At 74.1% G+C, this 56,466-nt stretch carries 46 protein-coding genes, 3 tRNA genes and 2 pseudogenes (1 of these 51 only partly in view); 28 read left to right on the top strand and 23 right to left on the bottom strand.

What is annotated here, in order from left to right:
- Positions 1–364: 364 nt before the first annotated feature.
- The 4 genes from P3T27_RS18375 to P3T27_RS18390 all read right to left on the bottom strand — a co-directional run bounded on the left by P3T27_RS18375 (position 365) and on the right by P3T27_RS18390 (position 5,109).
- Positions 365–1,039 carry a nucleoside/nucleotide kinase family protein gene (locus tag P3T27_RS18375; RefSeq protein WP_280679774.1) on the bottom strand — a complete coding sequence of 225 codons (675 nt, stop codon included), beginning with the start codon at positions 1,037–1,039 and terminating at the stop codon, positions 365–367.
- 33 nt (positions 1,040–1,072) lie between these two features.
- On the bottom strand, positions 1,073–2,029 hold the full coding sequence (locus tag P3T27_RS18380) for an LD-carboxypeptidase (protein WP_280679777.1): 957 nt from the start codon (positions 2,027–2,029) through the stop codon (positions 1,073–1,075).
- 193 nt (positions 2,030–2,222) lie between these two features.
- Entirely contained in the window at positions 2,223–3,317 is a 1,095-nt protein-coding gene (gene trpS / locus P3T27_RS18385) for a tryptophan--tRNA ligase (protein WP_280679779.1), read from the bottom strand.
- 220 nt (positions 3,318–3,537) lie between these two features.
- Complete coding sequence (locus P3T27_RS18390; protein WP_280679781.1) at positions 3,538–5,109, bottom strand: APC family permease; 1,572 nt, start codon at positions 5,107–5,109, stop codon at positions 3,538–3,540.
- Positions 5,110–5,444: 335 nt separating this feature from the next.
- On the opposite strand from P3T27_RS18390, the gene P3T27_RS18395 reads away from it, so the two are divergent.
- Positions 5,445–6,551, top strand: a complete 1,107-nt coding sequence (locus tag P3T27_RS18395) for an iron-siderophore ABC transporter substrate-binding protein (RefSeq protein ID WP_280679784.1) — start codon at positions 5,445–5,447, stop codon at positions 6,549–6,551.
- Positions 6,552–6,669: 118 nt separating this feature from the next.
- Positions 6,670–7,950: a hypothetical protein gene (locus P3T27_RS18400; RefSeq protein ID WP_280679786.1), complete on the top strand. Its 1,281-nt coding sequence runs from the start codon at positions 6,670–6,672 to the stop codon at positions 7,948–7,950.
- 93 nt (positions 7,951–8,043) lie between these two features.
- Here P3T27_RS18400 and P3T27_RS18405 read toward each other — a convergent pair whose 3' ends face one another.
- Positions 8,044–8,577: an NUDIX domain-containing protein gene (locus P3T27_RS18405; RefSeq protein WP_280679788.1), complete on the bottom strand. Its 534-nt coding sequence runs from the start codon at positions 8,575–8,577 to the stop codon at positions 8,044–8,046.
- Between the two features lie 97 nt (positions 8,578–8,674).
- On the opposite strand from P3T27_RS18405, the gene P3T27_RS18410 reads away from it, so the two are divergent.
- Positions 8,675–9,688, top strand: coding sequence for an ATP-grasp domain-containing protein (locus tag P3T27_RS18410; protein ID WP_280679790.1), 1,014 nt, complete (start codon positions 8,675–8,677; stop codon positions 9,686–9,688).
- Positions 9,689–9,803: 115 nt separating this feature from the next.
- Here P3T27_RS18410 and P3T27_RS18415 read toward each other — a convergent pair whose 3' ends face one another.
- Positions 9,804–13,772, bottom strand: coding sequence for an ABC transporter ATP-binding protein (locus P3T27_RS18415; protein WP_280679792.1), 3,969 nt, complete (start codon positions 13,770–13,772; stop codon positions 9,804–9,806).
- Between the two features lie 394 nt (positions 13,773–14,166).
- Complete coding sequence (locus P3T27_RS18420; protein WP_280679794.1) at positions 14,167–14,808, bottom strand: TetR/AcrR family transcriptional regulator; 642 nt, start codon at positions 14,806–14,808, stop codon at positions 14,167–14,169.
- Between the two features lie 132 nt (positions 14,809–14,940).
- On the opposite strand from P3T27_RS18420, the gene P3T27_RS18425 reads away from it, so the two are divergent.
- The 4 genes from P3T27_RS18425 (at position 14,941) to P3T27_RS18440 (ending at position 21,546) form a co-directional block, all read left to right on the top strand.
- Positions 14,941–16,653, top strand: a complete 1,713-nt coding sequence (locus P3T27_RS18425) for a carboxyl transferase domain-containing protein (protein ID WP_280679796.1) — start codon at positions 14,941–14,943, stop codon at positions 16,651–16,653.
- Positions 16,654–16,823: 170 nt separating this feature from the next.
- Positions 16,824–19,163: a biotin carboxylase N-terminal domain-containing protein gene (locus tag P3T27_RS18430; RefSeq protein ID WP_280679798.1), complete on the top strand. Its 2,340-nt coding sequence runs from the start codon at positions 16,824–16,826 to the stop codon at positions 19,161–19,163.
- Positions 19,160–20,146, top strand: coding sequence for a hydroxymethylglutaryl-CoA lyase (locus tag P3T27_RS18435; RefSeq protein WP_280679800.1), 987 nt, complete (start codon positions 19,160–19,162; stop codon positions 20,144–20,146). The genes P3T27_RS18430 and P3T27_RS18435 overlap by 4 nt, the downstream gene beginning before the upstream one ends.
- Positions 20,147–20,355: 209 nt before the next feature.
- A complete protein-coding gene (locus P3T27_RS18440) occupies positions 20,356–21,546 on the top strand; it encodes an acyl-CoA dehydrogenase family protein (RefSeq protein WP_280679802.1) in 1,191 nt (396 codons plus the stop codon).
- Positions 21,547–21,652: 106 nt separating this feature from the next.
- Here P3T27_RS18440 and P3T27_RS18445 read toward each other — a convergent pair whose 3' ends face one another.
- The gene (locus P3T27_RS18445; RefSeq protein ID WP_280680176.1) at positions 21,653–22,132 is read right to left on the bottom strand and encodes a universal stress protein; all 480 of its coding nucleotides are present in this window, start codon (positions 22,130–22,132) and stop codon (positions 21,653–21,655) included.
- A 1,026-nt stretch (positions 22,133–23,158) separates the two neighbouring features.
- Between P3T27_RS18445 and P3T27_RS18450 the strand changes: the two genes are divergently transcribed.
- Positions 23,159–24,214 (top strand): HAD-IA family hydrolase, encoded by a 1,056-nt coding sequence (locus P3T27_RS18450; protein ID WP_280679804.1) that lies wholly within the window; start codon positions 23,159–23,161, stop codon positions 24,212–24,214.
- Positions 24,215–24,368: 154 nt separating this feature from the next.
- Here the strand turns inward: P3T27_RS18450 and P3T27_RS18455 are convergent, their stop codons facing one another.
- Positions 24,369–25,169 carry a GNAT family N-acetyltransferase gene (locus tag P3T27_RS18455; RefSeq protein WP_280679806.1) on the bottom strand — a complete coding sequence of 267 codons (801 nt, stop codon included), beginning with the start codon at positions 25,167–25,169 and terminating at the stop codon, positions 24,369–24,371.
- A 937-nt stretch (positions 25,170–26,106) separates the two neighbouring features.
- Between P3T27_RS18455 and P3T27_RS18460 the strand changes: the two are divergent.
- From P3T27_RS18460 to P3T27_RS18480, 5 genes and pseudogenes are all read left to right on the top strand, one after another.
- Positions 26,107–27,099: pseudogene (locus tag P3T27_RS18460) on the top strand (helix-turn-helix domain-containing protein); the annotation flags it as partial.
- Positions 27,100–27,992: 893 nt separating this feature from the next.
- Positions 27,993–28,607 carry an oligoribonuclease gene (orn, locus tag P3T27_RS18465; RefSeq protein ID WP_280679808.1) on the top strand — a complete coding sequence of 205 codons (615 nt, stop codon included), beginning with the start codon at positions 27,993–27,995 and terminating at the stop codon, positions 28,605–28,607.
- 132 nt (positions 28,608–28,739) lie between these two features.
- Positions 28,740–28,815: transfer RNA gene (locus tag P3T27_RS18470), tRNA-His, on the top strand.
- Positions 28,816–28,948: 133 nt separating this feature from the next.
- Positions 28,949–29,395 carry a DUF4442 domain-containing protein gene (locus P3T27_RS18475; protein WP_196948999.1) on the top strand — a complete coding sequence of 149 codons (447 nt, stop codon included), beginning with the start codon at positions 28,949–28,951 and terminating at the stop codon, positions 29,393–29,395.
- 109 nt (positions 29,396–29,504) lie between these two features.
- Positions 29,505–30,461 carry a hypothetical protein gene (locus P3T27_RS18480; protein ID WP_280679812.1) on the top strand — a complete coding sequence of 319 codons (957 nt, stop codon included), beginning with the start codon at positions 29,505–29,507 and terminating at the stop codon, positions 30,459–30,461.
- A 217-nt stretch (positions 30,462–30,678) separates the two neighbouring features.
- On the opposite strand, the gene P3T27_RS18485 is transcribed toward P3T27_RS18480, so the two are convergent.
- Together P3T27_RS18485 and P3T27_RS18490 are read right to left on the bottom strand one after the other, a co-directional pair.
- Entirely contained in the window at positions 30,679–31,605 is a 927-nt protein-coding gene (locus P3T27_RS18485) for a fused MFS/spermidine synthase (RefSeq protein ID WP_280679814.1), read from the bottom strand.
- A gap of 127 nt (positions 31,606–31,732) precedes the next feature.
- On the bottom strand, positions 31,733–32,257 hold the full coding sequence (locus P3T27_RS18490; protein ID WP_280679816.1) for a hypothetical protein: 525 nt from the start codon (positions 32,255–32,257) through the stop codon (positions 31,733–31,735).
- A 446-nt stretch (positions 32,258–32,703) separates the two neighbouring features.
- On the opposite strand from P3T27_RS18490, the gene P3T27_RS18495 reads away from it, so the two are divergent.
- Positions 32,704–34,299 (top strand): tetratricopeptide repeat protein, encoded by a 1,596-nt coding sequence (locus P3T27_RS18495; protein WP_280679818.1) that lies wholly within the window; start codon positions 32,704–32,706, stop codon positions 34,297–34,299.
- Positions 34,300–34,320: 21 nt separating this feature from the next.
- Here the strand turns inward: P3T27_RS18495 and P3T27_RS18500 are convergent, their stop codons facing one another.
- Positions 34,321–34,977: a histidine phosphatase family protein gene (locus P3T27_RS18500; protein ID WP_280679820.1), complete on the bottom strand. Its 657-nt coding sequence runs from the start codon at positions 34,975–34,977 to the stop codon at positions 34,321–34,323.
- 267 nt (positions 34,978–35,244) lie between these two features.
- On the opposite strand from P3T27_RS18500, the gene P3T27_RS18505 reads away from it, so the two are divergent.
- From P3T27_RS18505 to P3T27_RS18515, 3 genes are all read left to right on the top strand, one after another.
- Positions 35,245–36,480 (top strand): hypothetical protein, encoded by a 1,236-nt coding sequence (locus tag P3T27_RS18505; RefSeq protein WP_280679822.1) that lies wholly within the window; start codon positions 35,245–35,247, stop codon positions 36,478–36,480.
- A gap of 76 nt (positions 36,481–36,556) precedes the next feature.
- Complete coding sequence (locus P3T27_RS18510) at positions 36,557–38,170, top strand: hypothetical protein (RefSeq protein WP_280679824.1); 1,614 nt, start codon at positions 36,557–36,559, stop codon at positions 38,168–38,170.
- Positions 38,171–38,178: 8 nt separating this feature from the next.
- Entirely contained in the window at positions 38,179–39,531 is a 1,353-nt protein-coding gene (locus tag P3T27_RS18515) for an AAA domain-containing protein (RefSeq protein ID WP_280680177.1), read from the top strand.
- 16 nt (positions 39,532–39,547) lie between these two features.
- Here P3T27_RS18515 and P3T27_RS18520 read toward each other — a convergent pair whose 3' ends face one another.
- On the bottom strand, positions 39,548–39,868 hold the full coding sequence (locus P3T27_RS18520) for a hypothetical protein (protein WP_280679829.1): 321 nt from the start codon (positions 39,866–39,868) through the stop codon (positions 39,548–39,550).
- 265 nt (positions 39,869–40,133) lie between these two features.
- On the opposite strand from P3T27_RS18520, the gene P3T27_RS18525 reads away from it, so the two are divergent.
- The 3 genes from P3T27_RS18525 to P3T27_RS18535 all read left to right on the top strand — a co-directional run bounded on the left by P3T27_RS18525 (position 40,134) and on the right by P3T27_RS18535 (position 41,332).
- Complete coding sequence (locus tag P3T27_RS18525) at positions 40,134–40,508, top strand: hypothetical protein (RefSeq protein WP_280679831.1); 375 nt, start codon at positions 40,134–40,136, stop codon at positions 40,506–40,508.
- A gap of 124 nt (positions 40,509–40,632) precedes the next feature.
- Complete coding sequence (locus P3T27_RS18530) at positions 40,633–41,190, top strand: bifunctional DNA primase/polymerase (protein WP_280679833.1); 558 nt, start codon at positions 40,633–40,635, stop codon at positions 41,188–41,190.
- 68 nt (positions 41,191–41,258) lie between these two features.
- A tRNA-Lys gene (locus P3T27_RS18535) sits at positions 41,259–41,332 on the top strand.
- Between the two features lie 112 nt (positions 41,333–41,444).
- Here P3T27_RS18535 and pgi read toward each other — a convergent pair.
- Both pgi and P3T27_RS18545 read right to left on the bottom strand, forming a co-directional pair.
- Positions 41,445–43,106, bottom strand: a complete 1,662-nt coding sequence (gene pgi / locus P3T27_RS18540) for a glucose-6-phosphate isomerase (protein WP_280679835.1) — start codon at positions 43,104–43,106, stop codon at positions 41,445–41,447.
- Between the two features lie 193 nt (positions 43,107–43,299).
- Positions 43,300–44,883, bottom strand: a complete 1,584-nt coding sequence (locus tag P3T27_RS18545; RefSeq protein WP_280679837.1) for a Na+/H+ antiporter — start codon at positions 44,881–44,883, stop codon at positions 43,300–43,302.
- Between the two features lie 158 nt (positions 44,884–45,041).
- Here P3T27_RS18545 and P3T27_RS18550 point away from each other — a divergent pair, with 158 nt between their 5' ends.
- From P3T27_RS18550 to P3T27_RS18565, 4 genes are all read left to right on the top strand, one after another.
- Complete coding sequence (locus P3T27_RS18550; protein WP_280679839.1) at positions 45,042–45,233, top strand: zinc-binding dehydrogenase; 192 nt, start codon at positions 45,042–45,044, stop codon at positions 45,231–45,233.
- A gap of 79 nt (positions 45,234–45,312) precedes the next feature.
- Positions 45,313–45,386 (top strand) — tRNA-Lys (locus P3T27_RS18555).
- A gap of 129 nt (positions 45,387–45,515) precedes the next feature.
- Positions 45,516–46,487 (top strand): GlxA family transcriptional regulator, encoded by a 972-nt coding sequence (locus P3T27_RS18560; RefSeq protein ID WP_280679841.1) that lies wholly within the window; start codon positions 45,516–45,518, stop codon positions 46,485–46,487.
- A complete protein-coding gene (locus tag P3T27_RS18565; RefSeq protein ID WP_280679842.1) occupies positions 46,487–47,122 on the top strand; it encodes a DJ-1/PfpI family protein in 636 nt (211 codons plus the stop codon). The genes P3T27_RS18560 and P3T27_RS18565 overlap by 1 nt, the downstream gene beginning before the upstream one ends.
- Here P3T27_RS18565 and P3T27_RS18570 read toward each other — a convergent pair.
- Both P3T27_RS18570 and P3T27_RS18575 read right to left on the bottom strand, forming a co-directional pair.
- Positions 47,119–48,312, bottom strand: coding sequence for an MFS transporter (locus P3T27_RS18570; protein WP_280679843.1), 1,194 nt, complete (start codon positions 48,310–48,312; stop codon positions 47,119–47,121). The genes P3T27_RS18565 and P3T27_RS18570 overlap by 4 nt on opposite strands.
- Before the next feature lie 95 nt (positions 48,313–48,407).
- Positions 48,408–48,731, bottom strand: a pseudogene (locus tag P3T27_RS18575) (chitinase); the annotation flags it as partial.
- 196 nt (positions 48,732–48,927) lie between these two features.
- Here P3T27_RS18575 and P3T27_RS18580 point away from each other — a divergent pair.
- Positions 48,928–52,152, top strand: coding sequence for a S41 family peptidase (locus P3T27_RS18580; RefSeq protein WP_280679844.1), 3,225 nt, complete (start codon positions 48,928–48,930; stop codon positions 52,150–52,152).
- 73 nt (positions 52,153–52,225) lie between these two features.
- Here the strand turns inward: P3T27_RS18580 and P3T27_RS18585 are convergent, their stop codons facing one another.
- A complete protein-coding gene (locus P3T27_RS18585; RefSeq protein ID WP_280679846.1) occupies positions 52,226–52,444 on the bottom strand; it encodes a hypothetical protein in 219 nt (72 codons plus the stop codon).
- Positions 52,445–52,616: 172 nt separating this feature from the next.
- On the opposite strand from P3T27_RS18585, the gene P3T27_RS18590 reads away from it, so the two are divergent.
- The gene (locus P3T27_RS18590) at positions 52,617–53,426 is read left to right on the top strand and encodes a phosphoribosyl-dephospho-CoA transferase MdcG domain-containing protein (RefSeq protein WP_280679848.1); all 810 of its coding nucleotides are present in this window, start codon (positions 52,617–52,619) and stop codon (positions 53,424–53,426) included.
- Positions 53,427–53,521: 95 nt separating this feature from the next.
- Here P3T27_RS18590 and P3T27_RS18595 read toward each other — a convergent pair whose 3' ends face one another.
- Positions 53,522–54,361, bottom strand: a complete 840-nt coding sequence (locus tag P3T27_RS18595; RefSeq protein WP_280679850.1) for an NAD(P)H-binding protein — start codon at positions 54,359–54,361, stop codon at positions 53,522–53,524.
- A gap of 137 nt (positions 54,362–54,498) precedes the next feature.
- Here P3T27_RS18595 and P3T27_RS18600 point away from each other — a divergent pair, with 137 nt between their 5' ends.
- Positions 54,499–54,870, top strand: a complete 372-nt coding sequence (locus P3T27_RS18600) for a helix-turn-helix domain-containing protein (protein ID WP_280679852.1) — start codon at positions 54,499–54,501, stop codon at positions 54,868–54,870.
- A 28-nt stretch (positions 54,871–54,898) separates the two neighbouring features.
- Here the strand turns inward: P3T27_RS18600 and P3T27_RS18605 are convergent, their stop codons facing one another.
- From P3T27_RS18605 to P3T27_RS18620, 4 genes are read right to left on the bottom strand one after another with little or no spacing between them, the layout of a single operon-like run.
- Positions 54,899–55,243, bottom strand: a complete 345-nt coding sequence (locus P3T27_RS18605; protein ID WP_280679854.1) for a hypothetical protein — start codon at positions 55,241–55,243, stop codon at positions 54,899–54,901.
- Positions 55,240–55,452: a hypothetical protein gene (locus P3T27_RS18610; protein ID WP_280679856.1), complete on the bottom strand. Its 213-nt coding sequence runs from the start codon at positions 55,450–55,452 to the stop codon at positions 55,240–55,242. The genes P3T27_RS18605 and P3T27_RS18610 overlap by 4 nt, the downstream gene beginning before the upstream one ends.
- Positions 55,449–55,685, bottom strand: coding sequence for a hypothetical protein (locus tag P3T27_RS18615; RefSeq protein WP_280679858.1), 237 nt, complete (start codon positions 55,683–55,685; stop codon positions 55,449–55,451). The genes P3T27_RS18610 and P3T27_RS18615 overlap by 4 nt, the downstream gene beginning before the upstream one ends.
- The gene (locus P3T27_RS18620) at positions 55,682–55,945 is read right to left on the bottom strand and encodes a hypothetical protein (RefSeq protein ID WP_280679860.1); all 264 of its coding nucleotides are present in this window, start codon (positions 55,943–55,945) and stop codon (positions 55,682–55,684) included. Before P3T27_RS18620 ends, P3T27_RS18615 begins: the two co-directional genes overlap by 4 nt.
- A 110-nt stretch (positions 55,946–56,055) precedes the next feature.
- Between P3T27_RS18620 and P3T27_RS18625 the strand changes: the two genes are divergently transcribed.
- On the top strand, positions 56,056–56,466 hold the 5' end (the start) of the coding sequence (locus P3T27_RS18625; protein WP_280679862.1) for a helix-turn-helix transcriptional regulator. It continues 417 nt past the right edge of the window; the window shows 411 of its 828 coding nt (coding positions 1–411); its start codon is at positions 56,056–56,058; the stop codon falls past the right edge of the window.

Raw genomic sequence — 56,466 nt, forward strand, 5'->3', positions numbered from 1 at the left:
TGGCACGCTGTTGAGTTCTCAAGGAACGGACACTTCCTTCGGACCGCCTTCCAGCGGGCCCTCCGGGCGCTTCGTTCTTTCGTGTTTCCAGCTTATCAGATGTTTTCCGCTCCGTTTTCCGGGGCTTCGTCATCCAACTTGCCGGTGTCTTCCGGGGTTTGACGCCCCGTCCGACGTTTCAAACTCTAGCCGATCCCCGCTCCGAAAAGCGAATCCGACCGCAACCCAATAAAACGAGCACGCCGAATAAGAACCGAGACGCGACAAGACGCGACCCAGCCCGAACCGGGAAGTGGTGTTTCGAAGGATTGGCCGCCCCGGGACCGTCCGCGCAGACGCGTGTCCGGTGCTCCCTGCCGAGCGACTAGAGAACACTACCCCCGTTCGGCGTCTCGGGCAAACCGATTCCGGGGACGGTCCGGGTGCAGAGCGAGCGGCCGGCCTTCACGTACTCGCCGTTGGGGTGGTCGTTGCCGGTGACCCAGCGGCGGGCGGTGGCCTCGTCGCGGCCGCCGTCGCGGTGGCGGCGGAGCAGGCGCTCCTCGCGGAGGGCGTCGTCGGTGTCCACGTACCAGAGCTCGCGCAGCAGGCGGCGGGCGTCCGGCCACGGGGTGTCGGTGGAGGCGAGGTAGTTGCCCTCGGTGATGACGAGGCGGGTCTGCGGGCGGACGACGTGCCGGGCGGCGACCGGTTCGTCGAGCGTCCGGTCGAAGTCGGGGACGTAGATGTCCTGGAAGCGGTCGGCGGCGATGCGGCGCAGCAGGGCGACGTAGCCGTGGGCGTCGAAGGTGGCGGGGGCGCCCTTGCGGTGGGTCAGGTCGAGGCGGTCCAGTTGGGCGGCGGAGAGGTGGAAGCCGTCGAGCGGCACGTACGCGGCGCTGCCGGGACCCGCGGCGCGTTCGATCTCGGCGACCAGGTACCGGGCCAGGGTGGACTTGCCGGCGGCGGGCGGGCCGGCAAGTCCGAGGATCGTACGGGCGTTGCTGCCCGGGCCCCCGAGGAAGCCGAGGGCGAGGGCGGTGAGGCGGTCCGCGTTCATGGCCGCACCCTACTCACCGCCCGGGCACGGGCCTTACCGCTCGGCGAGGGCGGGCACCTCCAGGGTGAGGGTCCCGGCATCGGCGTCGAGCAGGGCAGGGACGCCGAGCGGGACGGTCAGCGTGGACGGGCAGTGGCCGAAGCCGAGTTCCCAGATGACGGGTATTCCGAGCGGGGCGAGACGGTCGAGCATGACGTCCCGGACCCGGTCGAGCCGCCCGCAGCCGTCCCAGGAGCCGAGCGCGATGCCGGCGACCCCGTCGAACGCTCCGGAGCGCAGGAACTGGGTGAGGAGCCGGTCGAGCTGGTAGGGGTGCTCGTTGACGTCTTCCAGGATCAGGATGCTGCCGGCGTAGGACGGTCGGGCGGCGGGGGTACCGCGCTCGGCCGCGAGGACGTGCACGCAGCCGCCCGCGGTGACGCCCCGGGCCCGGCCGGGGACGAGGGCGGTGGCGGTGGGTGAGGTGAGCACGGTGGTGGCCGTGGGCTCGAAGAGGGTGCGGTGCAGGTGCTCGGCGGTCGGTCCGTCGGTGATGAAGGAGGCGGTCGCACTCATCGGCCCGTACAGGGTGGCGATGCCGAGGCGCTGGGCGAAGGCTTCCTGCAGGGAGGAGACGTCGCTGAAGCCGATGAACGGCTTGGGCGGGGCGGCGCGCATGGCGTCCCAGTCGAGCAGGTCGACCATGCGGTGGACGCCGTAGCCGCCGCGGGCGCAGATGACGGCGTCGACGGTGGGGTCGAGCCAGGCGGACTGGAGGTCGGCGGCACGGTCGGCGTCGGTGCCGGCGAGGTAGCCGAGGGTGGGGTGGGTGTCGAGGACGTGCCGGGCGACGGTGACGCGCAGCCCCCAGGAGCGGAGGATCGCGCAGCCGTCGGTGAGCCGCTGGGGGTCGATCGGGCCGCTGGGGGCGACGACGGCGATGTGGTCGCCGGGGCGCAGGTGCGGCGGGCGGGTCAGCCCCTGGCCGGGCGTGGTCGGGTGCTGGTCCATGGGCCGGGTCACCTTTCGGGGGAGGCCGGGTACGGGCGGCCTCGGTGTGGTCGAGGCCGCCCGGTGACGATATGCCCCCGTGTCGGCGAACCGATGTCCGCGGGTCGACGTCTGTGGGCCGACGTCTACAGGTCGATGTCGGTGGGTCAGTGGGCCGCGGACGCGGGGTCGCTCGGGCCGCTGGGGCCGCTCTTCAGATCGCCCCCATCACCGCCCTGACCTCGTCGAGGGTGGCGTCGGCGATGGCGTTGGCTCGTTCGGCCCCGTCGCGCAGGACCTGGCGCAGGTGTCCGCGGTCGGTGGCGAGTTCGGCGCGGCGGGTGCGCAGGGGGCGGAGGTGCTCGTTGACGGAGTCGGTGACGGTGCGCTTGAGCGCGGCTGCGCCGCGGTCGCCGATCTCCTCGGCGATCTCCTCGGGCGCGCGGTCCTGGCAGAGCGCGGCGAGCAGGAGGAGACCGGAGACCTCGGGGCGGTTGACCGGGTCGTAGTCGATCCGGCGGTCGGCGTCCGTCCTGGCACCGCGGATGGCCCGGGCGGTCTCGTCCTCGGTGGCGCCGAGCGGGATGGCGTTGCCCCGGCTCTTGCTCATCTTGCCGCCGTCGGTGCCGAGCAGCAGCGGGGCGTCGGAGAGCAGGGCCTGGGGAGCGGGGAAGACGGCGCCACCGTCGACGTGCGGGTAGCGCTCGTTGAAGCGGCGGGCGACGGTGCGGGCGACTTCGAGGTGGGGCAGCTGGTCCTGGCCGACCGGGACGAGGTTCGCCTTGCAGAAGAGGATGTCGGCGGCCTGGTGGACGGGATAGGTGAACATCAGCCCGTTGACGGCGGACTGGCGGGAGTGCGCGATCTCGTCCTTGACGGTGGGGTTCCGGTTCAGTTCGGCGACGCTGACCAGGCTGAGGAAGGGCAGGAGCAGCTGGTTGAGGGCGGGGACGGCGCTGTGCGCGAAGATCGTGGCGCGGTCGGGGTCGAGTCCGGCCGCGAGGTAGTCGAGGACGAGGTTCTCGGTGTGCTCGGCGAGCCGGTCGGCGATGTCCCGGTCGGTGATGACCTGGTAGTCGGCGATCACGACGAACATCTCGACGCCCTGGTTCTGCAGTCGGACGCGGTTGCGCAGGGTGCCGAAGTAGTGGCCGAGGTGGAGCAGTCCGGTGGGGCGGTCCCCGGTGAGGACGCGGTGGGTGGCCGGGTCGGCGGTGAAGGTGGCGGTGGAGGCCGCGGTCTCGGCGGTCGTGGCCTCGCTCGTTGCGGTGGTCGCGGCCTCGGTGGTCGTGGTCGTCGCGGTGGTCATCGGGTGTCTCCTCGGTACGGCGGTGGTGGCGGCCGTCCGGGGCGGGGCCCGGTTCCATGGGAAACGCAACAGGGCCGTCCATTCCGGACGGCCCTGTTCGAGCATGAGGGGTGGCCGTCCCTAGGACGGCCACCAGCACAGGCCCGTGTGAAGCTTCATGCGTTCGAGCATAGCGCCGGTTGCCGGCGCCGTGGTCGGTTCGGTCCTCGCCGTGGTCGGTTCAGTCCTCGACGACCAATGCGGGGGTGTCCTTGCGCAGCGTCTCGCCGCGGAAGAACTCCGGCCGCACCAGGCCGTAGCAGGTCATCAGCACGGCGCCGAGCAGCAGGATGCCGACGCCGATGACGAACACCGAGCCGATGCCGAAGACGGCGCCGCTGCCGTAGTCCGGACTCCAGGCGTCGGTGAGGGTCTGCAGGAAGACCGCGCTCAGCAGCACGCCGCCGAGCAGTGGAGCGGCGCCCTTGAGGAGCAGGTCGCGCAAGCTGGCGCGCAGCGAGCGGCGGAAGTACCAGACGCAGGCGAACGCGGTCAGCGCGTAGTAGAAGCAGATCATCAGGCCGAGCGCCAGGATGGTGTCCTGGACGACGTTCTCGCTGATCAGGCTCATGCCGACGTAGAAGACGGCGGTGGCGATCCCGGCTGCGACGGTGGCGTACCCCGGCGTGCGGAAGCGCGGGTGGACGGCACCGAAGCGCGGCGGCACGGCGCGGTAGGCGCTCATCGCGAGCAGGGTGCGGGCCACCGGGATGAAGGTGGTCTGCAGGCTGGCGGCGGCGCTGGCGACGACGGCCAGGAAGAGCAGGATGCTCCAGGGCGAGCCGAGCACCGGGCGGGCGAGCGCGGAGAAGACGTTGTCGGCGGTCTCGGGGTTGCCGAGGCCGGAGCCGGTGGAGCCGACGCCCGCGAACATCTGGGAGGCGATCGCGACCAGCAGGTACGAGCCGACCAGGGTGACCATGGAGATCATCGCGGCGCGGCCGGGTGTCTTGGCGCTGCCGAGGGTCTCCTCGTTCATGGTGAGGCAGGTGTCCCAGCCCCAGTACATGAAGATCGACAGCGACAGGCCGGCGGTGAACGCGCTGAAGGAGCTGACCTGGAGCGGGTTCAGCCAGGAGAACGAGAAGCCGATCGAGTCGGGCAGGTCGCCGGCGGCGGCCTTGGCGATGGCGATGACCGAGAACAGCACCAGCACGGCGAGTTGGAGGCCGACCAGGCTGTACTGGAACCACTTGGTGGCCGTCATCCCCCGGTAGCTCATCGCGGTGGCGCCGCCGATCAGCAGGACGACGGTGAGCAGGTGGACGGCCTTGTTCTGGTCGAGCCCGGCGACCCAGCTGCTGCCGGTCATCTCACCGAGCATCAGGTAGAGGAAGTCGGTCGCGACCCCGGCCAGGTTGGAGAGCACGATGATGGTTGCCACGGTCAGGCCCCAGCCGGCCATCCAGCCGACCCGGGGGCCGAAGGCCTTGACCGTCCAGGTGAAGGACGTCCCGCAGTCCGGGAAGTCCTTGTTCAGCTCCTTGTAGGCGAACGCGACGAGCAGCATCGGCAGGAAGCCGGCCAGGAACACGGCCGGCATCTGCACGCCGACCGCGGTGACGGTCGGCCCGAGTGTCGCGGTCAGGCAGTAGACCGGGGCGACCGTGGAGACGCCCAGGACCACACTGCTCAACAGGCCCACCGAGTTGCCCTGTAGACCCTTGTCCCCCGCTCCCCCAGCCGTCCCCTGGTCGGGGACTCCACCACTGATGCCACTGACCGGGGCACCCTGCGGAGCGCCGGGCGCCATTGCCCGGCCGCTGCTTGTGTGCTCTGAGAGCTGCTGATCAAACACCAGCGCACCCTAGGCGCGAGCATGGAAGGTTGAGTAGACCAACTCTTGGTGATCTAAACCACTTGCTTCGATTCGTTCTTGGAGTGGCCATGCGGGGCGACGCATTAACGGCATGTCAACCCGTGTACCTTTGTTTCGAAGGGTTGAGGTCAAGAGAATTTCTCCCTTATGTCAAGGTTTGAGATATTTCGACCCGCAGCCCGGGCGGCCCGCGGCACCCCGCTCCTCGCGCGTCGGATAGGTTTGCCTCACCTAACCTCGACCTAACCTCGACCGCGAAGGAGCGTCGCGTGGCCCCCAACCCCGACGGCCTGGCCCTCGTCCCCCGCACCCCCTCCCGCCGCAGGTTCCTCTCCGCCGGGATCGCCGGCGGGGCGGTACTCGGCCTCGGCGGGCTGCTCACCGCCTGCGGCAGCTCGGGCGGATCGGGCGGCAGCGGCGGCGCGACGCCGGGATCCGGCGGCGCCTCGGCCGACCAGAAGTCGGTCAAGCAGGGCGGCGACGACTACGCCACCGTGATCGAGAAGATGAAGGGCTTCGGCACCGACGCCGCCCCCGGCGTCTACCCGCGCACCGTCAAGCACGCCATGGGCGAGACCGTCATCCCCGCCAAGCCCACCCGGGTCGTGGTGCTGGACACCGGCGAGCTCGACAACGTCGTGTCGCTCGGCATCCAGCCGGTGGGCATCGTCTACACCGACGGCTCCAAGTCCCTGCCCTCCTACCTCAAGGACAAGGCCGGCAACCCGGCCAACGTCGGCACCATCAACAGCCTCAACCTGGAGGCCATCGCCGCGCTCAAGCCCGACCTGATCCTCGGCAGCCAGCTGCGCGCCCAGGACCAGTACGCGCAGCTGTCCAAGATCGCGCCGACCGTCTTCTCGCTGCGCCCCGGCTACCCCTGGAAGCAGAACTTCCAGCTCAACGCCAGCCCGTTCGGCCTGGAGGCGGAGGCCAAGGCCCAGCTCGACGCGTACCAGGCGGCCGCCACCGCGATCGGCACCAAGCTCGGCGACAAGCGGCCCACCGTCACGCCGCTGCGCTTCATGCCCGGCCGCACCCGGCTGTACGCCGAGCTGTCCTTCATCGGCACCATCCTCACCGACGTACCGCTGCCGCAGCCCAAGATCGAGCAGGTCAAGGAACTCGCGGTGGAGATCAGCCCGGAGCAGATCGACAAGGCCGACGCCGACTGGATCTTCTACGGCGTGTACGGCACCCCGAGCTCCACCAACCAGGACGCGGTGCTCGGCGGCGCGCTCTGGAAGACCCTCGGCGCGGTCAAGTCCGGTCAGGCACGGCCGGTTTCGGACGAGACCTGGTTCCTCGGGCTCGGCGTCATGGCGGCCAACGCGGTGCTCGTCGACCTCAAGGGCTTCGTCGCGCCCGGCACTTGAGCCGACACACGGGGTAGGGACGGGCGGTGGTCTCGCGCACACCCCCGGAACTGATGCTTGGAGCTGGTCGCGCGGTGCGGGAGGATCATCGGGACCGTCCCCCGAAGGGCCCGTGCCGATGACCTCGCTCCACCCCACCGCAACCGACCCGTCCCTGCCCGGCCCGCCCGGGGACAGCGCCGGATCCGCGCCCCCGCCCGCCGCGCGCTGCTCCATCGCGACGGCCGCCGAGACCGGCCCGGGCTGCGCTCCGGGCTCCGCCCCGTCCGGTACGGCCGGCGGACCGCGCCAAGCCGGCGGCTCGCGCCACGACTCGGTGCCGCAGCCGCGCGGACGGGAGGGCGCGGCGGGGGGCGCCCCGGCTGCTGCGGCGGGCGAGCCGGCGGCGACGGACGATCCGACCACGTCGCGGCTGCGGGCGGCGCTGGCCGACCGGCTGCGGGCCGCGCGCGCCCAAGGCCGCTCGGTCGCCGAACTGGCGGCCGCGTGCCGGCGGCCGGTCTCGGAGGTGCGGGCGCTGCTCGGCGAGAGTGCCGAGGGTGCCGAGGGCGGCGAGGGCGACGAGGACGATGCACGCGGTGCGCACGGCGCGAACCGTGCCGACGTCCCGGGCGACGGCGGGGCTCCGGGCGTAGGAGTCGAGGCCGAGTACGTCCGGTTCCACCGGCCGCCCGCCCTCCCGGAGGGTGACCGGGCCGTTCCCGTGCTGCGCGCGGCACGCGAGGAACTGCGGACCACCGGCTCCCGGCGTCCCTCGCCTTCGCGCCGGCTGCGCCGGATGCACCCGCAGGCCGCCGCAACCGGGCAGGAGGCGACCGCACGGGAGACGGCCGCGGCCGAGCCCTTCATGACGGCATCCGCGACGGCCGCGACGGCATCCACGGCGGCCGAGACGGCATCCGCGGCGGCCGCGACGGCGTCCACGGCACCCGCCACACCTGCGGCCTCGACCGACCTCCCGGGTGCGGCCTGGGCGGCGGCGGCCGCGCCGGGCACGGGTGAACTCGCCCGTGCCGTCGGGCCGGCGGCAGCACCGTCGGCCGTCGACCCCGACGTGGCGCGGGCCGAGACACCGCTCGGCATCCTGATCGGCGGCAGCCCGCACCAGCCCGAGACCGTCGGGCGACCGGAGGAGCGGGCACCGGTCCGGGTGACGGCGAAGCCGGTCCGGATCGGCCGCGGCACCAGCCTGATCGTGCTGCCCGCGTGGCGCCCCGCCATCGCCGTCTCGGTGCCGACCGAGCAACTGCTGTCCGCGACCGGGCTCGCCTACGAGCGGCTGGCCGACGCGCAGCTGACCGTGCTCATGAACCCTTGCGCGCTGCACGACCGGGAGCTGGACCTGCACGGCTGGGAGTCCGGCCCGGCCGGGCGGGTCCGACGCGGCGGGCGCCCGTAGGGGCGTGCGTTCGGGGCCCGTCTGCGGCGGGCATCGGTCAGCCGTGCGGTCGGCCGGCCGGCGGCCGCCCGTAGGGGCGTCAGTAGGCGGCCGTCAGCGGGCGGCCGGGGTGTTCGGGACAAAGCCGAGGTCGACGGGCACCGGGATCCGGCCGTCGACGGCCCAGCCCTCGCGGACGGTGTCCAGCAGCTCCGGCAGTCGGGGCGGCCAGAGGGCATCGGCGTTCTCATCGGCCAGGTCGGCCGGGGTCCACCAACGCCAGTCGAGGATCCGGTCCTCGGCGTGCACCGCACTGACGTCACCGACCGGGCCGCGGTGCGGTCCGGTGGTGAGGTAGATGTGCTCGTGCTGGCGCACCGGAGTGCCGTGCCAGGTGAAGTCGTGCTCCCAGGTGCAGAGCAGCGGGCCGGGTTCGAGGTCGCTCCAACCGGTCTCCTCCCAGAGCTCGCGCCGGGCACCGGTCCACGGGGTCTCGCCGGGCTCCAACCCGCCGCCCGGCATGGTCCAGTGGACGCCGACCTCGTCGTTGTCCGAACGGAGCAGGAAGACCGAGCCGCTCTCGTCCAGGACGACCGTGCGAGCCGCCTGCCGGGGGACGCGGGTGCGGGGTCTCAGCAGATTTCGCATCGGATCACTCTCCCAGCACCCCGGCCGGGTCGTCGAGCGGGTTTGACGCCACGAAAGCCGCCGACGCCGCCCCGCTCGGGGCCTTACCCTGACGGCCATGCCCGTACCCGTGATCCTCTTCCCCGCCGACCCGCTCAACCCGCGCAGACCCGACCCGCACTTCACCTGGGAGGCCCGGCTGCTACGGGAGTTGGGCGGCGAGCACCACCTGGTCGACCACGACGCGCTGCTCGCCGGGCATGCCGAGGAGGCGGTCCGGCAGGTGCCCCGGGACGGTGGTCCGCTCTGGTACCGGGGCTGGATGCTCCCGTCCGACCGCTACGCCGGCTTCGCCACCGCACTCGCCATGCGCGGCGGCACCCTGCTGACCAGCGCGGCCGGCTATGTGACGGCACACGAACTGCCCGGCTGGTACGGCGTGTTCGAGGGGGCGACCCCGCCCAGCGTGTGGATCCCCACCACCGGCACGGTCGCGCCCGGGCCGGCGGAGCTGGCCGCCGCCGTGGCGCGGCTCGGCGGGAGCGGGCCGGCGATCGTCAAGGACTATGTGAAGTCGCGCAAGCACGAGTGGCACGAGGCCTGTTTCATCCCCGAGTTGGCCGATCCGGCGGCCGTCTGGCGGGTGGTGGCGCGGTTCGTCGAGCTGCAGGGCGAGTTCCTGGCCGGCGGGGTGGTGCTGCGGCGGTACGAGGAGTTCGAGCGCCGGGCCGATGGCACGGGCGGTGGCTCGGGCGGTGGCTCGGGCGGTGGCTCGGGCGGTGGCTCGGGCAGTGGCTCGGCCGACGGAGTGGACGATGGCTTGGGCGGTGGCTCGGACGACCGGTCGGGCGGCGGGGACGGGCGGGCCGTGGAGGCGCGGGTGTGGTGGCTGGACGGCGAACCCGTCCTGGTCGGGCCACACCCGGACGCGCCGCACCGCACCGTCGAACCCGACCTCACCGGCGTCCAGTCCTTGGTCCGGACGCTCGGCTGCCGCTTCATCACCACCGACCTCGCCAGCCGGGCCGACGGCTCCGGCTGGCGGGTGGTCGAGGTCGGGGACGGGCAGGTCAGCGACCTCCCGCGCGGGATCGACGCCTCCGGCCTGCTGGCCTCGCTGATCGCCGCCTGACAGGCCGGACAAGACGGACCGGAGGTGGCGGGCCGCACCCGGCGGTCGGGCGGGCGCGCCCGACCGCACACGACGCCCCGCCAGGCGGCTCCCAGGGCAGTTCCCGGGCGGCGGACTACCCGGCGGCGACGGTCTCGACCGCCGGGTGGCCGTCCGCGATGAACGCCTGCCAGAGCCGGGCGTACGTGCCGCCCCGGGCGAGCAGTTCGGTGTGCGTGCCGTCCTCGACCACCCGGCCGTGGTCCAGCACGACGACCCGGTCGGCGCGCTCGGCGGTGGTCAGCCGGTGGGCGATGACCAGCGTGGTGCGGCCACCGCTGAGCCGGTCCGCAGCCTGGTTGACCGCCGCCTCGGTGGCCAGGTCAAGTGCCGCGGTCGCCTCGTCGAGCAGCAGGATGTCCGGATCGACCAGTTCGGCCCGGGCCAGGGCGATCAACTGGCGCTGGCCCGCGGAGAGGTTGCGGCCGCGGCCCGCGACCTCGTGGTCGTAGCCTCCGGACAGCCGGACGATCATGTCGTGCGCGCCCACCGCCCGTGCCGCCGCCTCCACCTCGGCCGCCGAGGCGTCGGGCCGGCCGTAGGCGATCGCCTCGCGCACCGTGCCCGCGAACAGGTACGCCTCCTGCGGCACCACGCCCAACCGGTGGCGGTACTGCGCCAGGTCGAAGCGGGTGAGGTCGACGCCGTCCACCCGCACGGTGCCCGCCGTCGCGTCGTAGAACCGGGCGACCAGCTTCACCAGCGTCGACTTGCCGGCACCGGTCTCACCCACCAGGGCCACCGTCTGCCCGGCCGGTATGTGCAGATCCACGCCGGTCAGCACGCTCGGGGCGCCGTCCGCACCGCCGTTGTAGGCGAAGCCGACGCCCTCGAAGGAAATCTCACCGCGCAGCCCCTTGGGCACCGGGACGGGGTCGGCCACCTCGGCCGTGGTGGTCGGGGTGCGCAGCAGCTCCCGGATCCGGCCGAGGCCCACCGCGGCCTGCTGGTAGCCGTCGAACACCTGGGACAGCTGGTTGACCGGTGCGAAGAACAGATCGATGTACAGCAGGTACGCGACCAGCGCGCCGACCGTCAGCGTCCCGGCGTCGACCCGGGCCGCGCCCACGATCAGCACCAGTGCGGCGGCCACGCTGGAGAGGAACTGGACGAACGGGAAGTACAGCGAGATGTACAGCTGCGCGCGCACCCGGGCCTCGCGGTAGGCGACGCCCCGGGCGACGAAGCGGTCGGTGTTGGTGTCCAGGCGGCGGAAGGCCTGGACGATCCGCATGCCGGCCACGTTCTCCTGCAGGTCGGCGTTGACGGTGCTGATGAGGTCCCGGGACAGCTCGTACTGGTCCCTGGACTTCCTGCGGAACACCAGCGTGGCGATCACCAGCAGGGGCAGCACCGCGAAGACCACCAGGGCCAGGCCGGCGTCGATGATCAGCAGCGCGGCGAAGATCCCGGCGAAGGTCAGCACGCTGACCGCGGCGGTGACCACGCCCGTCTGCAGGAAGGACGTCAGCGAGTCCAGGTCGGTGGTCATCCGGGTCATGATCCGGCCGGACAGCTCGCGCTCGTAGTAGTCCAGGCCGAGCCGGTTGAGGTGGGCGAAGATCTTGAGCCGGAGCGTGTAGAGCACCCGCTCGCCGGTACGGCCGCTGACCCGGTTCTCGGCGCTCTGCACCACCCAGTCCAGCAGCACCACGACGAGCGCGGTGAGTGCGGCCACGGCGACCCCGGACATCAGGGCTTTGCTCACGCCCTGGTCGATGCCGTGCCGGATCAGCACGGGCAGCACCAGGCCGGCGCCCGCGTCGAGGGCGACGAGCAGGAGGGCGAGGGCGAGCGGGGCGCGGAAGGGGCGCAGCAGGCGGCGGAGGGTGAAGTCCGGGTCGCCGGCCTCGGCCTGGGCGCGGGGGACCGCCGGGGAGTCGGCGGCCGGCGGGAGGGCGGCGACCTTGGTGAGCAGGTCGGGGTCGGCGGTGCGGGCCGCCTTGACCAGGGCGGGGGTGGGGAGGGCGGGGGGCGTCGCCGGGGCCTGCCCGTGTGCCTGCCCGTGTGCCTGCCCTCGTGTCGGCTCGGAGACGTGCTCGGCGATGTGCGCGGAGGTCGGCTCGTCAATCGGCTCGGAGGCCGGCTCGACCTCGGACGGCCGGGTGGTGCGGCCGGCCTCGGGATCGGTGATCAGGGCCCGGTACTGGGGACATCGGGCGTCGAGTTCCTCGTGCGTCCCGATGTCCAGCAGCCGACCGTGGTCCAGGACGGCGATCCGGTCGGCGAGTTGGAGGGTCGAACGGCGGTGGGCGATCAGCAGCGTGGTGCGGCCGGTCATCACCGAGCGCAGCGCGTCGTGGATCTCCGCCTCGATCTGCGGGTCCACCGCGGAGGTGGCGTCGTCCAGCAGCAGGATCCGAGGGTCGGTGAGGATCGCCCGGGCCAGCGCGATCCGCTGGCGCTGGCCGCCGGAGAGGGTCAGGCCCTGCTCGCCGACCTTGGTCTCGTAGCCGTCCGGCAGCGCGCGGATGAACTCGTCGGCCTGGGCGGCGCGTGCGGCCGCCAGGATCTGCTCGTCCGTGGCGTCCGGGCGGCCGTAGGCGATGTTGGTGCGGACCGACTCGGAGAACAGGAAGCTCTCCTCGGGGACGATGCCGACCGCCGCGCGGACCGAGTCCAGGGTGAGGTCGCGCAGGTCGTGGCCGTAGAGCCGGACGGCGCCGGCCGCCGGGTCGTAGAAGCGCGGCACCAGTTGCGCCACCGTCGACTTGCCGGAGCCGGAGGCCCCGACCAGGGCGAGGGTCTCGCCGGGCGCGAGCTTCAGGCTGAGGCCGTGCAGCACGGGGGCGGGGTGCTCGGGGTCGTAGCGGAACTCGACCTGGTCGAACTCCAACGCGACGTCGGAGGTGCGGGGGCCCGCGGTGGCGCCCTCGCGGGTGCCGGCGGTGGCGCCCTCGCGGGTGCCGGCGGTGGCACTATCGCCGGCGCCGGCGGTGGCTCCGTCACGGGTGCCGTCTCCGGTGAGGTCCAGGGTGAGCGCGTCCGGGCGCTCCTGGACCAGCGGGCGCTCGTCGATCAGCTGGAGGACGCGCTCCACCCCGGCCCGCGCCTGTTGGCCGACCGTGATGACCATGGTGAGCATCCGCACCGGGCCGGTCATCTGCGCGACGTAGGTGGAGAAGGCGACGAAGGTTCCGAGCGAGACCTGGCCGTCGACGGCCAGCCAGCCACCGAAGGCCAGCACCGCGACCTGCGCGAGCGCGGGGATGACCTGCATCGCCGGGTTGTAGCGGGCGTTGAGCCGGATCGCCCGGAGCCGGGCGGCGAACAGGTCGCGGGAGGCCCGCTCCAGCTTGTCCAGCTCCTGCGTCTCCTGGCCGAAGCCCTTGACCACCCGGACGCCGCCGATCGCGCCGTCCACCACGCCCGCGACGGCGGCCGCCTCCTGTTGGGCGGCCCAGGTGGCGGGGAACAGCCGCTTGCGGCTGAGCACGGTGATCCACCACAGCACGGGGCCCATCACCACGGCTATCAGGGTCAGCGGCGGGGAGAGCCAGATCATCACGGCCAGCGACATGACGAACATCAGCAGGTAGCCGGTCATCATCGGCAGCATCGAGAGCAGGCCGTTGATCAGCTGGAGGTCGGAGGTCGCGCGCCCGACCACCTGGCCGGTGTCCAGGCGGTCCTGGCGGTGGCCGTCGAGTCGGCCGAGCGAGCGGAACAGGTCGCTGCGCATGTCGTGCTGGACGTCCAGGGCGAGCTGACCACCGTAATAGCGGCGGACCTGGGTGCAGCCGAAGACGACGGCGGCGGCGAGCAGCAGCACCACCGCCCAGGGGGCCAGCGAGCGGGTGTGGGCGGTGATGACGTCGTCGATGATCAGCTTGGTGACCAGCGGCACCAGCGAGGTGACGGCCATGCCGACGAGCGAGGCGCCGAACGCGAGCAGCACGCTGCGGCGGGACCGCCAGCAGTAGCCGACCAGGCGGTGCAGCCAGCCGGCGGCCTGCGGGTGGTCGCCGTCCGGCTGCGGGCTCGCGCCGGGGGTCGGTGAGCCGCTCGGGGATTGCTCCACCGTGGATCCGTGAGTCTCAGGCATATTTAGGGATGCTAACCATTTCGTCGGGTGGCCGCCACGGCGTTTTCCGACCCGGGCAGGGTCGGAGCGGACCGAGGCAGCCCTGATCGTCCGGTCCGGCGGACTGACCAACAGCCTGCGGCCTGCGGTGATTCCCGATCGAATCCGCACACCGCCCAGCGGCCCCCGCCTACTTCCAGGGTCGCGGACGGCCCGCCGAACGCCCAGCGGCCAAGGACGGGCGGGCGCCGTCCTTTGGACCTAGGGCGCCGGGGCCACCGGGGCCCATCCAGCCTTGAAGCCCGCCCGGCCTTGGGGCTCGTCCGGCCTTGGGCTCGTCCGGCCTTGGGACCCGCCCGGCCTTGGGACCCGCCCGGCCTTGAGGCCCTGGTGCACGTCCCGGGGCAGGCCCGGCTCAGGCGGGCGCGGACACCGAGTCGGCCGCCGCCGCGAAGGCACCCTGGGCGAGGGCGTGCAGCAGGGCGGCCATGCCGTCGCGCTGGAGGCCGGAGCGCTCGTCCTGGGTGAGGTTCGGGCCGAGGCTGTGCGGGGTCGAGTTGATCAGGCCGAAGACGGCGTGCACGGTGGCCCGGGCCACCGGCTCGGCGGCTGGGCCGGTCAGCTGCGGGTAGACCTGCCGGACCACGTCCACCCACAGCTCGACGTAGCCGCGCTGGAGGCGGCGGACGGTGCGACGGTCCTCCTCCTTGAGGTTCAGCAGCTCGCGGTCGTGCAGGGTGATCAGGTCGCGGTCGTCGAGGGCGAAGTCGACGTGGCCGCCGATCAGCGCGTCCAACGCGGCGGCCGGACCGTCACCGCCGCCCGCCCGACGCCGCCCCTCCTCCAGCAGGCGCTCACTGATGCCGATCAGCAGATCGGCGAGCATCGCGTCCTTTCCGGCGAAGTGGCGGTAGAGCCCGGGGCCGCTGATGCCGACGGCCTTGCCGATCTCGTCCACGCCCACCCCGAGGAAGCCCCGGGCCGCGAAGAGGCGCGCGGCCTCCCGACGGATCTGGTCGCGGCGTGGGAGCGCGGAGGCTGCGGGGACGTTCGGCATGCTGCCCATCGTAGACAGTCGGGTTATCGACCGTTAACCTGGGAAGGTAAGTTAACGTTAATTAACGTAGGGATCATGGGCGCACCGCTTCCGGCCGCCCACCTGCTGCCGAGGGCAAGGGAGCTCTTGGGAATGGTCATCTCAACCGCCGGCGTACCCACCGGCGTCCATGGCAGCGCAGCGACCGGCGCCACGGCGGCGCCAGGTGCCGTCCCGCCGGGAGCCGCCGCTCCCGCGCCCCGGCTCGGCACCTCGGTCGATCCGGGTTCCGCCGCCTACCTCGCCAACGCCGAGGCGCACCGGGCCCTCGTCGCCGAACTGCGCGCGAAACTCGACGCGGCGGCCCTCGGCGGCGGCGCCAAGGCCCGCGCCCGGCACACGGCGCGCGGCAAGCTCCTCCCCCGCGACCGGGTGGACACCCTGCTCGACCCGGCCTCTCCCTTCCTGGAGCTGGCCCCGCTGGCCGCCGACGGGATGTACGACGGGGCGGCGCCCGCGGCCGGGGTGATCGCGGGCATCGGCCGGGTCGCCGGACGCGAGGTGGTGGTCGTCGCCAACGACGCCACCGTCAAGGGCGGCACCTACTACCCGATGACCGTCAAGAAGCACCTGCGCGCCCAGGAGGTCGCGCTGGAGAACCGGCTGCCCTGCGTCTACCTGGTGGACTCCGGCGGCGCCTTCCTCCCCATGCAGGACGAGGTCTTCCCGGACCGCGACCACTTCGGCCGGATCTTCTACAACCAGGCCAGGCTCTCCGCCGCGGGCATCCCGCAGATCGCCGCCGTGCTCGGCTCCTGCACGGCCGGCGGTGCGTACGTCCCGGCGATGAGCGACCAGGCCGTGATCGTGCGCAACCAGGGCACGATCTTCCTGGGCGGGCCACCGCTGGTGAAGGCCGCCACCGGCGAGGTGGTCACCGCCGAGGAACTGGGCGGCGGCGACCTGCACTCCCGTACCTCGGGCGTGACGGACCACCTGGCCGAGGACGACGCCCACGCCCTCTCCATCGTCCGCACGATCGTGGCCGGGCTCGGCCCGCGCTCGGCCAGGCCATGGCCGCTCACCCCGGTCGAGCCGCCGACCGTGGACCCGGCCGGCCTGTACGGGGCCGTCCCGGTCGACCCGCGCACGCCCTACGACGTGCGCGAGGTGATCGCCCGGCTGGTCGACGGCAGCCGGTTCGCCGAGTTCAAGGCCGAGTACGGCGCGACCCTCGTCACCGGCTTCGCCCGGATCCACGGCCACCCCGTCGGCATCGTCGCCAACAACGGCGTGCTGTTCTCCGAGTCGGCCCTCAAGGGCGCCCACTTCATCGAGTTGTGCGACCAGCGCGGCATCCCCCTCCTCTTCCTGCAGAACATCACCGGGTTCATGGTCGGCCGGCAGTACGAGGCGGGCGGCATCGCCAAGCACGGCGCCAAGATGGTCAACGCCGTCGCCTGCACCCGCGTCCCGAAGCTGACCGTGGTGATCGGCGGCTCGTACGGAGCCGGCAACTACTCGATGTGCGGCCGGGCCTACTCACCTCGCTTCCTGTGGATGTGGCCGGGCTCCAAGATTTCCGTGATGGGCGGTGAACAGGCGGCCTCCGTCCTCGCCACCGTCCGCCGCGACCAGTTGGAGGCCCACGGCGAGCAGTGGCCGGCCGAGGCGGAGGAGGAGTTCAAGCGCCCCGTCCGCGAGCAGTACGAGCACCAGGGCAACGCCTACTACGCCACCGCCCGGCTCTGGGACGACGGCGTGATCGACCCGATGGACACCCGCACCGTCGTCGGCCTCGCCCTCACCGCCTGCGCCAACGCCCCGCTCCCGCCGCCCGGCCCGTACGGGGTCTTCCGAATGTGACCCCGCTCCGGTGGGTGTGACCTTCTCCCGTGGATGTGACCCCACTCGGGTGTGACTCCGCTCGGGTGTGTGACTCCCGCGGCGCCGGCGCACCGCCCGTGCCGGCGCCGCCTCCCCCTCCATCGCCACCTCCTTCGTACGGCTCCCCTCGACCCGGAGGAACGCCTCCCATGTTCGACACAGTTCTGGTCGCCAACCGCGGCGAGATCGCTCTCCGGGTGATCCGCACCCTGCGGCGGCTCGGTGTGCGCTCGGTCGCCGTGTTCAGCGACGCCGACGCCGACGCGCCGCACGTCCGCGAGGCGGACGTCGCGGTCCGGCTCGGCCCGGCCGACCGCAGCGACAGCTCCGCGGCCGAGACCTATCTGCGCACCGACCAGATCCTCGCCGCCGCCCGCCGCACCGGCGCCCAGGCCGTCCACCCCGGCTACGGCTTCCTCGCCGAGAACGCCGGCTTCGCCCGCGCCTGCGCCGACGCCGGCCTCGTCTTCATCGGACCTCCTCCCGGTGCGGTCGAACTGATGGGTGACAAGATCAACGCCAAGGAGGCCGTCCGGACCGCCGGCGTCCCGGTGGTCCCCGGCAGCCAGGCCACCGCGCCCACCGACGAGGACCTCCTCGCCGCCGCCGAGGAGATCGGCTACCCCGTGCTGCTCAAGCCGTCCGCCGGCGGCGGTGGCAAGGGCATGCGCCTCGTGCGGGACCCCGTCGACCTGCCCACCGAGATCGCCGCCGCCCGCCGCGTCGCCCGGACCGCCTTCGGCGACGACACCCTGCTGCTGGAACGCTGGATCGACCGACCGCGCCACATCGAGGTGCAGGTGCTCGCCGACGCCCACGGCGCCACCGTCCACCTCGGCGAGCGCGAGTGCAGCCTCCAGCGCCGCCATCAGAAACTGATCGAAGAGGCTCCCTCCGTTCTCCTCAACGCCGAGACCCGCGCCGCGATGGGCGCCGCGGCCGTCCGAGCCGCGGAGTCCTGCGGCTACACCGGGGCCGGCACCGTGGAGTTCATCGTCCCCGGCATCGACCCGGACTCCCCCACCACCACCTCCGCCGAGGAGGGGGTTCGGGACTTCTTCTTCATGGAGATGAACACCCGCCTCCAGGTGGAACACCCCGTCACCGAACTCGCCATCGCCGTCGGCGACGATTCAGCCCGACTCGACCTGGTCGAGTGGCAGCTGCGGATCGCCTCGGGCGAACGGCTCTCCTTCGATCAGTCCGACATCTCCTTCCTGGGCCACGCCATCGAGGCCCGGATCTGCGCCGAGGACCCGGAACGGGACTTCCTGCCCACCGGCGGGCGCATCCTCGTCCTGGACGAGCCCCGGGGCGAGGGCGTACGCGTCGACTCCGGGGTCGCCCCCGGATCCGTCGTCACCAGCGCCTACGACCCCATGCTCGCCAAGGTCATCGCGTACGGGCCCGACCGCCCGACCGCGCTGCGCCGGCTCCGCGCCGCACTGGCCGACACCCGCATCCTGGGCGTCACCACCAATACGGGCTTCCTGCGACGGCTACTCGCACACCCCGAGGTCGTCGCCGGCCGACTGGACACCGGCCTGGTGGAACAGACGGCCCAACAGCAACCCGCCCTGCTCGCCTCGCCGTACTCCCCGACGAACGCGGCGGGTGCGACGAACGCGATGAACGCGGCGGATGCAGCACATGCGGCGCATGCGGCGAACGAAGCGAGCGCGGCAACCGCGGTGAACGAAGCCGACGCCGAAGCGACCGGCCCGCTGACGGTCGAAACACCACCACCTGCCCACCTCCTCTACTACGCGGCCGCGCTGGCGCGGCACCTGGACCTGACCCCGGCCGCCGACCCCGGCGGCTGGACCGACCCGTTCTCCCTTCCCTCCGGCTGGCGCCTGGGCGGCACCCCCGCCTGGACCACCCACCGACTCCGTACCCCCGGCCAGGACCCGGTCTCGGTGCGCATCCGTTCGATCACTGCGGGCAACGTAGCCGATGCCACTGACAATCCCGCCGAGCTCACCCGCGAGGTGGAGCTCCGACTCGACGCCGGCCACGTCCACCGCGCCCGCGCGACCCTGACCGCCGACCGGCTGCACCTGACCGTCGACGGACTGCAGACCACGTTCGCGCTGGCCACCGACGCCACCCCCGGCCTCGCCGCCGGCCCGGTGACCTGGCTCGGCGTCGAGGGCGACGCCTGGTCGCTGCACGCCTACGACCCGGTCGGCGAGAGCACCGCCGGAACCGCCGCCCACCACGGCGCCCTGACCGCCCCGATGCCCGGGACCGTCACCGTCGTCAAGACCACGGCGGGCGAGACGGTCCGCAAGGGCCAGCCCCTGCTCGTGTTGGAGGCCATGAAGATGGAACACGTGATCACCGCCCCGCACGACGGCGTGGTCGCCGAACTGCGGGCCACCGCCGGCGCCACCGTCGCGATGGAGGAACTGCTGGTCGTGGTCGCCCCGGCCGAGGACGACGCCGCCGAGCAGTCCGCCCCCGTGCCCGCCGAGGTGCGGTCATGACCGCCCCCGCCCGCGAACCCGACGCGCTGGACCTGGGCCTGCCCGACCCCGTCCGTGCCGCCGGCCTGCCCGAGGAGGTCCGGATCCACGAGGTCGGGCCGCGCGACGGCCTGCAGAACGAGGGCTCCCTGGTGCCCGTCGAGGTCAAGGCGGAGTTCATCGCCCGGCTCGCGGCCGCCGGGCTGCGCACCGTCGAGGCGACCAGCTTCGTTCACCCGAAATGGGTACCGCAGCTGGCCGACGCCGAGGAGCTGATGCCCCGGCTCGCCGGTCTGCCGGAGCGTCACCCCGGCCTGCGGCTGCCGGTGCTGGTGCCCAACGAGCGCGGCCTCGACCGCGCGCTCGCCCACCACGCCACCGACATCGCGGTGTTCGCCAGCGCCACCGAGACCTTCGCCCGCCGCAACCTCAACCGCTCGGCGGACGAGGCGATGGCGATGTTCCGCCCGGTCGTGGCGCGGGCCGCCGAGGCCGGGGTGGCGGTCCGCGGCTACCTCTCGATGTGCTTCGGCGACCCCTGGGAGGGACCGGTCCCGGTCTCCCAGGTGGTCGGGTACGGCGTGCGGCTGCTGGAGATGGGCTGCGCGGAGCTGAGCCTCGGCGACACCATCGGCGTGGCCACCCCGGGCCAGGTCGGCGCCCTGCTGGCCGGCTTCGCACGGGCCGGAGTGCCGGCCGACCGGCTCGCCGTGCACTTCCACGACACCTACGGCCAGGCGCTCAGCAACACCCTGGCGGCTCTGCGCGAGGGGGTCACCACGGTGGACGCCTCGGCGGGCGGTCTCGGCGGCTGCCCGTACGCGAAGAGCGCCACCGGCAACCTGGCCACCGAGGACCTGGTGTGGATGCTGCACGGACTCGGCATCCGGACCGGGGTCGACCTGCGCGCGCTGGTCGCCACCAGCGGCTGGATGGCCGAGCAGCTCGGCCGCCCGAGCCCGTCCCGCACCGTCCAGGCGCTGCTCGGCGCCGCCCGGGGCTGACCCCGCCCCACCGCTCCCCCGGTGCCGGCCACCCGGAACCCGGGCCTCACCAGCACCGGGCCTCAGGCACCGTGTCTCAGGCACCAGGCACCAGGCACCAGGCACCGCTCATCGTCCAACCACACCGTGCGACCGTCACACCATGAGACGGGTGCCGGTCATCCCGCTCACGCCCGCGGCCACCCCGGCCGGGCCCCAGGAGGATCACCATGTTCGACCACCGGCTCAGCAGCGAGTACGAGGACCTGCGGCGCACCGTCGCCGAGTTCGCCCAGGACGTGGTGGCGCCCAAGATCGGCGGGTTCTACGAGCGGGAGGAGTTCCCCTACGAGATCGTCCGCGAGATGGGGCGCATGGGCCTGTTCGGCCTGCCCTTCCCGGAGGAGTACGGCGGCATGGGCGGTGACTACTTCGCGCTCGGCATCGCCCTGGAGGAGCTCGCCCGGGTCGACTCCTCGGTGGCGATCACCCTGGAGGCGGCCGTCTCGCTCGGTGCGATGCCGATCCACCGGTTCGGGACGGAGGAGCAGAAGCGCGAGTGGCTGCCCCGGCTGACCTCCGGCGAACTTCTCGGCGCCTTCGGTCTGACCGAGCCCGAGGGCGGCTCGGACGCCGGCGCGACCCGCACGACGGCGCGGTACGACGAGACCACCGACGAGTGGGTCATCAACGGCACCAAGTGCTTCATCACGAATTCCGGCACGGACATCACCGGTCTGGTCACCGTCACCGCCCTCACGGAACCGATCGCTCGTTCGAGTGAAGAAGGCGAATTCCGCTCGCCAACGCGCGAAATCTCTTCCATCATCGTGCCCACCGGAACCCCGGGGTTCCAGGTATCGAAGAAGTACTCGAAGGTCGGGTGGAACGCATCCGACACCCACGAACTGTCCTTTACCGACTGCCGCGTTCCTGCGGCCAACCTGCTGGGCGAGCGTGGCCGAGGCTACGCCCAGTTCCTGCGGATCCTCGACGAGGGCCGCATCGCGATCGCGGCCCTGGCCACCGGCCTGGCCCAGGGGTGCGTCGACGAGTCCGTCAAGTACGCCGGCACGCGCCGGGCCTTCGGCCGGCCGATCGGCGCCAACCAGGCCATCCAGTTCAAGCTTGCCGACATGGAGCTGCGCGCCCACACCTCCCGCCTGGCCTGGCGGGACGCCGCCTCCCGGCTGCTGCACGGCGAACCGTTCAAGAAGGAGGCCGCGATCGCGAAGCTGTACTCGTCCGAGGCCGCCGTCGACAACGCCCGCGAGGCGACCCAGATCCACGGCGGGTACGGCTTCATGAACGAGTTCCCGGTCGCCCGTTTCTGGCGCGACTGCAAGATCCTGGAAATCGGGGAGGGCACATCGGAGGTTCAGCGCATGCTCATCGCCCGGGAGATCGGCGCCGCGTTCTGAGCCGAGCCGACCGGAGCAACACCCCGCTCCTCAGGCGGTGTTGAGGAGCGGGCGACAGCGGCGAGACGTCCCGAGGGGCGCGCGCAAGCAGCACCATGAGGGGGCGTCAGGGGATCACGATCACCGGGCGGTTGGCCCGCCGCGCCAGCCGTCCGGAGACCGAGCCGAAGATCTTGCCGAGCAGGCCGTGTGTCGTGCCGACGACGATCGCGTCGGCGGCGTACTCACGGCCGACCTCCTCGATCTCGTGGCAGATGTCGCCGCCGCGCTCGATCAGGATCCACGGCACCCCGGTGAGGAAGTCCGCGCAGGCGAGTTCCAGGCCCAGAACCTCGGTCCGGTGGTCGGGGAGGTCGACGAAGACGGGAGGTTCACAGCCTGCCCAGACAGTGGCGGGCAGGCGGTTGGCGACGTGCACGATCACCAGGCCGCACTGCGAACGACGCGCCATGCCCACCGCGTAGGCGAGGGCGCGCTCGCTCGACAATGAGCCGTCGAAACCGACCACGACGCCGTGCTGGAACACCGGGTCGAGGGAGCGCGCGGACGCGTCCTGGGCCGTCGACTCGGTGTGCGCACCAGGCAGGCCGGACGCCTCCGGGCGCTCGGCACCCGGGCCCACGCGGCCCGTCACCGGAGCCCCCGCCGCGTCGACCGCAGACTCGCCACGCCGCTGGCGAGGCCCTGAACGGCCGCGTCGGGCGAGGCCGCCGCGCCGGACGAGGCCACGCAGAGCACGCGCGAAGCCCCGGGGGTCGCCCCGCCCGGGGACGGCTTCCTCGGTGCTCGGGTCACCGGCGCCACCTGGGGTGTCGGCACGGTCACCGGCACGGTCGACTGCGCGGTCACCGGCCTGCTCGTCGGCGCGGTCGGCGGACGGCTCGCCGGCCTGGTCGACGGCGCGCTCGTCAGCGTGCGCGGCGGCCGGCGTGCGGCCCGGTTCGTCAATCTGCCCGTCGGGCTTCCTGCCGGCAGGCAGCAGGCCCGATACCTCGGTGCGCCCGTCGGCTGGGGCGCGGTCCGCGTGGCCGTCGTCGTTCCCGGTCGCTGCGCCCGCGCTGCGGGGGGCGTCCGGTTCCACCGGTCGGGAGGACTCAAAACCAGCCATGGCTCACGGCTCTTCGAGGGAGAGGGGCCAACAGGAGAGGACAACGCTGCCCGGGCAGCAGGCCCGCCCACGGGATGACGTCGGTCTGCGCCGCGCAGCACCGTATGTGACCTGTTCCTTTCAGAGTACGACGGGTAGGAGGCCCAGCCCAGCGGTGAGGCCTCGGAGCGACGTTGTTCCCGCGAAAGGAGGATGCGCCCGCCGACGGCAGTGCGCCCTGCCCGCAGGCGACGCGCCCCCTCCGGAAAGGAGGTTCCCTGGAGCTTGACTGAGCGGACCAGTCGACGCAACAGGCCCACCGGACACCGTGACCGGACTGTCATGGATCGGCGACGATCCGTTGCGACACGTCGCGAACCGTCACGCCCCGCGAGCCTCAGCCGACCCGCCCTGACCCATCCGTACGCCTGGTCCTGGAACCCGTTTCAGCCACTGTGTACGGCTTCGCGACGCTGTCTGGCATTTGCCAGGTGCATAGGCGCAGCCGCTGGCACCATGCTCGGCATGCCCCTGCTCCTGTTCGACCTCGACAACACGCTGCTCCCCAGGGACGCCGCTTTCCGGGCCTGGGCTCAGGATTTTCTGTCCGAACGCGACCTACCGCCCGGAGACCTCGACTGGTTCGTCACCCTCGACGGCGGCGGCTACGTACCGCGCAGCACCGTACTGTCCGCTGTCCGGCGCCGCTACGGTCTGGACGCCTCCGCCGAGTTCCTGCTCGCCCACTACCGACGCGGCATCAACTCCCACATCCACTGCCCCACCGGACACGTCGACGCGTTGCGGGCGGCGCGGGCGGCCGGGTGGACGCTCGGCATCGTCAGCAACGGCGGCACCCGGCCGCAGTTGGAGAAGATCCGGCGGACCGGGCTGGGGCCGCTGGTCGACGGCTGGGTCATCTCCGAGGAGGCGGACTGCGTTAAACCGGATCCGCTGATCTTCGAGATAGCCGCCCAGCGGTGCGGCGTCGCGCCCACCGGGAACTGGGCCGCGCACACCTGGATGGTCGGGGACCACGCGCCAGCCGACATCGCCGGCGCCGAACTGGCCGGCCTGCGCAGCGTCTGGCTGCACCACGGCCGCCCCTGGGCCGAGCCCGGCTACCGGCCGACGCTGAAGGCGGCCGGTCTGCCGGAGGCCGTCGGGCAGGTGCTCGCCGCGCGCAATGCGCCGTCGCCCCGGCCGGGCATCCGCGCGGGCGGCCCGGTCGGGCGGCGCTCCATCGGAGCGCCGGTGCGCGCGACGGCGCTCCTCAGCGCGCGGTCCGGCGCACGGCCGACGGCGGCCGCCTCTGATGGCTCGTTTGCGCCCGCGGTCGTGACCACCGGGGCGGCCGGTGCCCCGGGTGCTGCGGTGGCGGGGTCGGATGTCCGAAACCGCACCGGCGAGCTTGCCGTGGTCGCCGACGGCCGCTCGGGAGGGCCCGCGGGCACGGATCCCGGCGCGAATGCGCGCCGCGTCGCCGCATTGGCGCGCCCAACGCCGGTCCGCGCAACGGCCGATGGGACCGGTCCGGCGCGGACCACGTTCGCCGTGGCGCCGGCGGCCGCCGCCCCGTAGCACCTTCCCGCGCCACCGGCCCGCCTGCCACCCCACCCGCTTCTCGGCCAACCGTCCGCCACGCGGCGGCCCGGCCGTCAGCCGTCAAACGCCAAACGCCAAACGCCAGCCATCAGCCGCCAAACCCCAGCCGTCAACCGTCAGCCGTCAGCCGTCAGCCGTCAACGGAGGTTCGGGTCCACCAGCAGGTGCGGGCCTGCTCGGTGAACCCGAGCTTGCGGTAGAGCGGTTCACCGAGCGAGGTGGCGACCAGGGTGGCAGGGCGGTCGGGATGCGCGTGGGCCAGGGCGGCCTGGAGGACGGCGCGGGCCACGCCCCGGCCGCGCTGGGCGGGCAGCGTGGCGACCCAGTACACCCCGGTGGCCCGGCCGTCGTCGTAGGTGAGGCAGGTGCCCGCGGTGACACCGTCGACGCGCCCCAGCCAGGCCCGCCACCCGGGTTCGCCCCACAGGCGCTCCGGGAGCGCGTCGCCACGGGTCCAGGGCTGCCGGGCGGGCAGCGGGAACCCGTCCACGATCGCCCGCTCGACCTGCGCGAAGGTGTCGCCGTCCAGCGCCTCATCGACCGTCAGGGAGCCGCCGCCGTGCGCCTCCGAGAGGGCGGGGAGGGCCGCCGACGCTCCTTCGACCGGCCCGGGTTCACGGGTCATCACCGGCATGATCGGCATCCGGGTGGCGCCGAAGCGGGTCAGGTCGAGCCCGCCGTACGGGTCTTCCAGGGTGAAGCGGATGGTCTCCCACTCGCCCAGGAGGTCTTCCAACTCACGTTCCACCAAGCCTGGTTCGGTGTACGGGCGAGTGACCACGACGCGGTGCGCGTCCTCCGGGGTGCGGGCGCAGCGAACCGCCGTCCAGCCCGGTCGGGTACGGAACCGCCAGCCGTGCACGCGGGCTTGGGCGAGCCAGAAGGCGGCGGCGTTGTCGTTGGCCTGTTCGAGCCGGCTGTTGGTATTCACGGCAGGACGGTAACCCGGGCGTCGCGCCCCGGTTCCGCCGCCCCGGCCTTGGCCGGATGAAGCCTGGGAGGCGCACAGACTCTTTCTGTGCGCCCTCCCGTGCACCGCCGATTTTCGGTCAATTTCGCGCCGATCCCTCCCGCTTGGGCAAATCCGCAGTCCAGACCCGCCGACCGGGCGCGCGGGAGCCGGACGCCCCAGGACCGGTCCTGCGACAACCAGCCACCGTTGCACCGGCCCTCTTCCCAGAAAGGTCGACGGGTGCCACGCTTCGTGATCGAATGCATCACGCCAAATTGCCATGTCGACATAGCGTCGGATGGTGAACTTGTCACAACGGCAATGGTCCACCCGATAGATTTCGATCTTGGCGAGCAGTGCCGCACCACCCACACCACACCACCGAGGGGGCTTGAGCGCCTTGAGCAGGGTGAGCAGGAGCGACGCGGGTCCTGACAGCGGCCAGGCGGTGGCCGGTATCGCGGGTCGGTCCGCGAGAAGCACTGGCACCTCCGCGATCGCCGCCACCACCCGCAACTCCGGCACCTCGGGCGCCGCCTCGCACTCCCCGTACCCCGCAGTGTCCTCCCCCGGCGGCGCCGCCAACGGCACCACGGCGGCGGCCCCGGAGCACGGCGGGACGACACACGGCGGAGCGACCTACGGCGGACCGGCACACGGCGGAGCGGCGCACGGCGGACACGCCGTCAGCCGAGGCGCCGTCAGCCACCCGCAGGCCTACGGCAGCGACTTCACCGCCTACTCCGGCTACGGCGGACCGAGCGGGACGAACGGGACGAACGGCGCCCCTGGCCTGAACGGCACCCCCGCCGGCGCACTGGGCGGCCCCCTCGCCGGTCTCCCCCTGGGCTCCCCCGGCCACGGCCCGCTGGGCCACGGCGGGCCCGGTGCGAACGGCTCCCCGACCCCGGTCACGATCTCCGCCCCGCGCAAGCTCTCCGGCCGGCGCCGCCGCGAGACCGTCGCGGTGCTGATCTTCGGCGGCGCCCCGATCTTCGAGAGCTCGATCCCGCTCTCCGTCTTCGGCGTCGACCGCCAGGACGCCGGGGTGCCGCGCTACCGACTGCTGGTCTGCGCCGGGGAGGAGGGCCCGCTCGCCACCACCGGCGGCCTCACCCTCTCCGCCCCGTACGGCCTGGAGGCCCTCGCCCGGGCCGGCACGATCGTGGTACCGGCCTGGCGCTCGATCTCGCAGCCCCCGCCGGTCGAGGCGATCACCGCCCTGCGCAAGGCCCACCACGAGGGCGCGCGGATCATCGGGCTCTGCACCGGCGCCTTCGTCCTCGCCGCCGCCGGCCTGCTCGACGGCCGCCCGGCGACCACCCACTGGATGTACGCGCCGACGCTGGCCAAGCGCTACCCCCGGGTGCACGTCGACCCGCGCGAGCTCTTCGTCGACGACGGCGACGTGCTCACCTCGGCCGGCACCGCCGCCGGCATCGACCTGTGCCTGCACGTGGTGCGCAGCGACCACGGCGCCGAGGCGGCCAACGCACTGGCCCGCCGGCTGGTGGTGCCGAGCCGTCGCAGCGGCGGCGGACAGGCCCAGTACATCGATCAGTCTTTACCGGAGGAGATCGGCAACGACCCGCTGGCCGAGGTGGTCACCTGGGCGTTGGAGAACCTCAACCAGCAGTTCGACGTCGAGGTGCTGGCGGCGCGCGCCTACATGAGTCGGCGCACCTTCGACCGGCGGTTCCGCACGCTCACCGGCAGCGCGCCGTTGCAGTGGCTGATCACCCAGCGGGTGCTCCAGGCGCAGCGGCTGCTGGAGACCTCGGAGCTGTCGGTGGACGACGTCGCCCGCCGCTGCGGGTTCCGTTCGCCGGTGGCGCTGCGCGGGCACTTCCGCCGCCAGCTCGGGGTGTCCCCGGCCGCGTACCGGACCAGCTACCGGGCTCGCCGGCCCGGGCCGCAGTCGGCCGTGCCGACCGGCCCGCACGGCGGCGACCTGCGGCTGCCCGGCGCCCTGCCGCACGCGGCGGCGGCCGCCGCGGCCGGGTCGGGCGGGGCACTGTTCGGCGGTGCGCAGCCCGCGCACCAGTTCCCGGCCGGGAACGGCGCACCGATGCCGGGCGGCGCGCACGGGCAGCCGTTGCCGCACGGCGCACCGCCGGTCGCGCCCGGACAGCTGGGCCCGCACGGCCAGCCCGGCCCGTTCGGTCCGGGGCAGGCCGGGACGCCGGCCTCGCAGTCCTTCCACACCCGTGCCGGACAGCCGTATCCGCACCAGCCGGCCGCACAGCAGCCGCACCCCGGGCAGCCGGGTGCGGGGCGCGGTCCGGCGCGGTCACCGCTGGTCCCGCCGCAGGCCGGGCCGGGGGCGGGGCGTCCGCCACGCACCGCGGAGCACGCCGCGGCGGAGGACGGCCACCCCCAGCCGGGGGCGCGCGGCCAGGGACAGGGGCACCGCAGCGCGGTCGAACGGCCCGCGGACGAGCCGGGTACCGCGGCGGGCTCCGCCGGGCGCGGTCACGGCGCGGCGACCGGCCGGGTGCCGGCTCCCGCCCCCGGCGGGCAGCCGACGGCCGGGGCGGGCGAGCTCCGGGGCCGACCGGCGAGGGCGCCGCAGGGCCGTCCGCAGGGCGGCCGGGTGGCGGCGGCCGACGGCGCCCGGACCACCCGCGAGGGCCGCCCCGGGCGGGACGGCCACGCGGTCCGGACCGGCCGGGACGGGGAGCGCCCGGACGGCCACGGCCAGCTCGGCGGCACGGAGGAGCACCAGGCCGAGGGCTGCGCCCCGGAGCCCCGCTCGGCTCCCGCGGTCCCCGCGGCGCGTGATCGCGCCGTAGGGTGACCTGTGTGAATGACCGTTTGGTATGGATCGACTGTGAAATGACCGGCCTCGACCTCGACCGGGACGCCCTGGTCGAGGTCGCGGCGCTGGTGACGGACTCCGAGCTGAACATCCTCGGCGAGGGTGTGGACGTCATCATCCGCCCGCCGGCGGAGGCGCTGGCGAGCATGCCCGAGGTGGTGCGCACGATGCACACCTCCTCCGGGCTGCTGGACGAGCTGGAGCAGGGCGTGACGCTGGCCGAGGCCGAGGAGCGGGTGCTCGCGTACATCCGCCAGCACGTGCCGGAGGCCGGGCGGACGCCGCTGTGCGGCAACTCGGTGGCCACCGACCGCGGCTTCCTCGCCCGGGACATGCCGGCCCTGGAGAAGCACCTGCACTACCGGATCGTGGACGTCTCCTCGATCAAGGAGCTGGCCCGCCGCTGGTACCCGAAGGCGTACTACAACAGCCCGCAGAAGGGCGGCAACCACCGGGCGCTCGCCGACATCCGCGAGAGCATCGACGAACTGCGGTACTACCGCGAGGCGGTGTTCGTCCCACAGCCCGGCCCGGACGCCGACACCGCGCGCGCCATCGCCGAGAAGTACCAGGCCCCGACGGACCGACCGACGGACTGACCGGCGTCCAGGAGGTCCACCGGGGTGCCCGCGTTCGCCGGAACGAAACCCTGGCGCGAGCACCCTCTCGGATCCTGTAGAGTTCTTCCTGTCGGAACGGGAACGCGAGAGCGGGAACGGTCCGGACAGATGGTGGGTGTAGCTCAGTTGGTAGAGCACCTGGTTGTGGTCCAGGTGGCCGCGGGTTCGAGTCCCGTCACTCACCCCAGAGCCCGAGGGGCCGATCTCTTCAAGAGGTCGGCCCCTCGGGCGTTTTCGCGTTCCCTCAGTTGTCCACGGCGGTTCGGGTTTTCCCGGCGCAGGCCTGCCGCCGGAAGCTACCGACTAGTAACATTGCCGCCATGACCACACCTTCGATCGGCCAGCTGCTCGACTCCACCGTGCCGATGGCGCACACCCTCAAGCTCGAGTACCTGGAGACCACCCCGGAACGCGCCGTGCTCCGGCTGCCCGACCAGCCCGCGTACCACAACCACGTGGGCGGACCGCACGCCGGCGCGATGTTCACCCTCGCCGAGTCCGCCAGCGGCTGCATCGTGCTCGCCGCGTTCGGCGACCAGCTCTCCCGGGCCGTGCCGCTCGCGGTGAACGCCGAGATCGCGTACAAGAAGCTGGCCATGGGAGACGTCACCGCCACCGCCGTGCTCGGCCGCCCCGCCGCCGAGGTCGTCGCCGAGCTGGACGCCGGCGGCCGCCCCGAGTTCCCGGTCACCGTCGAGATCACCCGCGCCGACGGCGCCGTCACCGGCGTGATGACCGTCACCTGGACCCTGCGCCCCAACTCCTGACCGTCCCGCGGCCGGTGGCCCCGGGAAGCAGGCCCCGGGGCCACCCGTGCGATGACTGTCCGTGACGGCGGGCGTGACCTCACGACCCGTCCGCTCGTTCTCAACTCACATGCGAGCCAATCACGCGACCAAGCCCCAGGAACCCGCCCCCCGTGGCGGCGTCGGCGTGCGGAGCGCGATCGGCCGGTGGCTGCCCCACCCCCGCGCCGTCGCGGCCGGCGGTGCCCTCCTCGTCCAGCTCTGGGGCTTCGGTGCTCCCGGCGCGTACGCCGCGTCCGTCGACCCGCTGCCGGCCCAGGCACAGCCCGCCGTCCGCCGTGCCCTGCACAGCGGGGCCGTGCACGCCCAGCCCGTGCACAACGGGCAGGCCGTCCAGGCCGGGCAGCCCGCGCGCGACGGCCAGTCAGCCAAGCGGCCCGGCGAGTCCGGGGGCGCGGCGGCCGGGGAGGCGGCCGACTCCCCCGGACTCGCCGGGGACCTGACCGGCACCGGCTCCGACACCGGCGTCACCGGCGCCACCGGGACGGTCGGCGACGTCCTCCAGGACCGGATCCGCTCCGGCGGACTCCCCCTGCCCGGCCAGCGGGCCGCCGTCCCCGACGCCTTCGCGCTCGCCTCCGGTCTGCTCGACCCCGTCCCAACCCAGGGCCGCCCCACCGGGACGCGCGCCTCCCGGGACGGCGAGCCCGCCGAGCTGCGCACCCCCGCACGCCCCGGCACCGGCACCGGCCGCTCCGCCGCCCCGGCCACCTCCGCGCGCCCGCCCGGAGCGGCCTCCGGGGAGTCCGGGGAGTCCACGGTCCAGGAGGCCACCGCGCCGGACGGACCGGGCGCGGTCGGACCCGCCACGAGTTCCGACCAGGCGGGCGCCACCACCGCCGTACCGGCCCCGCCCGGCACGCCCGCCGAGCCGCCCGAGACACTCACGCTCGCCGACACCGCCACGGTGACGGCCCTGGACGACGGCTCCGCCACCGCGACCGCCGTCCTCGCGCCGATCGCCGCCGGACTGCTGCTGACCGGCGCGGCCATGTGCAAACACCGCGGCCTGCCGCGCGGGCACTGAACGGGATGAGGCCCCGGGGATCAGGCCCCCGACCACAGCTCCAGTGCCGGCAGGGGGAGTTCACCCCCGGGGATCGAACCGGACGGCGTGCGGCCGATCCGGGTGGCGCCCATCGCGCGGCAGTACGGCTCGGTGCGCGGGCCGGGCGACGACGGCCGCTGTCGGCCGCGACCCGGGGGGCCACCGGTGGATTCCGGCCGCCCGGCCCTGCGGGTGGTCAGCGGAAGACGCCCGGGGGCGGGGCCGGGGAGGGGGCCGCGGTGGCGTCCGTGGCGGGGGTGGCCCCGGCGGCGAAGGCGGTGAGGGCGGGGCCGTGTTCGACCCGGCCGAGGGCGGAGTCGGAGGCGACGCGGCGGGTGAGGTCGGCGATCGGGAGGGGGGTGTGGGCGCCGGCGAGGACGAGGTTCCCGAAGCGCTTGCCGCGCAGCACGGCCGGGTCGGCGACCAGGCACAGTTCGGGGAAGACGGCGCCGAGGGTGGCGATCTGGGAGCGGGCGAAGGGCAGGGACGAGCCGTCGGCGATGTTGGCCGCGTACCAGCCGCCAGGGGCGAGGGCGCGGGCGGCGAGGGCGGTGAACTCGACGGTGGTGCAGTGGGCCGGGGTGCGGGCGCCGGAGAAGACGTCGGTGATGACCAGGTCGACGCTGCCCTCGGGGGTGCGTTCGAGCACGCTGCGGGCGTCGGCGCCGCGCACCTTGATCTGCCAGCCGCGCTCCAACGGGAGTTCGGTGCGGACGAGTTCGGTGAGCGCGGTGTCGATCTCGGCGACCTGCTGGCGGGAACGGGGCCGGGTGGCCGCGACGTAGCGGGCCAGGGTGAGGGCGCCGCCGCCGAGGTGCAGCACGGTGAGCGGGCGGCCGGGCGGGGCGACCAGGTCGATCAGGTGGCCGAGCCGGCGCTGGTACTCGAAGCCCAGGTGGGTGGGATCGGCGAGGTCGACCAGCGACTGCGGGGCGCCGTCGATCAGCAGCGACCAGGCCGCCGGGCGGTCGCGGTCGGGGCGCAGTTCGGCGAGGCCGGAGCCGACGGGGCTGGCGAGCGGACCCTGGGCGTGGGTGCGGCCGCCGGGGCCGGTGACGGCCGGCCCGGTGTCGCGCTCGGTGCTGCGGCCCGCGCCCCGGGCGGCTCTGCTGCTTCGTCCCATGACCGCCATTATCGCCGCCGGGCGGAGCGACCTCGCAGGTCAGGGATGTTCGGGGGGCGTGCCGGGTGGATCCGGCCGGAGGGGCGGGCCAGGCTCGCGGCCCGGCGGGATCCGCACGGCACGCCCGCTAGAACGGGCCGAGGCCGCCTGCGGTGAGTGTGCAGGCGGCCTCGCAGAGGGCGGAGCGGAGTACCCAGGCGTCAGTGGGGCGGGCGGCGCAGACGGCGCCGGCGGGGGGCATCACCCAGCGTGGGTCGGTGCCGGCCGGCAGCAGGGCGCCGGCCGTACAGGAGCTGCCGGGCAGGTGCCAGGTCTCGAAGGTGCCGGCGGGGACGAGGAAGGTGACGGTGCTGCCGTTGCGGCTCTGCAGGACGGCCCCGCAGGCGCGGCGCAGCCGCAGGATGTCGACCGCCTCCAGGCCGTGCCGCAGGGCGACCGTCACGGTGTCGTAGGTGGTGACGAGGGTGTCCTGGTCCACGCTGGGGACGAGGCGGTGGCCGGGGTGCCGCCCGCCGCAGGAGGCGCGGCCGCCCTCGACCGGGCCCCGGCCGGGGATCCGGTCGTCGGCCGGATCGGGGAGCAGGGCGGGGGCGGCGCCGGCCAGCACACCCCCGGCGACCGGTCGGTACTGCGGCAGTCCGGTGGCCATCATGGGCCCTCCTGTACCTGGTCGGGTCGGAAGCACTGCCGCCCGGGGAGGTGGGGGCCGCGGGGACGAGCGGCGGGCCGGGGCGACGGCCTGGGCTTCCACGTATCAGGACAACGCGGCGGACCCGCCCGAGGCCACGGGGCGCCTTACAGCAAGGCATGGCATTTCATGGCGGATAACCCACAACCCCGCCCGGTTTATACCGAATTGTTAGCACATCTCCCACAAACCGGCTGTGTTCGGCCCGTCACGCCGGGTACTGTCGGTGGCGGATCACCACGACCCCACCGGCCCCATCGGGCCGTTCCCGCACCGCCGCACAGTCCAACCCCGGCCCCCGTCCATCGACCCCCGCACCGCACCCCGACCCTCGCACCCCGTACACCCGCGCACCTCCGGCCCCGGCCCCGCGCCCGCACCACCGCCCCCGCACGACCACGGAGCGCACCATGGCAGCCACCCCACCGGCCGAGCCGAACCGCCCGTCACCCAACACCGCGATGCGCGCACTGCGCGGCGACCGCTCACCCGGCGAGTTCGCCATGGCCGTGCGCCGGGCGGCCCGGGAGATCGGGGAGCACGTGTCCTGCGACGCCCGCTACGTCGGACGGGTCGAATCCGGTGAGATCCGCTGCCCCAACTACGCCTACGAGCGGGTCTTTCGGCACATGTGGCCGGATCGCACGCTCACCGACCTCGGCTTCTCCCCCCGGACCGCTGTCCGCCGCCGCTCAGCGGAGAGTGCCGGCGGGAGCGCCGAAATGCCCACGCTCCACCCGCCGTTCCCGCCCCTGCCCGCCCCGCGCTCACCACTCTCCACTCAACTCCCGTACGCTGCCTCGCCGTACGCGGATCCAGCCGCTTCGGACGGGCCCCCGTGGCCGAACGCCGTCGCGGTGCCCCGGGGGCCCGATGGATCGCTCTATCTCGACGAGGAGAACGACGACGTGCGTCGCCGTACGTTCCTGGCCGGCGGCCCGACCGCGCTGGCCACCGTGGTCGGCATCGACCGGCCGACCGTGGCCGCGGCGGTGGCCGCCGCCCCCACCGCCGCGCCCGCGGCACCCGCGGCACCCGCGCTGTTCGACCCGGGCCCCGGCGCCTTCGTGCCCGGCCGGCCCCGGCCCGTACCGCCGCCCTGCAAGGTCGGTGCCGCCGAGGTGCTCTGCGTCGAACAGGCCGTCCGGGACATCCGGTTGGCCGACGACGCGTACGGCGGCGACACCCTGTTCGAGCGCGCCGGACAGTCGCTGCGCACCGCCTACCTCCTGCTCAACGAGGGCGAGTACAGCGCGGAGACCGAACGACGGCTCCAGGCCGGAGCCGGCGAACTCGCCATCTCGGTCGGCTGGTTGGCGCACGACTCGAACCGGCTGGCGGACGCCCGCTCGCTCTACGCCGAGGCGCTCGCCACCGCCCGCATGGCCGGCGACGCCGCACTGGAGGCGCACGTGTTCTGCAACAGCGCCTTCCTCGCCCGGGACGCCGGCCGGCCGCGCGAGGCGCTGCGCGCCGCCCAGGCCGGGCAGGTCGCCGCCCGCCAGCTGGACTCCGACCGGCTGCTCGCGCTGCTGGCCATGCGCGAGGCCGGCGGCTGGGCGCTGCTGCAGGACCGCGCCGCCTGCGAACGCGCGATCGCCCGGGCGTACATCCTGTTCGACCGCGGCGCCTCCGAGGACGATCCGGAGTGGATGTCCTTCTTCGGCGAGGCGGAGATCGCCGGCCTGCAGTCGCAGTGCTGGTCCGCGCTCGGCGACTGGGACCGCGCCAGCGCGCAGGCCGGGCTGGCCATAGCGCTGCAGCAGCCGCACTTCGTCCGCAACCGGGTGCTGTACACCGCCGAGCTGGCCCACGACCGGCTCGGCCGGGGCGACTTGGCGGGCGCGGCACACCACGGCTCGGCCGCCGTGGCGCTGTTCGGCGAGGTCCGCTCGGCCCGGATCCGGAGCATGCTGGCGGACACCGCCGAACGGCTGCGCCCGCACGCCGCCGCGCCCGAGGTCCGCCGCTTCCTGGTCGGGTACGACCAGGCGGTGGCCGCCTGAGGCACGGCTGTTGACGTGCCGTCAGTGTCCGGCGGCCAGGCCCTCCAGGTGGGAGAGGTCGTTCCAGACCTCCACGGCCGGCGCGCCGTACTCCCAGGACAGCACGCAGAGCGCGGCCGTGCCGAGCTTGAACCGCTGGGCGAACTCGGGCGGCAGGCCCAGCCAGCGGGCGGTCAGGATGCGCAGCAGGTGGCCGTGCGCGAACAGGACGACGTCCCGGTCGGCGCAGTGCATGACGGTGGTGTCGGCCTCGGGGACACCGTGCTCCTCGTTCAGGTCGGCGAGGAAGGCGTCCACCCGGGCGGCCACCTCGGACAGCTTCTCGCCGCCGGGCACACCGTCGCGCCAGATCAGCCAGCCGGGGTGGTCGGTGGCGCGGATGTCCGCGCCGGTGCGGCCCTCGTACTGGCCGTAGTCCCACTCCATGAGTTCCGGGCGCTCGACCGCACGATCACCGAAGCCGGCCAGCGCGCAGGTCTCCTTGGCGCGGCCGAGCGGGCTGGTGTAGACGAGCGCGTCCGGCAGCCCGTTCCAGGGGGCCTTGGCCAGGCGGGCACCGAGGGCCCTGGCCATGGCGCGGCCTTCCTCGGTCAGCGGGATGTCGGTGCGGCCGGTGTGGCGGCCGGTGGCCGACCATTCGGTCTCGCCGTGGCGGACCAGCACGATTCGGGCGGGCATGGCAGGCTCCTCGCAGCGGGGCGGTGGCAACGGTCGGTCTCACCCTTGAGCACCGGGTTCCATGATCCCTCACCCGGACGGCGGGCACGATCGCGGGCCGGGCGGGAACGGCCCCGGGGCGGACGGCGCTCGGAGCGGAACGGGTGTCCGGCCGACCACGGCGCGGGGTGTCCCCTCCGGCGGGGACGCGCGGTTCAGGCCGGAACAGGCCGGAACAGGCCGGTCCGCACCGCATTGTCGGACCCGGGTGCGACACTGGGCCGCACCATGAACGTCTCGACGAACGTCCCGTCCAGCGGGCACGCTGAGCCGCTCGCCCAGCGGCTCGCCGAGCTGCGCGGACCGGCACCGCAGCGCAGTCTGAACGCCCGCTCCCTCGCCGCGCTCGCCGCCAATCCCGGCTGCCACCGCCGCGCCGTGCTCGACGCGGCGGGGGTGGACAAGTCGGCGCTGGCCGCCCGGCTCGGCCGCCCCGCGCCCTTCGGGCAGTCCCCGTTCGCGATCGCCCGCGGCGTGATCTTCGAGTCCCGGCTGAAGGCGGACGACTACGCCGCGCTGCTGGAGCCGCTGCGCGCCCACCTCGGCGTCCCGGCGGACGGCGGCGCCCCCGTGCAGGTACCGGATCTGCTGCACCGCTCCGGCCCCGCCGTCCGGGCCGACCGGACGGTCGAGGCGCTGGCCCGGGCCGCCGCCGACCCGGACGCCTGGACGCTGCTGGACCACCCGATGCTGCGGCTGGACGTGGCCGGCGGCACCGCCTACCTGGAGCCGGACGCGGTCGTGGTGCACGGCGGCCGGTGCACGGTGGTCGAGATCAAGTCCTTCCCGGTGCTGGACGGCGGCGCGGACCCGGCCAAGGTCGGCGCCGCCGCCCGGCAGGCCGCCGTGTACGTGCTGGCGCTCCAGCAGGCCGCCGCCGCGCTGGCCGGCCGGCCGCTCGCCACGGACCCGTACACCGAGCAGCGGCTGCCGGGCAGTCCCCGGTCGAGCGTGCTGCTGGTCTGCCCGAAGGACTTCGGCAACCGGCCGACGGCCGTCGCCGTCGACGTCCGCCGCGAGCTGGCCACCACCCGCCGCCAGCTGGGCCAGATGACCGGCATCGGCCGACTGCTGGCGGAGCTGCCGGCCGGGGCCGACTTCGACCTGGCGGCCGACGAGGACGGCGTGCCGACCCGCTCCGCCGAGGAGCTGGCCGCCTCGGTCGAGGCGGTGCCCGCCGCGTACGGCCCGGACTGCCTCTCCACCTGCGAGCTGGGCTTCCACTGCCGCGCCCGGGCCCGTTGCGGCGACCGGGTCGAGCAGCTGGGCCGGGGCGTGCGCGGCGAGTTGGGCAGCATCCGGACGGTGACGCAGGCGCTCGCCGCCGCCGCCACCGAAGCCGTCACCGCCGAAGCCACCACCGATGCCGAGACCGGCCCGGACGAGGCGGCCGAGCGGCTGGCCTACGCGGCCGCCCTGCGCGCCGAGGCGCTGGGCAGGATCCCGGTGGCGGGTCGCGCATGAGCGGACGGAACGGGCTCGCCGGCGAAGGCCGCGGGCGGGCGCACACCCACGCCGGGCCCGCGGAGGTGGCGGGCCGATGAGTCTGCTGACCACCCTGGCCCGGCTGGAGGCCGTCCGCAGCGGGCGGGCCGAGCCGCTGGCCACCGTCCGGCACCGGCACCTGTCCGACCGCCCGATGGTGGTCGTCCCGCTGACCGCGGCCGGCGAGGCCGGTGCGCCGCTGGCGGTGATGCTGGGCACCGACCGGGACGCGCCCCGGCTGCACCTGGTGCCGCAGCCGCTCAACCGCACCCTGCGGTTCGACTTCCTGGCCGAGCTGGCCGCCGACCTGCTGCCGTACCTGGAGTCCTTCGCCGAGGACGTGGAGCAGATCGAGGGCTCCGAGAAGGACCCGGAGACCGGCGAGAAGACGCAGGTGTTCCGCGAGCTGTGCGCCGACGCACCGCAGCTGATCGTGCCGAACGGCGCCGGCGTGCGGCACCTGGCCCTGCTCGGCCGCTCCACCCGGTTCCGCCGCACGGTCGAGGACGACGAGCCGGGCCCGTACCCGGCCCCGGTGCGGGTGCCGCTGCTCGGCCGCTGGCTGACCCACCTCACCGACCGGGCCCAGGTGCCCGGCACCAGCCTGCTGCTGTCGATGACCGGCCTGCTGGCCCGGCACTGGGCCACCGGCCAGAGCCACCTGGAGGACCAGCACCTGGCCGCCCGGTTGGCCTGGCACGCCCCGCCGAGGGGCCTGACCGGCGCCGAGGCGGCCGAGCGCGCCGAGTCCGCCCGGGACGACCGGGGGCAGCTGCTGCACCCACCGGCCGGCCCGGCCACCGATCCGCGCTTCGACGAGTTCGTGCTCGCCCCCGCGATCGCCCGCTACGACGCCGCCACGGCCGCCCTGCAGCACGGCGTCGAGCAGCGCGACGAGGCCGCCGCCGAGCGCGCCCGGGCGGCCGTCCGCACAGCCGTCGAGGAGCTGCGCGAGGTGCTGACGGCCGTGCTGCTGCCCACCTGGCGGGACGTCTGGCACGGCCTGGACCTGCTGCGGACGCTGCCGCCCGCCGGGCACCTGGCGGAGCGCTGGACCGGCGACCGCTGGTCGTACACCGGCCACCGGGACCGGCTGGCGGCCGGCGAGCCGCCGCAGCCCCGGCAGGACGACGCCGTGACGGCCGCCCGCAAGCTCGCCCAGCGCGAGCGCGAGCAGGCCCGGCTGGACGTCCAGGAGGCGCTGGACGACCCGCTGGCGATGGCCGGACACCGGCTGGCCGGCGAGGCGTTCAGCGGCGTGGTGACGGAGGTGGTGCCGGACTACGACACCACCGGCCGCTCCCCCAAGCCGCGCCCGCTGGTCACCCTGCGCACCGCCGACCGCCCGCACGCGGACCTCGGGCGGGAGGCCCACCGGGTCCGCTCGGAGGCCGAGGGGGGCCCGGCCGCGCAGAAGGCGGAGATCGCGGCGGTCGACCCGGCCGGGGGCACCATCACCCTGCGGATGCTGTCCGGCATGGGCCGGAAGAAGGAGCCCGAGCCGGGCAGCCTGCCCGAACCCGGCGACCTGGTCACCTTCACGCTCTTCGAGCTGACGGTCCGCCAGTCCGCGCCGCTGCCCGAGCCGGACGACACCCCGTGGACGCACGGCGGCCCGCCCGGCGCCGCGCCCGTACCCGCCCCGTCCGTCTCCGAGGAGTGGGAGTGATGGCCGAGATGAGCACCGAGCAGGCACCGGGTGCGGCGGCCGACGCCGCCGTGGCCCGGATCCTGGCGGCGACCGTCCACCCGCCGGCCGGCGCCCCGCGCGGCGTGGTGGTGGACTCCCCGCCCGGCGCCGGGAAGTCGACGCTGGTGGTGCGGGCGGCCCGGGAGCTGGTCGGGGCCGGCGAGCGGCTGATGATCGTCGCCCAGACCAACGGGCAGGTGGACGACCTGGTCGGCCGACTGGCCGAGAAGGCGCCGGAGTTGACGATCGGCCGACTGCACGCCGCGGACTCCCGGCCCGGCCCGGAGGTGCTGAAGCACGCCAACGTCACGCTCTCCGACAAGGTCGCCGACCTGGTCGAGCACGACGTGGTGGTCTCCACCTCCGCCAAGTGGCAGTGGGTGCGGGCCGAGGCGCCGTGGCGGCACGCGATCGTCGACGAGGCGTACCAGATGCGCTCGGACGCCCTGCTCGCGGTGGCCCGGCTGTTCGAGCGGGCGCTGTTCGTCGGCGACCCGGGCCAGCTGGACCCGTTCACCGTGGTCGGCACCGAGCAGTGGGCGGGCCTGTCGTACGACCCGTCGAGCAGCGCCGTGGTCACCATGCTGGCGCACAACCCGCAGATCGAGCCGCACCGCCTGCCGGTCTCCTGGCGCCTGCCGGCCAGCGCGGCGCCGCTGATCTCGCGGGCCTTCTACCCGTACACGCCGTTCCGTTCCGGCACCGGCCCGGACGACCGTCGGCTGACCGCCGCCGTCCGGCCGGACGGCTCGGCGCTGGACGCCGCGATCGACCGGGCCGCCGAGCACGGCTGGGCGCTGCTGGAGCTGCCCGCCCGGCACACCGTACGGACCGACCCGCAGGCGGTGGCGGCCGTCGCGGCCACCGTCCGGCGGCTGCTGGAGCGCGGGCTGACCGCCCGCTCCGAACAGGGCGAGGCCCCGCTCACCGCGGACCGGATCGCGGTCGGCACCGCCCACCGGGACCAGGCCGCGGCCGTCCGCGCGGCCCTGCTCACGGCGGGCGTCCCGGTGGACCAGGCGGCCGGCCCGGCCGTCACGGTGGACACCGCCAACCGGTTGCAGGGCCGCGAGTACGACGTCACGGTGGTGCTGCACCCGCTCTCCGGGCGGCCCGACGCGACGGCCTTCCACCTGGAGACCGGCCGGCTGTGCGTGCTCGCCTCCCGGCACCGGCACGCCTGCATCGTGGTGGCCCGGGCCGGAATCGGCGAGCTGCTGGACGAGCATCCGTCCACCGAGCCGGTCCAGCTGGGCGTCCCGGTGACCTTCCCGGACGGCTGGGAGGCCAACCACCAGGTGCTGGACCACCTCACCGAGCACCGGATCCGGCTGCGCTGAGCGGCCGCCGACGTGGTCAGTCCTCGGTCTCGCAGAGGGCGTAGGCCGTGACGACGCCGCGCTCGGCGCGCGCCGACCAGGAGCCGGGGTCGGCCGCGGCCGGGGCGTTCGCCAGGACGGTGTCGCCCGGGCCGGCCGGGGCGAGGGTGTAGCCGCCGCCGGTCAGGTGGCTGCGGGCGGGGCAGGTCGCCGTGGACCAGCCGCCGGGGGCGCTCTTCGCGCCGGTCACCACGACGGTGGTCTCGGCGGCCGCGGCCGCAGGGGCCGCCACCGGCACCGACACCAGTGGCAGGGCGAGGGGCAGGGCGAGGGCCGGAAGGGCCTTCCGTGCACGCATGGTTCCTCCGGGGGCGTGTGGTCCGCGCGAACACCCGGGACAACGGCGGGCCCGCGTCCGCGATGACGCCCCGGGCCCCGGACCACCCGAAGGAGTGGCGCCGCCGCGGGGGCACGACCCCGGCGCGTACGGGGGAATAGCGCCCGCACGCGCACCGTTCCGTTACCGGCCGGTGCCGCGCGACAATGGACGGCGGCCGCGGCCGGGCGGCGCGGCCCGGAGCAGCCGCCGCCCACCCCCCACCGAGACCCGGAGGTGTCCGTCCATGCCCGACTCCCACACGAAGGCGTCCGACCACGGCGGTCCGGCCGACCCCGGGCGGCGTCTGCGTCCGGTGCAGCTGCTGTTCGAGCCGCAGTCCGCCGAGCCGGAGCCGGAACGCTTCTTCGACCTGGAGTCGATCGACGACCCCGCGGAGCTGCTGCGCCGCTCCACCGAGCTGGCCCTGGCCTTCCGGGCGGCGGCCGAGCGGGCCACCGACTTCCAGGCGGTCGCCGCCGCCCAGCTGGCGGACCCGCGCCGTTTCGACGCGCTGTCGGGCACCGAGATCGCCCGGCGCGCGGACTGGACCCCGGACTACGCCGCCAAGATGATCGAGTACGGCCGCGGCCTGCTCCAGCCCCGCCGCCACGAGGACTGAGCGCACCCGAACATTCGCCGCTGGCATATGCGCGAGCGGGAAGGGTACGCGGTTCCCCGTTGCCGTGTCCGGCGAACGGTGCTTTCCCTCCCGCCGTGCCGGCGGACCGCGCAGGCTGCTGTCCGTGGACATCTGGACGTATCAGTCGGTGGAGTACGTCACCGTCGCCGGGGAGGCCTGGCTCGCCTCCGCCAGCGAGTACCCGCGCAGCATGCGCGCCCTCTGGGAGGCCCGCCCGTGGGCGCCCTCGGTGCTGCCCTGCGGTCGCGCCTTCGACGTGATCAGCATGCCGGCCCTGTTCGGCCGCCGGGTGCTGGACGAGCTGTGGGCCTCCGGGCCCGGCTGCGGGCCGGTCGCCTCCTACCGGGGGCGGACGCTGCTGTTCGTCCGGCCCGGCGCGGCGCCCCGGCTGCGCCGGCTGCTGGCCTGGGAGGAGTGGGCCCGGGACGTGCCGCCGCTGCTGTGCCACGGCAGGGGCGACGCGGTGACGGTGCCGCCGGTGCAGCGCATGGTGAACAGCCCGGACTCCCCCGGGCTGGGCTCCGGCCGGTGGATCGTCGCGCCGGAGGACCGGGAGCCGTGGCTGCCGGGCGCCTCGGTGGTGCTGTGGGCGTGCGTGCGGGCGGCCCGGGAGCCGGTCCCGGCGGTGCCGGCCGGCGCGGCGGTCGTGACCGGGGGGTGAACGCCGGACGGCCGGTATTCGATTTTGGCGCGGGCCGGAGCCGCTGCTAAAGTCTTCTCTGTCAGCAGGCGCCGCTAGCTCAGTTGGTTAGAGCAGCTGACTCTTAATCAGCGGGTCCGGGGTTCGAGTCCCTGGCGGCGCACAGACAGCCGAGAGGCCCCTTGCGAAAGCGAGGGGCCTCTCGGCGTTCTCCGCCGCGTCCGACGGGACGAGGACGCCGGGCCGCCCGCCGGAGCGGACGGCCCGGCCGGGGCTCAGCGGCCGCGCAGCGCGCGGTAGCGGGCGACCAGCTCGGCGGTGGAGCTGTCCAGCTGCTCGGCGCCCTCGCCGGTGAGCAGCACCGGCTCGATCCGCTTGGCGAGCACCTTGCCCAGCTCGACGCCCCACTGGTCGAAGGAGTCGATGTTCCAGATCGCGCCCTGGACGAACACCTTGTGCTCGTACAGCGCGACCAGCTGGCCGAGCACCGAGGGGGTCAGCTCGGCGGCCAGGATGGTGGTGGTCGGGTGGTTGCCCTGGAAGGTCTTGTGCGGGACGAGTTCGGCGGGCACGCCCTCGGCCGCGACCTCCTCCGGTGTCTTGCCGAAGGCCAGCGCCTGGGTCTGGGCGAAGAAGTTGGCCAGCAGCAGGTCGTGCTGGGCGACCAGGCCCGGGAGCAGGTCGGCGACCGGCTCGGCGAAGCCGATGAAGTCGGCCGGGATGACCTTGGTGCCCTGGTGCAGCAGCTGGTAGTAGGCGTGCTGGCCGTTGGTGCCGGGGGTGCCCCAGACCACCGGGCCGGTCTGCCAGTTCACCGGCGAGCCGTCGCGGGTCACCGACTTGCCGTTGGACTCCATGTCCAGCTGCTGCAGGTAGGCGGTGAACTTCGACAGGTAGTGCGAGTAGGGCAGCACGGCGTGCGCCTGGGCGTCGAAGAACGCGCCGTACCAGACGCCGAGCAGGCCGAGCAGCAGCGGGACGTTCTGCTCCGGCGGCGCGGTGCGGAAGTGCTCGTCGACCAGGTGGAAGCCGTCCAGCATCTCGCGGAAGGCGTCCGGGCCGATGGCGATCATCAGCGAGAGGCCGATCGCCGAGTCGTAGGAGTAGCGGCCGCCGACCCAGTCCCAGAACTCGAACATGTTGGCGGTGTCGATGCCGAAGTCCTGCACGCCCTCGGCGTTGGTGGACAGCGCGACGAAGTGCTTGGCCACCGCCTCGGTGCCGGCGCCCAGCCCGGTGAGCAGCCAGTCGCGGGCGGAGACCGCGTTGGTGATGGTCTCGATGGTGGTGAAGGTCTTCGAGGCGACGATGAACAGCGTCTCGGCCGGGTCGAGGTCGCGGACCGCCTCGTGCAGGTCGGCGCCGTCCACGTTGGAGACGAAGCGGACGTCGAGGTCGCGCCTGGAGTACGAGCGGAGCACCTCGTAGGCCATCGCGGGGCCGAGGTCGGAGCCGCCGATGCCGATGTTGACGACGGTGCGGATCGGCTTGCCGGTGTGGCCGCGCCACTCGCCGCTGCGGACCCGCTCGGCGAAACCGGCCATCTTGTCGAGGACGGCGTGCACGGCGGGCACCACGTTCTCGCCGTCGACCTCGATCACGGCGCCGCGCGGGGCGCGCAGCGCGGTGTGCAGGACGGCACGGTGCTCGGTGTTGTTGATCTTCTCGCCGCGGAACATCGCGTCCCGCAGCCCGGCGACGCCGGTGGCCGCGGCGAGTTCGCGCAGCAGTTCCAGCGTCTCGTCGGTGACCAGGTGCTTGGCGTAGTCCACGTGCAGGTCGCCGACCTGGAGGGTGTAGCGGCGGCCGCGCTCCGGGTCGGCGGCGAACAGCTCGCGCAGGTGCGTGTCGCCCAGCGCGGCCCGGTGCTTTCCGAGGGCGGCCCACTGCGGGGTGCGGTCGAGCGGGGTGCGGGCGTCGGCGCGGGTCTCCGACATCGGGGGTTCCTCGATTCATCTGGGTGCGGATACCGGCAGGGCCAGGCGGTGCGGGCCAGGCCGCAAGGGTCTCCGTGCGAGGTCGTGCGGGTACTGGTGGTGCGCCGACGTCGTTGACGGCCTGCCCGGGCTCAGCCTATGCAACCGGCGGCGGGGTCGCGCACATTCCGGCCCGCGGCGGCCGGACTCCTCGTCACTTCCGTTCCGAGCGCAGGTCCAGCCCGCGCAGCACCTGGTCGACCAGCTCCGGATCGGCGCCGAGCTCGCTGCGGGCGGCGAGCATCTCGCGGCGGGAGGCGGCGATCATCTCCTGCTCGACGTCCCGGGCGGCCCGCCACTGGGTGAGGCGCAGCTTCGCCTCGGAGGCCTCCTCCTCGGCGTAGTTCTCCGGGCAGAGCCGGGCCAGCCGGTCGTGCTGACGGTCCCGCAGGCGGTCGGCGACCTCGGCGGGCAGCCGGTCCTGCTCCTCCAGTTCGCCGAGCCGCTGGAGCCCCGCCTTGGCGGCCCGCCACCAGAGCTGGCGCACGGCCTGCTCGTGCTTGTCCTGGTCGATGTCCAGTTCGAGCCGCTTGGCCAGCCAGGGCAGGGTGAGCCCCTGCACCAGCAGGGTGAACAGCACCACGCTGAAGGCGATGAAGACCAGTCGGCCGCGCTCGGGGAAGTCCGCGCCGGAGTGCAGGGTGAGCGGGATGGCGAGGGCCAGGGCGACGGTGGCCACGCCGCGCATGCCGGACCACCAGAGGATCACGCTCTCCTTCCAGCTGAACGGGGTGTCCTCGTCGTCGCCGCTGCGCAGCCTCTTCGACAGCCAGCCGGCCGGCAGCAGCCAGAGCAGCCGGACCACCACGACCACCCCGATGACCACGGCGGCGTCGCTGATGAAGCCGGTCCAGCCACGGCCGGCCTCCTTGAGCACGGTGGCCAGCTCCAGGCCGATCAGGCCGAAGGCGACGCCGGTGATCAGGATCTCGACGACCTCCCAGAAGGCGTTGCCGACCAGCCGGTAGGAGACGGCGTCGGCGTCGGCGGCCCGCTCGGCGAGGTAGAGCGCGCAGACCACGACGGCGAGCACGCCGGAGCCGTGGATCTCCTCGGCGATGGTGTAGGCGGCGAAGGGCACCAGCAGGTTGAGCGCGACCTGCTGGGTCGGGTCGTCCAGGCGCTCGGCGAGCTTGGCGTTCACCCAGCCGAGGGCGACGCCGACGACCACGGCGAGCACCGCGGAGAGGACGAAGCGCAGCGCCGCGTGGCCGATCGAGAAGTCGCCGCTGACCACGGCCTCGATGGCCAGTGAGTAGACGACGATCGCGGTGACGTCGTTGAACAGTCCCTCGCTCTCCAGGATCGCCACCAGGCGCCGGGGCAGGCCGACGCTGCCGGCCACCGCGACGGCGGCCACCGGGTCGGGCGGGGAGACCAGCGCGCCGACCGCGATCGCGGCGGCGACCGGCAGGGCGGGCAGCAGCCAGTGCACCGCCCCGGCCACCGCGGCCGTGGTGACCACCACCAGGGCGACGGCCAGCAGCAGGATCGAGCGGACGTTGGCCTTGAAGTAGCGCACCGAGGAGCGCCGGGCGACCGCGAAGATCAGCGGTGGCAGGACCAGCGGGAGGATCAGCTCGGGCTCGATCGTGACGTCCGGGATCTGCGGGACGAGCGCCATGACGATGCCGAGCAGGGTCATCAGGACCGGTTGCGGCACTCCGGTCCTGCGCGCGAGCGGCATGGTCACCACGGAGGCGAGCAGCACCAGGAAGAGCAGGGGCAGCTGGCCCACGGAAACGTTCCTCTCGCTGACGGACGGCTGAGCGCCGCCCAGGATAAATCTGACAATGCGCCCATCGGTGACGACACGCCGAACGGCGACTTGACCTCAAGCGGACTTCAGGTTCGAGGGTCGGGGGCAGTCGAACGATCGAGAGGGCGGGAGCGGACATGAAGGCGGTCACCGTGACGAGGTCCGGCGGTCCGGAGGTCCTGCGGGTCACCGAGGTGCCCGATCCGGAGCCCGGCCCGGGCGAGCTGCGGCTGGAGGTCGCCGAGGCGCTGCCCCTGGAGCGCGCCGCCGACGCCCACCGGCTGGTCGCGACCGGGCACGTCCGGGGCAAGGTGGCGCTGACCGCCTGAGGCCGCGGCGGGTGCGGCCGCCGTCCGGGCCGATTGTGTGTTTCGGCTGCTGACCAGGTAATGTTCTCCACGTCAGCAGGCGCCGCTAGCTCAGTTGGTTAGAGCAGCTGACTCTTAATCAGCGGGTCCGGGGTTCGAGTCCCTGGCGGCGCACAGACAGTCGGAAGGCCCTTCGCGAGAGCGGAGGGCCTTCCGGCGTTCTGCCGTCACTCGCCCGCCGGTGGCAGAAAAGGTGGGAAACAGGTCATTGCTGCCACCGCCACCCGCTGACAGGCTGGTCGCATGAGCGCACGCAGCGTGGTCGTCGTCCTCTACGAGGGCGTGCAGAGCCTCGACGTGACCGGCCCCCTGGAGGTGTTCGCGGGAGCGAGCACCGCCGCCGGGCGGCCGGGCGCGTACCGGGTGACCACCTCCTCCCCCGGCGGCGGTCCGGTGCGCAGCCACAGCGGACTGCGGCTGGCGCCGGACACGGACCTCGCCGAGGTCGGGCCGGTGCACACCCTGCTGGTCCCCGGCGGGGAGGGCACCCGCGCCCCGGACCGGGCGCTGGTGGCGCGGATCCGGGAGCTGGCCGACCGGGCCGACCGGGTGGTGTCGGTCTGCACCGGGGCCTTCCTGCTCGCCGAGGCCGGGCTGCTGGCCGGGCGCCGGGCCACCACGCACTGGGCGTACTGCGACGCGCTGGCCCGGCGGTTCCCGGACGTCGAGGTCGACCCCGACCCGATCCACGTCCGGGACGGGCACCTCGCCACCTCCGCCGGGGTCACCGCCGGGATCGACCTGGCGCTGGCCCTGGTCGAGGAGGACCTCGGGCGCGACGCCGCCCTGCTGATCGCCCGGCACCTGGTGGTGTTCCTGCGCCGGCCGGGCAACCAGGCCCAGTTCAGCACCCAGCTGGCCGCCCAGGTGGCGGCCCGGCAGCCGCTGCGCGAGGTCCAGCAGTGGATCGCCGAGCACCCGGAGGCCGACCTGTCGGTCGAGGCGCTGGCCCACCGGTCGGCGCTGTCGCCGCGGCACTTCGCCCGCGCCTTCACCGCCGAGGTCGGGGTGACCCCGGGCCGGTACGTGGACGGGGTCCGGCTGGAGGCCGCCCGCCGCCGGCTGGAGGACTCCGACGACGGGATCGAGGAGGTCGCCCGCGCCTGCGGCTACGGCACCCCGGAGGCGATGCGGCGCGCCTTCGTCCGGGCCCTGGCCGCCCCACCCGCCGAGTACCGACGCCGCTTCCACCCCCACCCCCTTGGAGGACACTGATGCGTATCGCCGTTCTGCTGTACGACGACTTCACCGCCCTGGACGCGGTCGGCCCCTGCGAGGTGCTGTCCCGCATCCCCGGTGCCGAGGTGGTGTTCACCGCCGCGAAGCCCGGCCCGGTCCGCACCGACATGAAGACCCTGGCGCTGACCGCGGACGCCGCCCTGGACGAGGTGGACTCGGCCGACGTGCTGCTCGTCCCCGGCGGGCCGGGGACGGAGGCCCAGCTGACCGACCCGGCCGTGCTGGAGTGGGTGCGCGCGGTGGACGCGACCACCACCTGGACCACCTCGGTCTGCACCGGCTCGCTGGTGCTCGGCGCCGCCGGACTGCTCACCGGCCGGCGGGCCACCTCGCACTGGATCTGCCTGGACGAGCTGACCCGGTTCGGGGCCGAGCCGACCGGCACCGAGCGGGTCGTGGTCGACGGCAAGTACGCGACCGCGGCCGGGGTCTCGGCCGGGATCGACCTCGCGCTGACGCTGACCGGCCTGCTGGCCGGGGACGCGACCGCGGAGGCGATCCAGCTGATCATCGAGTACGACCCGCAGCCGCCGTACTCGGCCGGCTCGATCGCGACGGCCCCGCCCGAACTGGTCGCCGAACTGCGCGCGAAGCGACTGCTGCTGGGCTAACGGCGCTCGGCCGGGAAGCCGTGGGCGCGGGCGCCGACAACCACGGCGAGGACGGGGAGCAGCAGGGCGAGGACCGTCCAGGGCAGTGCGCCGGTGCCGAGGTGGCCGAGCACCAGGCCGCCGACCACGCCGCCGCCCGCCATCGCGGCGTTCCAGAGGGTGACCAGCATCGCCTGGGCGGCGTCCGCCCGGGCGCCGCCGGCGTCGCCGACGGCGGTCTGCAGCAGGGTCGGCGCGCCGCCCCAGCCCAGGCCCCAGAGCAGCGCCGCGAGGTAGACCAGCGGCGCGCTGGCGGACCACAGGCCGAGGACGCCCGCCGCCACCGCGACCAGCAGCGCGCCGCCGACGGTCAGCCGGCGCAGCCGGCGGTGGATGTGCGCGCCGGTGAACCAGACGCTCACCAGCGAGGCCAGCCCGAACACCAGCAGCACCGCGTCGGTGGCGTCGCCGAGGCCGGCCCGGTCGAGGAAGGGCGCGACGTAGGTGAACAGGAGGGTGTGGGCGAGCACGAAGAGCACCGTCACGGTGAGCACCGGCACCACCCCGGGCACGGTGAGCGCGCGCCGCACCGGGGTCCGTTCGCCGCCCGGCCGGCCGGACTGCTCGGGCAGTGTCGCCGCGATCCAGCCGACCACGCCGACGGCCAGCGCCGTCATCGCCAGGAACGGCACCCACCACACCAGCACCCGGCCGAGGAGGGTGCCGACCGGCACCCCGAGCGACAGCGCCAGCGGCACCCCCGCCATCGCGACCGCCATCGCCCGGCCCTGCTGCTCGGGCGGCACCAGGCGGCGGGCGTACCCGGCCAGCAGCGCCCAGGCCAGGCCGGCCGCGACGCCGGCGAGGAAGCGGGCGGCCAGGGTGAGCCGGTAGTCGGTGGAGACCGCCGTCACCGTGTTGGCGACGGCGAAGCCGGCCATCGCGGTGAGCAGCAGGCGCTTGCGGCCCCAGCCGGCGGTGGCCGCGGTGAGCGGGATCGCGGTGACGGCGGAGCCGATCGCGTAGACGGTGACGGTCTGGCCGGCGGCCGACTCGCTGACGCCGAGGGTCTCGCCCATCCCGGGCAGGACGCCGGCGGGCAGGTTCTCGGTGAGCGCGGTGACGAAGACGGCGGTGGCCAGCGCCAGCAGGGCGGGCAGCGGGAATCGGAGGGCTGTGGTGACGGGAGGCGTCGGGGCTGTGGTCGGCATGGGCTCATGCTCGGACCTCACACCGGTGTCAGGTTCAAGCTCCGGCCGGTCCCGGGGCGCCGGGCCGACCGGCCTTCGGTGCCCCGGGGTCGCGGTCAGCGGTGGAAGTAGCCGTCGAAGTTCCTGGAGAACTCCCGGCCGCCGAACTGGTCCCAGTCGACGGACCAGGTCATCAGCCCGCGCAGGTTCGGCTGGGCACCCGAACGCGGCACGTACGTCCCGCAGTTGGCCAGCTTGGTGAGGCAGTCCAGGGCCTTGTTCACCTCGGCCGGGGCGATGTAGCCGTTGCCGGCGTTGGTGGTGGCCGGCATGCCGATGGCGACCTTGGAGGCGGGCAGCGGCGGGAACATGTTGGCGGTGTTGCCCGCCACCGGGAAGCCGTTGAGCAGCAGGTCGGTCATCGCGACGTGGAAGTCGGCGGAGATCGCCGCCTTGTCAGTGCCGTGCCGCATGTTGACCGCATCGACCGGAAGGAGGTGGGCCGGGTGATCCGTGCATACAGCACGGTGTCAATGATCCAGACCGGTTCGGACAACCGGGGCGGCCCGCCCCAGCCGACGACCCCGGCGGACCGCCCCGGTTGCCGGGTGTGACACCCCGTCGAAGGATGGAGGGGTGACCCCGCCCGGCTACCTCCGCTACCCCCACCTGCACGGCGACCTGCTCGCCTTCACCGCCGAGGACGACGTCTGGATCGCCCCGCTGAACGCCGACGACACCACCGGCCGGGCCTGGCGGGTGGGCTGCGACCGCACCCGGGTCAGCCACCCCCGCTTCTCCCCCGACGGGGGCACCCTCGCCTGGACCAGCTGGCTGAGCCTGACCCCCGAGGTGTGGACCGCCCCCGTCGAGGGCGGCGAGGCCCGACGGCTCAGCCACTGGGGCAGCCAGGACACCCGGGTGCGCGGCTGGCTGCCGGACGGCGAGGTACTGGCCGTCACCTCCTACCACGAGCCGTTCGGCCACTACACCTGGGCGCACGCGCTGCCGCCCGACGGCTCCCCCGGCCGCCGGATGCCCTGGGGCCCGGTCGGCGACGCCCAGATGAGCCGCGAGCGCACCGTGCTGCTCACCGGCGCCGCCCCGCACGAGCCCGCCGCCTGGAAGCGCTACCGCGGCGGCGCCGTCGGCCGGCTCTGGGTGGGCGGCGAGCAGATCCTGGCCGACCACCCCGGTCACCTCTCCTCCCCCATGCCGGTCGGCGGGCGGATCGCCTTCCTCTCCGACCACGAGGGCATCGGCAACGTCTACTCCTGCCGCCCCGACGGCACCGACCTGCGCCGGCACACCGACCACGCCTCCTACTACGCCCGCGAGGCCGCCACCGACGGCACCCGGATCGTCTACCAGCACGCCGGCGACCTCTGGCTGCTCGACGACCTGGACGCCCCCGCCCCACGCCGGCTGACCGTCCCGCTCGGCGGCGCCCGGGCCGGCCGCCGCCCGTACCAGGTCAGTGCCGCCACCCAGGTCAAGGACCTGGCCTGCGACCAGACCGGCCGGGCCGGGGTCGTCACCGTGCGCGGCAGCCAGTACTGGCTCACCCACAAGGACGGCCCGGCCCGCGCCCTCGCGGACACCCCGGGGGTGCGGACCCGGCTGCCGGTGGTGCTCGGGCACACCGGCGAGGCCGCCTGGATCACCGACGCCGAGGGCGCCGACGCGATCGAGGTGATGCCGCTGCCCGGGCACGAGGGCGACCCCGGGCACGGGGAGGGCGGCAAGCACGGGCACCGGGTGCTCGCCGCCGGCCGGCTCGGCCGCGTCCTGGAACTCACCGCCTCCCCCGACGGCGCCCGCCTGGCCGCCGTCGCCTCGGACGGGCGACTGCTGCTCGTCGACGCCGCGGACGGCACCGTCCGTGAACTCGCCGCCTCCGGCTACGGGCCGGTCTCCAGCGCCCGCTTCTCCCCCGACTCGCACTGGATCGCCTGGTCCCAGCCGGCCGCCGGGCGCTCGCTGCGCCGGATCCGGCTCACCCGCACCGAGGCGCCCGGACCGATCACCGACGTCACCGACGGCCGGTTCGAGGACGAGCAGCCGGTGTTCACCCGGGACGGCCGCTACCTGGCCTTCCTGTCCTGGCGAGGCTTCGACCCGGTCCACGACGTGCACACCGGCGACCTCTCCTTCCCGGTCGGCTGCCGCCCGTACCTCGTCCCGCTCACCGCCGACACGCCGTCCCCGTTCGCCGCACCCGCCGAGGACGGCACCCCGCGCGGCGACGGCGGCGGCGACGGCACCGTCCGGGTCGATCCGCCGGGCATCGGCGAGCGGCTGCTGCAGTTCCCGGTGATCGCCTCCAAGTACTCGGCCACCGACGCGGTGCGCGGCGGCCTGCTCTGGCTGCGCTGGCCGATCTCCGGCACCCTCGGGCAGACCTTCGCCAGCCCGGACGACACCTCGGGCCGCCCCTCGCTGGAGTACTTCGACCTCGCCCGGGGCACCCGGACCACCCTGGTCGACAGGCTGGACGGCTACGCGGTCTCCGGGGACGGCGGCTCGGTCGCGATCTACTCGGCCGGGACCCTGCGGATCATCCCGGTCACCGCCCCCGGCGCCGGCACCACGGTGGACCTGCGCCGGATCACCCACACCGTGCACCCGGCCGCCGAGTGGCGACAGGCCTACCACGAGGCGGCCCGGATCGTCCGGGACCAGTTCTGGGACGAGCGGATGTCCGGCCTGGACTGGCCCGCCCTGGTCGCCCAGTACGAGCCGCTGCTGGAGCGGATCTGCTCGCCCGACGACTTCGCCGACCTGCTGCGCGAACTCCTCGGCGAGCTCGGCACCTCGCACGCCTACGTCACCCCCTCCCGGCGCGCCGAGGGGCCCTCGCTCGCCCAGCAGCCGCTCGGCCTGCTCGGCGCCAACGCGCACCGCTCCCCCGACGGGCGCTGGCTGCTCGACCGGGTGCTGCCCGGCGAGTCCTCCGACCCGCGCGCCCGCGCCCCGCTCGCCGCCCAGGGCGTGCGCGACGGCGACGAACTGCTCGCCGTCGGCGGGCGCCCGGTGGACCCGGTGCGCGGCCCGCTGCCGCTGCTGGCGGGCACCGGCGGCACCACCGTCGAGCTCGCCCTGCGCACCGGCCCGGACGGCCCGGTGCGGCGGATCACCGTCACCCCGCTGACCGACGAGCGGGCCATCCGCTACCAGAACTGGGTCGCCAGACGCCGCGCCCTGGTCCGGGAGTTCAGCGACGGCCGGTGCGGCTACCTGCACATCCCGGACCTCGGCGGCTCCGGCTGGGCGCAGTTCAACCGCGACCTGCGGCGCGAACTGGACAAGCCCGCGCTGGTCCTGGACGTGCGCGGCAACGCCGGCGGCAACGTCTCCGAGCTGGTGCTGGAGAAGCTCACCCGGCACGTCCTCGCCTGGGACTTCAGCCGGGACCGCCAGCCGGTCCGCTGGCCCCGGCACTCACCGCGCGGCCCGCTGGTGGCGCTCGCCGACGAGGCGACCAGTTCGGACGGCGACGTGGTCATCGCGGCGATCAAGCTGCTGGGCCTCGGCCCGGTGGTCGGCACCCGGACCTGGGGCGGGGTGGTCGGGATGACCGGGCGGCACGCCCTCGGCGACGGCACCCAGATCTCGGTGCCCAAGAACGCCTCCTGGTTCACCGGCGGGCTCGGCTGGTCGGTGGAGAACCGCGGCGTCGAACCGGACGTGCACGTGCTGCGCTCCCCGCGGGACTGGGCCCGGGGGCGCCACCCCGAGCTGGTCGCCGCCGTCCAGCTGGCCCTGGACCTGCTGGAGGACGTGCCCGCCTCGGTGCCCCCGCCGGAGGACACCCCCCGGCCGGACCTGCGGCGCCCGCCGCTGCCGCCCCGGACGCACTGAGGCCGGGACGGCAGCGGCGGGCGGGGCGGCAGGGCGGGCGGGGCGGTAGGGCGGGCAAGGTGGACCGGGACGGTCAGCCCCAGGGGTCGCCCTCGGCCGTCATGTTCTCGGCCGCACGCCGGTCGTCCTCCTCCTGAGCGGCGCGCTGCTCCGCCTCGCGGGTCTCCCGGGTCCGCTCGACCTCGGAGCTGTACGCGTCGACGGCCTCGTCGTGGGCGAGGGCGGCACGCTCGGCGGCGTCCTGCCCGGTCGCCTCGTGCGCCTTGTGGCGGAACCTGTCGAAGATGCCCATGACTCCTCCTCGGACGGATACCGGGCTTCCCCCACTCTCACACCGGGTGCGGACGCACGCACCTTGAGCCTTTGGTCCCTGGTGAACGCGCCCAAGGGCCGTAGTCGGTCGGCGTCGGACGGGCGCAGGGTGGAGCCGTCGGCCGAACTGACGCCACCGTCTGGAGCCCGCTGTGACCGTCGTACCTTCCGGAAGCCACGCCCGACGCACCGCCGCCGAGGAGCCCCACGACGGACCGCGCCGGCGGGTCGGCCCGCTGGCCGCGCTGGACGGGCGGCTGCCCGGCGCCCACGACCTGCTGCTGATGCAGTGCCCCAGCTCGCTGTGCCCGCTGGCGGGCGGCGAGCTGCCGGACTGGGCGCGGGCGGTACTGCGGGCGCACCCGTGGGTGACGGTCGGCCGGGCGCCCTCGGTGGTCGGCTCCCCGGTGGACCTGCCGCACCCGCAACGCTGCACCCGGGATCCGGAGGCGGCGCCCGAACTCTGGTTCCCGGTGACCGTGCGCGGCCCGCGCCCCGGGCAGCGGCTGGACGCGCTGGCGCCCTGGGCAGCGGTGGCCCGGACGCTGCGGCCCGAGCAGCTGGCCGAGCGGCGGGAGCGGCTGGACGCCGAGCGGGTCGCCGGGATCCCGGCGCTGGCTCTGCTCCCGGAGGCCGGCCGGGTGGTGGCGGACCACCGGCTCTCCTGGGGCCCGATCGGCGCGATCGGCTACGAGCTGGGCACCGGGGTGCCGGTGGCCGGGCCGCTGAGCCCGCTGCGACTGGTGCTGCGCGCCCCGCACCCGATCAGCCGCCGGGACGCGCTGCAGCTGCGGCGGGCGCTGAGCAAGCTGCCGGTACCGGTGCAGGCCGAGTTGGAGACCCGCTACGGCGCGGTGCAGCTGGCCGAGTACGCGGCCTCGCCGTACACCCTGACGCTGCTGACGCCCTACGGGCCCCGGGAGGTCCGCGATCCGTGGTTCCCGCGCGGCCCGTTCGTCTGAGCCGTCACCTCGGCGGTACCGGTGGCAGCTGCCCGGCGAGTCCGCCGTCGGCAGCGGATCGCCGGGCGCGCCGATCCGGTGACGGCTGCCCGTCCTCAGCGGAACGCGGCGACGTTGCGGGCGGCCCAGTCGGCGAAGCGGCGCGGGGCGCGGCCGAGGACCCGCTGGACGTCCGGGCTGACACGCAGCTCGGCCGGGCTCGGGGAGCCGAGGATGTCCAGGGTGTCCTCGGCGAGCTCGGCCGGCATGCTCCGGGCCATGGCGGCCTTGGCCTCGTCACGGGTGAGGTCCTGGAACCGCACCGGCGAGCCCAGCGCGGCCGCGATGGCCTCCGCCTGCCCGCGCGGCGTGATCACCTCCGGGCCGGTCAGCTCGTACACGCCGCCGGTGTGCCGGTCGTCCAGCAGGCAGGCCGCCGCGACCTCGGCGATGTCCGCCGGGTCGACGATCGGCACCCCGACGTCGCCGAAGGGCGCGGCGACGACCCGCTGCGTGCGGATGGACTCGGCCCACCACAGGGCGTTGGAGGCGAAGCCGCCCGGCCGCAGGACGGCCCACTCCAGGCCGGACTCCCGCAGCGCGTCCTCCACCGCGCGCACCGCGATCCGCGTCGGGCCGAAGGGCCTGGTCGCCACGCCCTGCGAAGAGAGCAGGACGACCCGGCGGACCCCACCGGCCGCGGCCCGGCCGATGAGCTCGGCCGGGCCGGCTCCGGCCGCGTGCAGGTCGCCGGACAGCAGCAGGAACAGCGCCTTCGCCCCGGCCAGCGCGGGTTCGAGGCCGCCCGGCTCGGCCAGGTCGGCCACCACGTGGCGGACGCCGTCCGGCACCGCCGCCGCATGCCGCGACACCGCCGTCACCTGGTGGCCCGCCTCGGCCAGCGCCCGCGTCAACGGCCGGCCCACGTTTCCGGTAGCCCCGGTTACCACGATCATGATCAGCTCCTTGTCCAATGGCCTTGCGGCCCTGTGGCCTTGAGGCCCTGCGGCCTTGTGGCCTTGTGGCTCGTGGCCTTGACGCTAGGGGTCTGGCTAACATTTCGTAAGGACATACCTCGGGGTAAGCTCCTCACATGACGGGAGGCTCGCAGCTCATGCAGACCGACACGACGAAGCGGTATGACGTGTTTCACACCGACTGCCCCGCGCGCGACATGGTCGACCACGTGACCAGCAGGTGGGGCATCTGGGTGCTGATCTCCCTGCGGAGCAACGACCTCCGGTTCCACGAACTGCGCGACAGCATCCGAGGCATCAGCGAGAAGATGCTCTCCCAGACCCTGCGCTCGCTGGTCCAGGACAACCTGGTCTGGCGGAAGGTCGAGCCGACGACGCCGCCTCAGGTCACCTACGGGCTGACCGAGTTCGGTCGCGACGTCGGCGAACCGCTGGCGGAGCTGTTCGACCGGATCACCCGACGACTGCCGCCGCGCGACGCGGGATAGCGCCGAAGCAGTCGGCCGCCGGAGGCTCTCAATTGGGCCGGTTGGGCGGCCTGGACGCCGCGCGAGGCCGGCGACGGGGCGCCGGAGCGGGCCGTCGGGCGAGGACGTACGAGCCACCCGCCGCCTGCTGGAGTCTGGCCATGGCCTCGGACAGCTCGGCGTGCAGGGCGTCCCGGGCAGCCTCGTCGCAGGCCTGCCGGAGGTGCCATTCCTCGGCGAGTACCCGTTCCACCGCCGCGACCGCTTTGCGCCGCCTGGGGCTGAACCACAGGAGCGGCGGCGCGAATTGGAGGTGTGCGCCCCAGAGCCACAGGCAGGTGACCCGAGCCTGACGCAGCAGGCCGAGGATCGCGCGGCCGATGGTCGACCTCACGGTTCGCCCATCGTCCGGCGGCAGGGTCTGCGACCGAGGACGACCAGGGGTTCCTCGAACGGCTGGTTCGCCAGGTAGGCCTGCGACCAGGCGACGCCCCACCGGGCGCAGATCGGGCAGTTCCACGTCCGCCCGGCCGCGTTGGCGTCGTCGAGCAGATCGACCGGCGCACCGCAGTCCGGGGCGGGGCAGGCGGGTCGGGTGGTCATCGGCGGCGGTCCCGTCCGATGCGCCGCCGGGTGGCCCGCCGCATGATCGGTTCGGCCACGACGACGCCGAACATGAGGGCGGCGGCGAACGTCACCAGGCACACCAGCGCGGTGGCCGCCCTCGGCGGACCGGGAAGCGCCCAGGTGGCGATCGCCGCCGCACCGCCGCTGAGCGCACCGATGATGCCGACGGCGATCAACACATCGGCGCCGAAGGCCGGTTGGCGGTTCACGCGGCGCCCTCATTGCCGACGCCGAGCCGGCCACGGGACTTGGCGGGGACGATGTGGACGACCAACATCGGCTCGCCCGGGAGAGGTTGGATGCGGAGGGGGTCGACCGTCCACTCCACACCCCCGCCCACCGGCCGCACATAGGCGAGCCCACCCCGCGTGTCCATGTAGACGACGTTCTTGTCGGTCGTCACGTCCTTGACCAGCTCGCCGACCTGCGGGCGATAGGGCGGCCCAGCGGGGGATTTCTTGCGCGTCACGGCGGCAACTCCGTTCCGTAGTGCGATGACTACCCAGAGCGCCAACTGTCGTCTACGCTGCAGATGTCTTCAACCTGTCGGATCTGCTTGGGGAGAGGGAATCGACACCCATGAACAAGGTTGAACTGGACCCCGATTCGTCCCCTGCCGCCAAGTTCGGCTCAGATCTCCGCAGCGCACGAGAGGCAAGGGGGTGGACCCAGGAGGAGCTGGCACATGCCATCGGCTACTCACCGACGCATGTGTCGGCCGTCGAAACTGGCCGCCGCCCCCCAACAGCACGCCTGGCGCGCGAACTTGACAAGGCGTTTGGGTTCGAGAACTTCTTCGTTCGCAAGTCGCGCGATCTCAAGTCGTCGACCATCCTCGAAGGCTTCCCGGAGTACGTCGCGCACGAGTCCAGGGCGGTGGAGCTGAGGCTGTTCGACCTGGGCATCGTGCCAGGGCTGCTCCAGACCATGGACTACGCGCGGGCCATCGCAGCGGGCGCGGCCCGGCGAGGGAGCATCACGGAGGACCAA

This window comes from Kitasatospora sp. MAA19 (genome assembly GCF_029894125.1).
Lineage (GTDB): Bacteria > Actinomycetota > Actinomycetes > Streptomycetales > Streptomycetaceae > Kitasatospora.

Excerpts from the sequence above, each read along its gene's own strand:
- P3T27_RS18375 (WP_280679774.1), bottom strand. The coding sequence starts at position 1,039 with ATGAACGCGGACCGCCTCACCGCCCTCGCCCTCGGCTTCCTCGGGGGC.
- P3T27_RS18380 (WP_280679777.1), bottom strand. The coding sequence starts at position 2,029 with ATGGACCAGCACCCGACCACGCCCGGCCAGGGGCTGACCCGCCCGCCG.
- trpS (WP_280679779.1), bottom strand. The coding sequence starts at position 3,317 with ATGACCACCGCGACGACCACGACCACCGAGGCCGCGACCACCGCAACG.
- P3T27_RS18390 (WP_280679781.1), bottom strand. The coding sequence starts at position 5,109 with ATGGCGCCCGGCGCTCCGCAGGGTGCCCCGGTCAGTGGCATCAGTGGT.
- P3T27_RS18400 (WP_280679786.1), top strand. The coding sequence starts at position 6,670 with ATGACCTCGCTCCACCCCACCGCAACCGACCCGTCCCTGCCCGGCCCG.
- P3T27_RS18405 (WP_280679788.1), bottom strand. The coding sequence starts at position 8,577 with ATGCGAAATCTGCTGAGACCCCGCACCCGCGTCCCCCGGCAGGCGGCT.
- P3T27_RS18410 (WP_280679790.1), top strand. The coding sequence starts at position 8,675 with ATGCCCGTACCCGTGATCCTCTTCCCCGCCGACCCGCTCAACCCGCGC.
- P3T27_RS18415 (WP_280679792.1), bottom strand. The coding sequence starts at position 13,772 with ATGCCTGAGACTCACGGATCCACGGTGGAGCAATCCCCGAGCGGCTCA.
- P3T27_RS18420 (WP_280679794.1), bottom strand. The coding sequence starts at position 14,808 with ATGCCGAACGTCCCCGCAGCCTCCGCGCTCCCACGCCGCGACCAGATC.
- P3T27_RS18425 (WP_280679796.1), top strand. The coding sequence starts at position 14,941 with ATGGTCATCTCAACCGCCGGCGTACCCACCGGCGTCCATGGCAGCGCA.
- P3T27_RS18430 (WP_280679798.1), top strand. The coding sequence starts at position 16,824 with ATGTTCGACACAGTTCTGGTCGCCAACCGCGGCGAGATCGCTCTCCGG.
- P3T27_RS18435 (WP_280679800.1), top strand. The coding sequence starts at position 19,160 with ATGACCGCCCCCGCCCGCGAACCCGACGCGCTGGACCTGGGCCTGCCC.
- P3T27_RS18440 (WP_280679802.1), top strand. The coding sequence starts at position 20,356 with ATGTTCGACCACCGGCTCAGCAGCGAGTACGAGGACCTGCGGCGCACC.
- P3T27_RS18450 (WP_280679804.1), top strand. The coding sequence starts at position 23,159 with ATGCCCCTGCTCCTGTTCGACCTCGACAACACGCTGCTCCCCAGGGAC.
- P3T27_RS18475 (WP_196948999.1), top strand. The coding sequence starts at position 28,949 with ATGACCACACCTTCGATCGGCCAGCTGCTCGACTCCACCGTGCCGATG.
- P3T27_RS18480 (WP_280679812.1), top strand. The coding sequence starts at position 29,505 with ATGCGAGCCAATCACGCGACCAAGCCCCAGGAACCCGCCCCCCGTGGC.
- P3T27_RS18485 (WP_280679814.1), bottom strand. The coding sequence starts at position 31,605 with ATGGGACGAAGCAGCAGAGCCGCCCGGGGCGCGGGCCGCAGCACCGAG.
- P3T27_RS18490 (WP_280679816.1), bottom strand. The coding sequence starts at position 32,257 with ATGATGGCCACCGGACTGCCGCAGTACCGACCGGTCGCCGGGGGTGTG.
- P3T27_RS18495 (WP_280679818.1), top strand. The coding sequence starts at position 32,704 with ATGGCAGCCACCCCACCGGCCGAGCCGAACCGCCCGTCACCCAACACC.
- P3T27_RS18500 (WP_280679820.1), bottom strand. The coding sequence starts at position 34,977 with ATGCCCGCCCGAATCGTGCTGGTCCGCCACGGCGAGACCGAATGGTCG.
- P3T27_RS18505 (WP_280679822.1), top strand. The coding sequence starts at position 35,245 with ATGAACGTCTCGACGAACGTCCCGTCCAGCGGGCACGCTGAGCCGCTC.
- P3T27_RS18510 (WP_280679824.1), top strand. The coding sequence starts at position 36,557 with ATGAGTCTGCTGACCACCCTGGCCCGGCTGGAGGCCGTCCGCAGCGGG.
- P3T27_RS18515 (WP_280680177.1), top strand. The coding sequence starts at position 38,179 with ATGAGCACCGAGCAGGCACCGGGTGCGGCGGCCGACGCCGCCGTGGCC.
- P3T27_RS18520 (WP_280679829.1), bottom strand. The coding sequence starts at position 39,868 with ATGCGTGCACGGAAGGCCCTTCCGGCCCTCGCCCTGCCCCTCGCCCTG.
- P3T27_RS18525 (WP_280679831.1), top strand. The coding sequence starts at position 40,134 with ATGCCCGACTCCCACACGAAGGCGTCCGACCACGGCGGTCCGGCCGAC.
- pgi (WP_280679835.1), bottom strand. The coding sequence starts at position 43,106 with ATGTCGGAGACCCGCGCCGACGCCCGCACCCCGCTCGACCGCACCCCG.
- P3T27_RS18550 (WP_280679839.1), top strand. The coding sequence starts at position 45,042 with ATGAAGGCGGTCACCGTGACGAGGTCCGGCGGTCCGGAGGTCCTGCGG.
- P3T27_RS18560 (WP_280679841.1), top strand. The coding sequence starts at position 45,516 with ATGAGCGCACGCAGCGTGGTCGTCGTCCTCTACGAGGGCGTGCAGAGC.
- P3T27_RS18565 (WP_280679842.1), top strand. The coding sequence starts at position 46,487 with ATGCGTATCGCCGTTCTGCTGTACGACGACTTCACCGCCCTGGACGCG.
- P3T27_RS18570 (WP_280679843.1), bottom strand. The coding sequence starts at position 48,312 with ATGCCGACCACAGCCCCGACGCCTCCCGTCACCACAGCCCTCCGATTC.
- P3T27_RS18585 (WP_280679846.1), bottom strand. The coding sequence starts at position 52,444 with ATGGGCATCTTCGACAGGTTCCGCCACAAGGCGCACGAGGCGACCGGG.
- P3T27_RS18595 (WP_280679850.1), bottom strand. The coding sequence starts at position 54,361 with ATGATCGTGGTAACCGGGGCTACCGGAAACGTGGGCCGGCCGTTGACG.
- P3T27_RS18600 (WP_280679852.1), top strand. The coding sequence starts at position 54,499 with ATGACGGGAGGCTCGCAGCTCATGCAGACCGACACGACGAAGCGGTAT.
- P3T27_RS18610 (WP_280679856.1), bottom strand. The coding sequence starts at position 55,452 with ATGACCACCCGACCCGCCTGCCCCGCCCCGGACTGCGGTGCGCCGGTC.